The sequence below is a fragment of the Natronorubrum amylolyticum genome (assembly GCF_052040145.1).
Taxonomy (GTDB): domain Archaea; phylum Halobacteriota; class Halobacteria; order Halobacteriales; family Natrialbaceae; genus Natronorubrum.
This window is the reverse complement of the sequence record NZ_JBPPFW010000004.1, coordinates 279086-333875: the sequence shown is the minus strand read 5'-3', so window position 1 is coordinate 333875 and position 54790 is coordinate 279086. Positions and strand designations below refer to the sequence as shown.

Genomic DNA, 54790 nt, shown 5'->3' with positions numbered 1-54790 from the left:
TATCGGACGGTCCCACAGCCGCGATGTCGGCGTCGCCTCGTGATAGTGGACGACGCCGCCGGGAACGAGCGCCTCGAGGGCCGTCGGGAGGAACTCGTGTGCCTCGTCGGTTCGCGTCCTGTGCTCGTCGCCATCGGCGCCCGCGACAGCCGCGTCGGCGCTCCCGTAGTACCCCATCACGACCCGATCGGCGTCGATCTCGGTCGCGAGGTCCCGGCAGTCGGTCATGTAGGCGTCGACCCGGTCGCCGACGTCGTTCAGCACGGCGTTCTCGAGCAGGTAGCGAAACGCGGTCGGGTTGATTTCGGCCGCCGTCACCCGCGCCCCGGCGCGGGCCATCGGGAGGGTGAAGTAGCCGATGCCGGCGAACATGTCGAAGACGCGCTCGCCGTCTGCAACGACGTCTCCCATTCGGGCGCGCTCAGCTTGATTTCCGGGCGAGAACATCACCGTTGCGGGGTCGAGTCCGTATCTGGTCCCGTGCTCGGTGTGGATCGTCTCGGTGTCGCGTGCGCCCGCCAGCAGGCGCGTTCGCGGCTCGCGGTGGGTGCCCGCCTCGCCGTCGTTCGCGATCCCCTCGTCGGCCAGCACGCTGTCACCCTCGCCGTGGAGTTCGAGCAGCGCCTCGCCGAGGGCCTGCTCGTCTGGACAGCCCGCCGGAACGGTCACGAGGATCACCGAGCCGATCACGGCCCACGAGCCTGGCACCGACTCGAGTTCCGAATCGCTCCAGCCGCGGTCGGCGAGCAGGTCCTCGAGGTCCCGATTGCGGGGTTCGGGCTCGAGCTGGCGGACGACCTCGAGGACGCTAGTTTCCGCCGGCGGCTCGGTAATGGGGAGTGCGATCGTGTCGGATCCGTCCCCGCGCTCACGGGTCGTTTCACTCCCCGTTCGATCCGAGGGCGTCGCTCCGCTTCGCCCTCGCTCTTCGCGCACGCGCCTCGAGTCGTCGTAGACGCCTTCGGCTCGAAGCGACTCGATGGCGGTTTCGGCGCGCGGTTTTTCGACGATGGCGGCGAGGGGTGCGTCGGCTTGCGCCCGCTCGAGGACGTCGTCGACGGTCGCCGGACCCTCTTCGGGTGTCGGGTCGTCCTCAGGCATCGCTCCCGTAGGGGTCGTACGGCCCGGTGCGTTCGATCTCCGAGTCGCCGTCCGGACCGGGAAGGATGTGCAGTCCGGCGCGACTCTTCAACACGGGGACGGTCTCCGCGTCGGGTTCGAAGTAGTTCGGCCGGGCGACGGTTTTCGCCCGATACGTTTCGGGATCGAGCACCTGCACGGCGTTCTCGTCCTCGATGGTGACGACCGTGGTCTCGACGGCGTCCTCGAGGTCGCCGAGCCTGCGCGCGTCGGGGGAGTTCCCCTCCTCGTAGCTCGCTTCGTAGCGCTCGCCGGTCGTCGCGCGGATGCCCTTGAGGTTGCCGCGGGCGCTGCGGACGATCACTGGCCCCCCATCGTCGTCGTCGAGTTCGATGACCTCGCCGGGTCTGTACGGCGGCAATCGAACGGCGAACGTAACTCGGTAGACCTCGTTGCCGTCGGAGTCCTCCGTGACGAGCGTTTCGGCGTCGTTGACGGTGCCGCCGAACTCCTCGACCATCTTGTTCGAGATCTTCTTCCCGATCTTGTTGGTCGAGACCTTGATGTTCAGGCCGTCGTCGGTCTCGGTCGTCTCCGTGACGAAGGCGTTGCGGTCCCCCGTCTCCTCCATGTCGGCGACGATCTGGTTCGCGATCACCTTCGCTCGCTCGATCTCCTCGCTCGTCGGCGTTCGGTCCTCGGCCCGAATCTGGACGATGCTGGCGTAGTAGTCGCCGGCGATGCGCCCGCAGCGAGTACACGTCTGGCGCGCGATTCTGACCGGGACTGTCACCTGCTCTTCGACCGGGGTTCCGCGCACGACGCCCGTGAAGTAACAGTGCATCCGGATCGTGTTCGGATCGATCTGCTCGGGTTCGACCTGCCAGGCGACGTCGTCGACATCGACGTGAACGGAGAGGGCCTCGCTGACCTCCTCGATGGCGACGTCGGTGTAATCCTGTGCGCCCACGTCGACCCATCGATTTCCGCGGTAGACGGCCCCGCAGGTGGCACAGACGCGAACGTCGATCCGATCCGGCACGTCCACGAAGTCGAAATCGTCGAAGTAACAGGCGTCGCAGAGCTCTACCTCCGCACCCGGCCGCAGCGGATCCGCGGCGTCGGTCTCCTCGGCCGATCGCTCGGGAACGGGGTCCCCACACCGGGGACAGAACGCGCGAGAATCACTCATTATCGCCGATTGGTGGCTGAGAGAGTTAAACGACGCGCTCTGTGCGTTGCGCTCGCTCGAGCGATGCGGGACGAGGAATGGGAGTCGAGTGACGCGGCCGAAAAAGACGGCGGCGGCACCGATAGCCCGGGTTACTCCGCCGCGTCGTCTGCGCTCCCGCTCCGGCGACGGAGCCACTCGAGCGCCGCTGCACCGCCCGCGACGCCCGCACCCGCGGTGAATCCGGGCACGGCCTCTTCGCCGTCGGTTTCCTCCGCGCTACCGGTTCTGGATTCGTTGCCGTCGCCCTCGTCGCCGACGTCCGATTCGTCCGCGTCGCCGGTGGTCGACTCGCTCGTGTCGTCGTCGCCGTTCCCGCCGTGGTTCTCCCCATCGGCGGGTGCGTCCTCGTCGTCGGACTCCTCGGAGCGGTCGTCGCCCTCGGATCGGATGGCGACCAGCGTCTCGGAACTGGCGTAGACTGTCCCGTCAGTGATCGCGACCGTCGGGATCTCGTTCGTTCCGACGGACCACTCGATCTCGCCGGTTTCGGCGTCGAGGGCGTACACGCCGTCTATTTCCTCGGGAACGTCGTCGGGATCGTATCCTATGCCGTCGATCGTCAGACCCGCGTACACGATCCCGTCACCGACGGCCATCGAGGGCACGCGGTACGTGTTCACCTCTGTGTTCCAGAGTTCCTCGCCGGTTTCCCGGTCGTAGCCCGTCCCGTTGTGCGAATCGAGACCGTAGAACCTGTCGTCGGTGATCGGACCCGGATCGAACGGCGCGCGCTCGCAGCTCGCGCGTTTCTCGCCGGTTTCGACGTCGTACAGCGTCGTATACCCGAGCGGCCACATCGAATACTCGTCCGTGTCCGCGCTGCCGATCGCCACGACGTCGTCGGTCGCGACGGGGGAACTCGTCTGGCGCGGATTCGGCTCCATGAATCGACTGTGCTCGTCGTCGCCGACCGGCTCGTCGTCGGTCCAGCGAACGGTACCGTCCTCGAGTTCGAGCGCGAACGCTCGCGATTCGCTGACGGCGAAGACGACACCGCCGCCGACGGCGACGGGCTGCTCGTACAGCGGGTCGCCGTCCGGTTCGAACTGCCACCGTTCCTCGTTGTCGTGTGCGTCCACGGCGTACAGCACGCCGTCGGCGACGACGAACACCCGGTCGTTCGCGATGGCAGGCGACGGAATCGCCTCATCGTACCCGAGATCGGACTGACAGCAGATCTCGCCGTCGTCGCGCTCGAGCTGTGTCAGCCGTTCGCCGCCGACGTACACGAGATCGGCCGTTACCGCGGGCGTTCCGGTCGCACCGATGTTCTCCGTCTTCCACTCGAGCGTTCCGTCCGCGGCGTCGAGCGCGTGAACTTCACCGTCGACCGTCAGATAGACGGTGTCGTCGACCACCGCCACGGGACCACCGTGGTTGTACTCCCAAGCGACAGTCACCGGCGGCTCCGGTTCGGACGATGCGGGAACGACCGGATTGTTCCCCGAGTTTCCGCCCAGTGACGACCAGCCGGGGGATTCCTCGAGCGGTGCCGTTCGGGCCCCGTCGGCGGCTGCGACGCCGGTCGAGAGCAGGCCGCCCATCGCCGTGAGACCGGTGTACTTCAGGACGTCTCGTCTATCGTGTTCGACCATGACGGCGAGAGCTCGGACGCGAGGTCTCTTGCCTATCGTTTCGATAGCATCGTTACGACCGCACTCCCGCTGCGTACAATCGTTGTGAAACTGATAACCGACTATAGTTCGCGAGGCGAACGGTCCGACGCCGGAAACCGAAACCGCTGGTTCACCGATTCTCACAGGTTGAGAGCTCTACACGAAACGAGGGGGTTGCCGGCTGCGCGACCCGCCCTTCCCTCGTCGAGCGGCGAGTACCGCTACCTGGGTGTCGTTCCCGGTTCGACACCCTCGAGAACCCTGGTCACTACCCGGACGGACCGGACCAAGCCCCGTTTCGTCTCTGCCGACGAACGCGTCAGACGCTCGTCAGACGATCGACTCTCCGGTCCCGTCAGACGTGACCACGTCACGGGGTCTCCATGCGAAACGAGGGGGTTCGCCCAACGGTCACGAAAAACATCATTTCTCCGGGAGATCCGGTCTCTCGACGTCGGGACCCGCTCCCTCAATCGAGGGAACCGTCACGGCACTTATTGTATCGGACCCCTTCAGTGTCAGTATGAACTGGCAGGCGGACTGGGGGCTACGGTTTCGGATGTTCCTGACGATGTTTCTGCTCTTCGCGCTGTACATCGTCTTCGCGGGCGTGATGACCGCATACATTACGGGCGGTGCGAACCTGCTCGTCTTCGCGATGCTGTTCGGCGGGATGTCGCTGGTTCAGTACTACTACAGCGACACACTCACCCTCCGCAGCATGGGCGCGAAGACGGTTTCGGCCGAGGAGTACCCACAACTCCACGGCTCCGTCGAACGCCTCTCCCAGCAGGCCGACCTCCCGAAACCGAAGGTCGCGGTGATGGACTCGAACGTGCCCAACGCCTTCGCGACGGGACGCAACCAGAAGAACGCCGCCGTCGCGGTGACGACGGGACTCATGCGAACGCTCGATCAGGACGAACTCGACGGCGTCATCGCCCACGAACTCGCTCACGTCAAGAACAGGGACATGATGGTGATGACGTTCGCCTCGCTGCTCGCGACGATCGCGTTCATGATCGTCCGCTGGGGAGCGTTCTTCGGCGGCGGTGGGAGTCGCGGTGGCAAGGGCGGCGGCGGCATCATGGTCGCCATCCTCGTCTCCCTGATCGTCTGGATCATCAGCTACCTGCTCATCCGCGCGCTCTCGCGGTACCGCGAGTACTCGGCCGACCGCGGCGCGGCCGCGATCACGGGCAACCCCTCCGCGCTGGCCTCCGCGCTCATGAAGATCTCCGGCGAGATGGACAACGTCCCCAAAAACGACATGCGCGAGGAGGCCGAGATGAACGCGTTCTTCATCATCCCTATCAAGTCCGGCATCGTCGGTCGACTGTTCAGTACGCACCCCCCGACGGAGCGACGGATCGAACAACTGCGGGATCTCGAGCGCGAGATGCAATCCTTCTAAGGGTCGCCTCTCGCTACTCGAGTCAACGTTAGACAGCGAGCTCGACGTCGAGAGCGAAAAGGAGAACTGGTATCTTCTGCAAGGGCCCTCAAAATCACATAAAAACAACCAGTCACACCAGTTTACCGATAGCTGAACGCTCTCTATTTTTGCTCGTCCTCAGGGGTGTCCCTTCAAGCTGCTCTACGGTGAGATACTCGCTCTACTTCTTTACCCACCCTCTGTGAGGGTGCCATATTGACTTTCGACAGATGAGGTGAATTATTGATAATAGTGAAACAGATATGGGGAGTTTGTAGAAACTTTCCCGAATTCCATTAGCTATATCACTTACTGATGGAATTTATTAGAAAACTTGTAACATCAATACATTTGATACTAATAGTGTAAAATAGCTAACTTTATGGGGGATAAAAGTAGACGGAGGATACTGAAAGGTAGCGGTGTTGCGATAGGACTATCAACTATTCCCAGTGTGACGACGGCAAACACTGGTACCCAGAATGACGAAGAGAATGAGATAACTATCCACGATAGAACGGTGGTTTCTGACAACGACAGCCAAACAATCACTGGAATCGACATCAGTAAGAAACGAAGCGATGACAAGGAAGGCCAACCTGAACGGAAACGCTTTGTCACCGTCACTGACAAAGAGACTGGATCAGTTTCAATGGAGGAAGTTGATGCCCAGCAGTATGAGGTGATGACCAGCACTGACAGGACAAGTACAGTGGATGCTGCAGTTTCCCCTACGGCTGCTAGTGATGATATTGTCGAGCGGTCAGATGTCTATTCGATGACGAAAGAAGAATGTGATGTCCACGATAATTACAATCATCTGTGGGCTGCTGTTACTGCCGAGTTCACCGACGAAGTCGGCAATCTTAGCTGGGCTTCGGTTTCAGCAGCGCTCATTTCTCTCGTCGGGTCATCAAGTATTACTGGTGGCGCCGCTGCTGTCTTAGTTGCAGCAATCACGGCTGTTGGTGGTCTCGCTGCGATCGTGACTGACACGTATGAGTTAACCTTCGGTGCATCGGAATGGGACCAATCGCTTGTGATCCATGATCAAGCTATGTATTCAGCAAGAGTTGCTCCCGGATATCACAAGGAATACGGCGAATTGACGACGATTTCGGGTTACGTTGGCCATCCAGCCCACGATTAGAGACGCGATAGACCAAAGATTTTTATGACAATAAGAGGGTAGTAAGATTATATTGGCCAGCAGTCAATACGTCTCTCCGAACGCTATAAAATTGCTCGCGGGAATCATACTCGGCGGAGTCGGTCTCGCGGCCGCACTCGAGACGGGCACTGATCCCGAGTCGATATCCGCGCTGGTACTCGTTCTCAGTGCTGGTTTGGGCCTCATCGCAGGCGTTGCGGATGATATCGACTCCCTCAATCGTGCACTCGAACGGGGGTACTGGGTGATCGCCGGCCTCGCGGTCTTTGCCCTGCTGCTGCTTATTTTCGTCGCGGACGGCACCGTGGCACCGCTCGTAATTGGGTTCGCACTCGCGTTCAGTAGTGGTGTCGTCGTGAGCACGATCGCAACGGTCGTCGTCACATCGAGATAGCATCCAGTCGGTCGATTGACTCCGCACTCGAGCGCGAGATGCAATCCTTCTAAGGGAACGCCACCCTCACACGAGATATGGGACTGCTGGACGGACTCCGCGCCGTGCTCGGCCTGCGCGCCGAGACGGACGCCAGACGCGACGCCGACCCCGACGACCTCTTCGGGATGAGCACCGCCTACCTCACGATGGAAGCCGACCTCGGCTACGACTCGCTCGACGTCGGCGCGCTCTGTTTCTCCGGCGTCGACTCGAGTAGCTTTCGCGACGCCGTCGACGAGGTCGAAGCGATCTTAGAGGCCGGCCGCGAGGACACCGGCACCGAGTTCGCGGTCACGAGCGACGACCACGGCTACCACTGGGTCGTCCTCGAGGACTCGAACCCGGAGGACCTGATCACGAGCATGCACTTCGCCGCGGACACGTTCATCGAACACGGCTACGGATCGCGGCTGCTTGCGGCCGTTTTCGCCTACGAAAACCTCGGCGGAACGGCCTACTGGATCTACTCCTTCCGCCGCGGTGCGTTCTACCCCTTCGCGCCCCGTTCCGGCCGGGAACGCGACTCGAGTGCGGAGTTCAAACTCGAGGCGAGCCTGGACGGCGAACTCGAGATCGAACGCGAGAAGGAGTACTGGTACCCGCTGTGGCCCAGTGAGGGCGGGACTCATCCCTGGGAGTGAGTCCGATGCGATGCTCGCATTCTGAGCAAGCCGGCAGCACCCCGGTACCAAATACTGTTGGCACCACCGATATTATGGTCCCGTTCGTACGTCGAAGTACGGCAGGAACCTACCGCCACATCATCACCAACTGCGCCATACACCAGTTGTTGCCACCTTTTCCTGCCGCCCTTTCACGACCGCTCAGCCGCGGCTCGCTCACCGCGACGTCCGACAGTTGACCGGACGCTCGTCGATCGGTGTCGCATCCATTATGTCGGACCGCTGGGTAGGCCCAGCCAGTGAGCCACTGGAACCAGTTCAAGGGAGACCCGCGACGCGCGGGGGTTCGACGCGACCTCGAGGGACCGACTCGCGTGACGGAGGGCTGGACGGCCGACCTCGCCGGACCCGTCGGATCGCCGGTACTCGACCGCGACACCGTCTTCGTGGGGACGAGCGAGGGGAACTGCTACGCCCTCGAGCGCGAGCACGGCCGCGAACGTTGGCGGTTCGAGACGACCGGTGCGACCGACGCGGCACCGGTCGTCACCCACGAGTTGCTGTATCTCGGCGCCGGCGACGTCGTCCACGCGCTCGACCCCGCGACTGGCGAGCAGGTCTGGGTGACGGAGCTGTCGGGTGCGATCGAGTCCTCGCTCGCCCTCGCCGACGGCGTCCTGTACGCCGGACACGGCGCGGGCGTCTCGGCGCTCGAGGCCGACACTGGCGAAATTATCTGGAGCCACGAGACCGACGCGGCGGTCGTCGGTGCGCCGGCGGTCGACAGCGCACGGGACCGGACCAGCAAGCAGGGCTGGGGACAGGGGCCGGACGAGGGAGAGCTCGATCTGTTGTCGCTCGAGGACGCGCAAATGGCGGACGACGACGCACAACCTCACGACCAGGATCGCGTCTACGTCGGGACTGACGACGAGACGGTGCTCGCGCTCGAGGCCGAAACGGGCGAGGAGCTCTGGGATGCCCCGACCGACGGCGTGATCGTCGACGGACCGACGGTCGTCGACGAGCGGGTGTACGTCGCCGACGGGAGCGGCACGCTCGTCGCGTTGCACGCCGACAGCGGCCAGTCGTGGTTCACCTACCAGATTCAGGATTCGTTTACCTCCACGCCGACGGTCCTCCCCGAACTCGATACGACGTTCGTCGGCGCGTCGGACGGCTACCTCCACGTCACCGATACGACGTTCGGCCGGCGCAAACTCCGCGGCTGGCTGTTCGCGAAGAAGGGGGTTGCACTCGACGGCGAGGTCGCCTCGAGTCCCGTCGTCGCCGGCGACATCTGCTGCGTCGGCGACTCCACCGGCTCGCTGTACGGCGTCGATCTCTCCGACGACTGCGACCTCTGCTGGCACTTCAGTCTCGAGGGGCCGATCACGGCGACGCCCGCACTCGCCGAGAACCGGCTGTTCGTCGGCGGCGGCGATCGGCTCTACTGCCTCGAGTGGGATCCCGACGAACGGCGACCGTGACCGTCACTGGACGCTCGATCGCTCGAGTCACTCGGCCGTCTCCTGGCGCGTCTCGGTCTCGTTCGGTTCGCCTTTTCGGATAAATCTGGTGTCGTGATACCTTTTCATCCCGGCGCCGGCCGGCACTTTCACTTTCACTCTCCTGTTAACGAGGGTTTATGAGGTGTCCGGCACAAGCACGGAGTATGCCAACAGCAGATCTTGAGACACTCCCCGGCGTTGGACCGGCAACTGCAGAGAAGCTCAACGAATCTGGATTCGAGTCCTTCCAGAGTCTCGCCGTCGCTTCCCCCTCTGAACTCTCGAACACGGCCGACGTCGGCGAGTCTACGGCCGCGGACATCGTTCGCGCCGCGCGTGACGCAGCCGACATCGGCGGCTTCGAGACCGGGACCACCGTCCTGGAACGACGGAACGAAATCGGCAAACTGAGCTGGCACATCGACGAGATCGACGACCTGCTCGGTGGCGGCATCGAAACCCAGTCGATCACCGAAGTCTACGGTGAGTTCGGCTCCGGGAAATCGCAGGTCACCCACCAGATGGCCGTCAACGTCCAGCTCCCGAAGGAAGTCGGCGGACTTCACGGCTCTTGTATCTTCGTGGACAGCGAGGACACGTTCCGACCCGAGCGGATCGACGACATGGTTCGCGGGCTCCCGGACGAGGCCATCAACGCGGCACTCGAGGATCGAGAGATCGAAGGCTCGGCCGACGATAAGGACGCCGTCGACGAACTCATCGACGACGTCCTCGACAAGATCCACGTCGCGAAGGCGTTCAACTCCAACCACCAGATGCTGCTAGCCGAGAAGGCCAAGGAGTTGGCTAGCGAGCACGAGGACTCGGAGTATCCCGTCCGCCTGCTGGCGGTCGACTCCCTGACCGCGCACTTCCGCGCGGAGTACGTCGGCCGTGGCCAGCTCGCGGACCGACAGCAGAAACTCAACAAGCACCTCCACGACCTCGACAAGGTCGGAAACCTCTACAACGCCGCCGTGATCGTCACGAACCAGGTCGCCTCGAACCCCGACTCGTTCTTCGGCGACCCGACCCAGCCGATCGGTGGCAACATCCTCGGACACAAGTCCACGTTCCGGATCTACCTCCGCAAGTCCAAAGGCGACAAGCGGATCGTCAAACTGGTCGACGCGCCGAACCTCGCCGACGGCGAAGGTGTCATGCGCGTCCGGGGCGACGGACTGAAGCCGGAGTAAGCGACGTCGCTTCGGCGTCGACGGATCGCAGTTTCTACGCAACTGGTTCTACCGAGACCGCCACTGCCGCTTCGCCAGTACTGTCGACAGTGATCTCGTATCCCGCGTAAACGAAGCTTACGCGACCCGTACGCGGCCGTCCTCCGCGTGTCGGTTCGAACAACGCGTCTAACGCTTCCGGGTCGATCACGTTCCACAGCGGCGGCAGCGTCAGTGGATCGCAGTCTTCGGCCTCGCTCACGGCGTCGACGATCGTTTCGGTAACGGAGGGGGGTGCAGGTCGGCCTTCGGACAGTGAGTGGACAATCATCGAAATCCGTACGCCGTGATATAGTAAATAGCTATCTGTAATCGGTATTTGCTGGAGAATTCGAAATGCTGACAGGCTACGGATGCGTCTGGAGGCTATCAGTTATCGGTCGTTGGCTCCCGTCGTTGCGACGCGAATCAGCCCGAACGGGCGAGACGAAGATGCGACGCTATCACGTGAGAACTGGACGAATGCCGCAATCGGATTATTCAGCCGAATTCCGGCTCTTGGGACCGCGGACTCAGTCCTCGGTCGTCGTTTTCTCGACGTCGAGTTCGCCCTGATAGATCTCCGCGCCGTCCTGTGCAACCTTTTCCGCCAGTACGGCACACTTGATGCGCATCGGCGAGATGTCGACGCCGAGCATGTCGATCACGTCGTCGCGGTCCATCTCGAGTAACTCCTCGATCGTGGTGCCCGGAAGTTTCGTCGAGAGCATGCTCGCGGAGGCCTGGCTGATCGCACAGCCGTCGCCGGAGAACGCGACTCGTTCGATCGTCTCCTCGTCGTCCTCGAGGACGACGTCCATGCGAATCTCGTCGCCGCACATCGGGTTCTCGCCGATGTGCGTGAACGTCGGATCCTCGATCTCCCCGTAGTTACGGGGGTTCTTGTAGTGATCGAGGATCTGCTGTCTGTACATATCGGAGCCCAGTCCCATTGGTGTGTACGGATAGACGCGAGAGTTGTAAAAGGGTTCCGGGGCTACGGACGACATCGGTATTTCGGTCGCGAGACGGCCTGCGCGTACACGACCGACGTGAAAACGGTTGGTGGTCGATACGCCGATAGTAGCAACTGAACCGATTTACACACCGATCGCATGCGATCGGGTGTGCGTTGATCTTCAGTGGCTACGACGTGTCCTGATCGACCGGCGGGTTCCAGTAGCAGGCGTCGACGACAACGGCCGCGCCGACGACTGCAGCGACGGCCATCGCCTGGACGAGCGAAACGCTCGAGACGCTCGCCGCGACCAGTGCAACCGCGAACGCAACCGGAACGACCAGCAGCAGGATATCGTACCGGTCGGCCGCGGCGAGAACGCCGAACAGGGTCTCGAACGGGTCCCGTTTGGGACGGCCGATCGTGTTCTCGTACATCGTTCTCACCTCGGCACCGGCCAGTACGACTGACGGCCAAAAAAATTCTTCGCGGGTTTGTTATTTACACCGGGGACTGATGGCGGTCTCGAGCCAGATCGTTCTCGATCGCCCGGGGCACACCGCGTATCGCTCCCTGCTCACCGCTCGCCGGCGACTTCCGCGTCGAACTGCGCGACGTACTCGCGGACGAACGCCGCGCGTTCGTCGGCGATCCGGCTGCCGACGGTGGTGTACATGCGGTCGGGGAGGTCGAGAATCTTCTTGTGGAGGTGGTTGTACTGGGCCCTGCCGTCGGGCGTCTCGTCGTCGTCGACCGGCACACCGGGGTCGTAAATCGGCGACCCGACCTCGCCGCCGTAGGCGAACACGCGAGCGATGCCGAGCGCGCCGAGGGCGTCGAGGTTGTCCGCGTCGCTGACGATCCGCGCCTCGAGCGTCTCGGGTTCGATCGCGTTCGAATATCGATGCGCGCGAACGCAGTGCTGGACGCGCTCGATCGTCGCCGCGTCCGCACCGACGTCCTCGAGGATTCGACCCGCCTCCACGGCCCCCCACGTCGCGTGGTCGTCGATCTCGCCCTGATCTTCTCGCTCCCGTCCGATATCGTGGCAGAGGACGGCGAGACCCACGATGCGGTCGTCGATCGACGCCGGCTCCGAGTGGCGGTCGATCAGCGTCTCCGCGAGCGTCTCGACCCGCTGGACGTGGTGCCAATCGTGGGCCGGCGGGGCGTCCTCGAAGTACGGGCGGGCGCGGCTCCGGACTGTCTCGAGCATGCCGGTCGTGTTTCGACGAGGCGGGGATAAACGTACAGATCTCGAGCGGTTCCGGTCGTGCGGCACTGCGTAGTCACGACGACGAGGCAGTAGCGTCGACGCCGTACCGCAGTTCGACCAGTCCGTTGGCCGAGGACGGACGCTCGAGCAACGTCAACCCCCGTTCGATTCCACCGTCGTCGAAGAGCGAGATCCCCCGCCCGAGAAGCACCGGGACGATAGTCAGTCGAATTTCGTCGAGCAGACCCTGTCGGAGAAACGCCCGGGACAGCGCTGCGCCGCCGACGAGCCAACTGTGTTCGTATCGAGCCGTGAGCTCATCGGCCAGGTCACGAAGCTCACCAGCGAACAGTTCGACGCAATCGGTCGCGAGCGGAAGATCCCGGTGTGTGACGACGTACGTTGGTTTCTCATCGTAAGGCCACTCGCCGAACGTCAACACCTGTTCGTACGTTCGCGATCCCATCACCAGACAGTCGACCCTGCCAAAGAAGTCCTCGTAGCCCCCACCGGTGTCGTCGCTCTCATCCTGATAGCTCTCGAGCCACTCAACGCCGCCGTCTTCGGTTGCGACGAACCCGTCCAGACTGGCGGCGATGTACAGCGTGATGGTACCCTCGTCCATACCGAATACGAGGTCGACGACGCGGTTATCTCGAGCGGTCGTGTGGCCGCTTCCAGCCGCTAGATTCGGAGCGAACACGCGCCACTTCGGCGACGACTCGAGCGGTTCGACTCGTCGACCGGGACTGCCGTCTTCGACCGGTCCCGTCAGCGCTGGTCCGGAAGCTGTTTTCGCATACACGTCGCCGACGCTGGGCAGAGTTCGTCGAACTCGGTCGTCGCCCGTATCGGGGCTGGCGCGTCGGCTCGCTCGAGCTCCGCGTAGCCGAGATCCGAAAAGAAGTCGGCGGCGGTCGTCGTGAGCAGGTACAGCGTCTCGACGCCGTCGGCTCGAGCCCGCCGCTCCAGCGCGTCACAGAGCGCCGTTCCGAAGCCGTTCCCGCGGGCCGACTGCTCGACGACGACCGATCGGAGGAGCCCGTCGGTTCCGTCGGACTCGAGGCCCCCGATCCCGACCCGTTCGTCTCCGGCGTAGCCGACGTAGAACTGGGCGGGCGCGGTCCGAACGTCCGCCGACGGCAACCCGTTCGCGTCCAGCAAGGATTCGACGTAGGCGAGTTCGCGTTCGTCGGCGCGCCGGAGCGTGAGTGTCGCACCGCTCATATCGATGGCAACGATGCAACGGGACTAATAGCTTCTACGGAGCCACGTGGGGCCGTTCGTGATCGAGACTCCGGGTGTGAACGTGATCGTCCTCGAGGGTGATACTGACGAGGCCGCGACGATCGATGCCCGCTCGGACCGTCGCCCTCGATCGTCTTTTCACCCCCGTCAACCACCAGCCGCTCAGTCTCGAACGCTCGCGGATCCGAATACCGCCGGCCCGACGATGTGTCGAGTCGCGGACGTGAGTGAAAAGCTCCAGATGAAGACGATAGCGAACTGCATGAACGTCGAGACGTGTTCTCTCGGAAGCAGTATCCACACGAGTGCGGTGGCGACGCCGATACTCACGAGGGTCGCAATCGCCATGGTCACGTCGCTGCGGTCTGCGCCGATTTGGACCCCCTCCAGGCAAATGCTGAGTACGATTCCGGTGACGACTCCGCTTCCGACCGCGACCGCTATCGCTTCGTTTGAGACGATTTCTCGAGCGGGTGTCGGCAGTAGCAAGACGGGTGTCAGTACGATGGCGAACAACAGCCCCCGGATGGCGATCACCCGCTCGTTCGTTCCGTGATAGATGTCAGAGAGGGTTAATTCAACCATGATGAACTTTTGTCCTCGCTGCCATATAACGTTATATTTCGTTCGCTCGGCGAGACGCTCCTCGCGCGTCAGCGAAAGCATTGACGCGCCCGGCGAGAGCGACGCTCTCGCTGGCCTTCGCTCGTTCACTTCGTTCACTCACGAAGACGTCGTCTAACGCGGTTCTCCTCGCGGGCAGCGTTCGCCTACGCGAACAGCTGCCGCGCGTCGTCTAACGCCGCAACCATCTTGTCGACCTCCTCCCGCGTATTGTAGACGTAAAAGGACGCTCGAGTCGACGCCGCCACACCAAGCTTGTCGTGCAGCGGCTGCGTACAATGGTCGCCGGCCCGGACCGCGACCGTGTGGTCGTTCATGATCGAGGCGAGGTCGTGGGCGTGGACGCCCTCGATGTTGAAGCTGACCAGCCCGCCGCGGTCGGGGCCGCCCTCGGGGCCGTAGATCTCGACGTCGCCTTCTGCCTCGAGTTGGTCGTAGGCGTAGGCGGCGAGCTCCTCCTCGTGGGCCCGAATTCGTTCCATCCCGATCTCCTCGAGCCAGTCGATCGCCGCGTGGAGGCCGACGGCTTCGGCGATCGGCGGCGTGCCGGGTTCGAACTTCCAGGGGAGGTCGCCCCAGGTGGAGTCCTCGAAGGTGACCTTCCGGATCATGCCGCCGCCGTAGAGGTAGGGCTGGAGCTCCTCGAGCAACTCCTGCTTGCCGTAGAGGACGCCGATGCCGGTGGGGCCGGCCATCTTGTGGCCCGAGAAGGCGTAGAAGTCGGCGTCGATCTCCTCGACGTCGACGGGACGGTTCGGGACCGCTTGGGCGCCGTCGATAAAGGAGAGGGCCCCGTGGTCGTGGGCGAGATCGGTGAGTTCGGAGACGGGGTTGACCGTGCCCAGCGTGTTCGAGACGTGGACGGCTGAGACGATGGCCGCGTCGTCGTCGATCAGTTCGCGAGCGTGGTCCATATCGAGGCGACCGGTGTCGTCGACACGGATGTACTCGACGTCGGCTCCGGTTTGGTGGGCGATCTGTTGCCAGGTGACCAGCGAGGCGTGGTGTTCCATCTCCGTCAGCACGACCCGGTCGCCGGGCCCGAGTTCGTTCAGTCCCCACGAGTAGGCGAGCAGGTTCTCGCTCTCGGTCGTGTTCTTGGTGAAGATGATCTCTTCGCGGCCGTCGGCGTTGATAAACTCCGCGACGCGGTCGTGGGCCTCCTCGTAGCAAATCGAGGCCTCCTGGCTGAGGTGGTGGATCCCCCGGTGGACGTTGGCGTTGGACTCTCGGTAGTAGTCGCTCATCGCGTCGACGACCGCGTCGGGGGTCTGGGTCGTCGCCGCGTTGTCGAGGTAGACGACCTGCTGGCCGTCGAACTCCCGCTCGAGGATGGGGAACTCCTCGCGGATGGCCTCGACGTCGAGCGCCTCGAGATTCTGCTGACTCATTGGCTGCTAGCAGGAACCCCAGACAAAACACTCCTTCGGTCCGGCGGCACGCGTATCGGTCGAACCGGGTTCGTACGAATCCGTCTCGCCGGGTCTGGGCTGTTCGCACGCAGCCCTCTCACTTCGAATCTGGACCGTTGGCATTCGACGAGTTCATCGGAGATCACGGGAGAGACGAGTGCTTACGGAGTCGACAAACGGAGGGAGCGACGAGACCGAAAGAGGGGGAAACAGGGCGGATGGTTGGTGGGTGGGTGCCTCGGCAGGGAACGTGGGCTGGTTGGTCAGGGAGTCCAGTATCGGTGCCCCGCCAATTGCACTGTCCCCTGGCGACCGACATATCAGTGCTTCCAAACCATGTTGGTACGTGAGAGATAGCCGTAGTGACCTGTCCGGGAGCGTCGCACTCCTAACGGATCGCCGCGTGTTCTCCCCCTGAAATCGTGCCCCCGTAATTAAATACTCGTCCTGTGTGTTCTCCAACAAATGGCTGCGATCGAAACGATCGGACTAACGAAGGAGTACGGCGAGCTTACCGCCGTCGACGACCTCGATCTCACGATCGAGGAGGGCGAGGTGTTCGGGTTTTTAGGGCCGAACGGCGCGGGCAAGTCGACGACGATCAACATGCTGCTCGATTTCACCCGTCCGAGTTCGGGGTCGGCGACGGTGCTCGGCTACGACGCACAAGACGAATCCGACGCGATCAGTCCTCGCGTCGGCGTCCTCCCGGAGGGGTTCGACATCTATCCCCGCCTCACGGGACGTCGACACATCGAGTTCGCGATCGAGACGAAAGACGCCGCCGACGATCCCGACGAAGTTCTCGAGCGCGTGGGACTCTCGGCCGACGACGCCGTGCGTCCCGCCGGCGACTACTCGAAGGGAATGCGCCAGCGGCTCGCGACCGGGATGGCGCTGGTCGGCGATCCCGACCTGCTCATCATGGACGAACCCTCGAGCGGGCTCGACCCCCACGGCATCCGCGAGATGCAAGAACTCGTCCGTTCCGAGGCCGAGACGGGAACGACCGTCTTCTTCTCGAGTCATATTCTGGAACACGTCGAGGCCGTCTGTGACCGGATCGGCGTGTTGAACGAGGGCGAACTCGTCGCCGTCGACACCATCGAGGGGCTCCGCGAGTCGTTCGGCGGCGGCGGGACGATGGAACTGGTGCTCGCCGATTCCGCCGACGCGTTCCGCGACGCCGTCACCGCCGTGGACGGAATCGCGGACGTCACCGCCTCGGGCCGCACGCTCGAGTGTTCGATCACCGATCCGGCGGCGAAAGCCGGCGCCGTGATCGCACTCGACGACGCTGGGACGACGGTTCGTGATGTGCGGATCGAGGACGTCTCGCTCGAGTCGCTGTTCACGACGCTGACGAACGGCGGCGGCGAAACTGAGGGTCGGAGCGCCGACGAAACGGAGGGTCCTGCGGCCGCGGCGCCGGAGGTGGCCGAATGACCCAACACATCACCACCGTCGCGCGAAAGGAGTTCGAAGACGCCGGCCGCTCGAAACTGCTCTGGGCGCTGATCGGCCTGCTCGTCGGCCTCGTCACTATCGGCTACGTCGCGATCTGGTACACAGCGGACGACGTCACGGCGGCCGAAGTGCTCGGCTTCATCGCGCTCCCGCTGCAGACGATCATCCCGATCGCGGCGCTCATCGTCGGCTACATGGCCGTCGTCGGAGAGCGTCGGTCGGGCAGCATCAAACTCCTGCTCGGCTTGCCGCCCAACCGAACCGATATCGTCTTCGGGAAACTGCTCGGCCGGATGGCGGTCGTCGCGACGGCCGTCTTCCTCGCGTTCGTCGTCGCGCTGGTCTTAGGCGCGGTGCTGTTCGGTTCGATTCCGTTCCTCGACTGGCTCGCGTTCGGCGCCATCTCGATTCTGTTCGGCGTGTCGTTCGCCGGGCTGGCCGTCGGCGTCTCCGCCGGCGTCTCGACGCGGGGGAAGTCGATGGCGATCGTCGTCGGGCTCTACATGCTCGTCCTCGCGCTGTGGGAACTCGTCACGGCCGGCCCGTACTACCTCATCTACGGCGAAGGGCCGCCCGTCGAGGCCGAGGCGTGGTACCTGTTCGTCGACCAGTTCAATCCGATCACCACCTACACCACGCTGGTCGGCAACGTCGTCGAGGGCGAGGTCTTCCCCTTCATGTTCCAGTACGGACTCGAGGACTTCGAGGCGTCCGGCATGACGCCCGCCGAACGGTACGCGGGCGACGCGCCGTTTTACCTCCAGGACTGGTTCGGCCTCGTCGTCCTGCTGTGCTGGCTGATCGTGCCCGTCGCGATCGGCTACTATCGGTTCCAGAAAACGGATCTGTAGGTCCCCGCTGGGAGCCGACGTGCTTACATTCGCAGCAACTGCGCGTGCAGCGTCGACCCCACCTCGAGGACGTTCGCCTCGTCGACGAACCCCTCCGCGATGGCGAGTTCGACGGCCTCTCGACCGACGATGTTGGCGACGTCCGCTCGAGCGAGGCTGTCGACGACGGCCCCCTCGTCGACCCCGTCGCCGCCGTAGAACTCCTCCGTGACGGTCAACGAGATCTCGTCGGTTTCGAACGTCTCGCCGAGGACGTCCTCGTCGCAGACGGCGACCAACAGCCCCTCCGGCGTCTGTCGTTCGTTGACGATCATGCGTTACTCGAGCCGCCACTCCTCGTCGTCTCGCTCTGACGCGCGGCCGGGGTCGGTGATGTCGGTCCCGTCCCGACGACCCTGCTCTCCCGGCCGTCCGTCCGGGACGCCCGCCGAATCGGGGGTGTGGCCCTGGGTTTCTCTGCGTTCGTCGACCATCTCCTGTTCGGCGCGCTCGAGCATCTCGTTGGCCTCTTCGGCGATCTCCTCGGCCTCGTCGTACTCGCCCAGATCCTCGAGGATCTCGGCCTTCTCCTCGAGCACTTTCGCGTTGCGCAGGCCCAGTCGGATCGCGTTGTCGATGCAGTGAAGCGCCTCCTCGGCCAGCCCGCGCTCCGAGAGGAAGAAGGCGCGGTTGAACCAGCCCTCGGCGAAGCGCTCGTCGACTTCGACGGCGCGCTCGGCGTGCTCTAAGGCCTGTGCCGTCTCGCCGAACTCCCAGAGCGCGTAGGCGAGGTTCGTCTCGGCGGTCGCGGCGTGCTCGCTCTCCCCGTCGATCCGGAGCGCCTCTTGGTGGGCACCGATGGCTTCGTCGTACTCCTCGAGTTCGGCGTGGGCGACGCCCTTGTTGACCCAGGCTTCCTGGGTCGTGCGGTCGTCGTCGGCGAACTGAGCGGCCCGCTCGAAGGCGTCGGTCGCCTGCTCGTAGCGGTTGATCTGCATGTAGTTCAGCCCGACGTCGAGCAACTCGTCCGCGTCGACGTCGTCGCTGCCGATGTTGTGTTTATCGAGCGTGTCGGTGACGACCCGCGAGTCCACGGGGTCGACCTTCGAGGGGTCGACGCCCAGCTCCGGCGGGTCCAGATCGAACTCGTCGTAGGCGTCGCTGAACCCCTCTCCCTCGGAGAAGCGGTGATCTCGATCGTCGTCGCCCTCTCGGTCAGTCATTGCCGTAGCTGTGGCGGCGACGACTGTTAAGGGCTGCGACACGGCTACCGATCGACTCGCACCGTCGGTCGAGACGCCGGCTCAGAGCCGCTTGCTGAGACGCCTGGTCGCCGTCCGGATCGACTGCGTCGCCGCCGCGGGATGGGGGAGACCGAGTCGATATCGAATCCGGTCCTGGCGTTTGAACGGCTCGAACACCGCCGGTTCCTCGAGCTCCCAGCGCTGCGGTCGCGACCCTCGATACCGGGCCCGATCGAGGATCGCACTCGCCGCGCGACGCCCGGCTTCGTCGGCCGACTCCATCGAGGCGAGATCGGCGTTCGTTCGCACGTAGTCGCCGGCCAGCGTGAGGTTCCGGACGGCCGTGTCCGCCGGCGGCCGGTTCCGGAGCGAGCCGACGGTGTTGATCAACAGCGGGGATCGGTTCTCGACGCCGTCGTCCGTCTCGACGATCGCCGGATCGAGGAACCAGTCGACCAGTATCTCGTCCGTGAGTCGCGTCCCGGGGCCGGCCAGGTGATCGTCCGACGCGTTCAGGTGCGCTTTCAGCTGCGCCCAGATCTCCTCGGCGATCTCCTCACGCGTGCACGCTCTGGCCGGCTTCTCGTGGACGATTCCGGGCGTCTCCCAGTCGGAGGCGATCACCGAGAGAACGCCCTCGACCGCGTCGGGCCCCCGACGTTCGAGATCGTAGTCGGTCCAGAACTGTCGCTGGGAGATCGACGTCAGCGCCCAGGGAGCGTCGGCGTACACCTGGTGGCCTCGCGTCAGTTCGACGTCCTCGCGCAGATAGAACTGGATGCCGTTCATCCAGGCCGTCTCGAGTCGCCCGATACGGCCCAGTTCCGGCGCGGCCCGGCGCAGTTCCGGCGTGACGAAGTTCGGTGCGACGTCGACCGGGACGGCCAGGACGTACTCGTCGGCCGTGACCGTCCGGCCGTCGGCCATCGCGACGCCGGTGATTCGCCGCCCGTCGAACTCGAGGCCGCGTGCCGGCGCGTTTCGCTGCAGGTCGACGCCGAGCGTCTCGAGGTACCGAACCCACGGGTCGATCCAGGCCACGTTCGTCGGCGCGTTCAGGATGCGCTCGGTCGGCCGGCTCGCGTCGAGCTGTCCGAACAGGAGCTGGAGGTAGATCGTCCCGATCGTCCTGGCGCTGCCGACCTCCGGGCGGAGCGCCACCAGCGACTGCGTCGCGTACGCGAGTCGGTCGCGAAACTCCTGGGAGCGGTTTTCGGCGTCGATGAACGTCCACCAGGAGACGTCGTCGAGTTCGCCCTCGCGCCGATCGTCACAGGCGGTCAGCAGGTAGAGCAGTCGCTCGAGCAGGAAGCGAACGTCGTCGGCGGGGAGGTCCTCGACGAACGCTGGGCGCAGCGCCTCGAGCCACTCGCGAAGTGAGTCGGGGGCGGTGGTGGACGCGATTCGGTCCGCGTCGTCGACCCCCGCGATAAGCGTTGCTTCGGTCCCGACGAGGTTGTCAGCGACGGTTCCGTTGCCGTCGGGGATCCGCTCCATTGTATCGACGACGTGGCGATAGAACGCCGGGAAGAATCGAAAGCCGTGCTCGCCGTGGAGCGGCGCCGGACCGTCCGCGATCGGCATCGATCGGGCCTTCCCGCCGAATCGGTCGTTCGCCTCGAGGACGGTCACGTCGAACCCGCGCTCGGCGAGTTCGTGGGCCGCCGTGAGTCCCCCGATTCCGCCACCGACGACGGCGATTGCTGTCATTGCTCCTCGTACGGTTCCCACGGAAATAGTCCGCGTCCCTAACAACGTCAGTCGGCGACGATACGGTCTCGAGCGTCGTCGTGACTCGGCCAAGCTTCAATACTTGGACGGTCGAACGCTCCCGTGAGCATGCGACTCTTCGTCAGCGTCGACCTGCCCGACGACCTCGCGGAACCGGTCGCCGATCTGCAGGCCGAGTTCGCCGACGCGAGCGGCCTGAATTTCACGGACCCCGAACAGGCCCACCTCACGATGAAGTTCCTCGGCGAGGTCGACGAGGATCGACTGCCGCCGCTCCGAGGAGAACTCGAGGCCGCCGTCGACGACGCCGACGTCGAACCCTTTATCGCCCGATTCGGCGGGCTGGGGGTCTTCCCGAGTCTCGACTACATCAGCGTCGTCTGGCTCGGCGTCGAACGCGGTGGTGCGGAACTGACCCGGCTGCACGAGGCGATCGAGGCGCGAACGACCGCGATAGGGTTCGAGCCGGAGTCCCACGAGTTCACGCCCCACGTCACGCTCGCGCGGATGGAACACGCAGGCGGGAAGGACCTCGTTCAGGAACTGGTTCGGGAGCGCGATCCGACGGTCGGCGAAATGACGGTCGAGGAGGTCCGGCTGACCGAGAGCACCCTCACCGACGAGGGGCCGGTGTACTCGACGCTCGAGTCGTTCCCGCTCGAGTAGCCCCGCTCGTCCGACTCGAGTAGCACCGGTCGCCTGATTGGAGACCATCGCCACCCTCTCGAACGTGTCGCGTATCGACGACCTACGCCCGGCTAGGCCGTTCGTACCCCGATCCGGCTGAACAATGCAAGACCGTCGCTCATAACACCGACCGGTGTAGCGATCCGTAGACGATGGTGGCTCCCTCCGCTGGTGATCGGCCCTGACTCCGTCACCCCCCTCGTCCGCGCGACTCTCCGCGAGCGCGGACGGCCGACTCGTCTCGAGACGGGAGCTACTGGTCTCGCTCGGCGGGGCGGCTGCCGTCTCGAGGGTCCGTGGCGACTCGCCGAGCGGACTCGCCAGCGATGACGCTGCGCCGCTGCACGTCCGCGTCTATCCCCGACCGGTGCCGCTGTGGGCCTGGACCCGCTACGGCTTCGACGGCGTTCGAGCGGACTGGCCGCCGCCGTTCCGGGACGCGCTCTCGGCCATCGAGGCCGCGTTCGGAGCGATACTCGCGTACGCCCACGAGCGCTCGCGGCTCGAGGGACTCGAGGTGACCGTCGAGCGCGGCGACCTCGTTCGGCTGCCGCTTCCGTCGGTCGCCGATCCGTCCGAGGCGGTGGTTCCCTCGCTCGAGACGGTGCTTGACGGTTTTCGGGCGCGACTCGACGAGCGCGACGCGCTGACGGGATCGACCTGTCACGCCCTGCTGTGTTGGGCACCGCTGAATCACCGCGTGGGTTACGGCGGAACGCTCTCCCCGAACGCGTGGACCGGCAACGTGACGGGCCAGCCGACCGACACCGGCGACTCCCTGACCGTCGCGAACCTCGGTGCGACCGAGCTCTGGGACTCGCGGGCGGTCACGCGAAACATGGCGATCCACGAGGTCCTGCATACGTTCCTCGACACCGACGTCGTCGAGGCGGTCGGCGACTCGAGTTGCGATCACGACCTCGGAACCGCGGTGCGCGTCGACGACGAGACGATGCGAGTCTCCCCGATGGCGACCGCCTACGCCGGGCCGGACGAGATCGGCGGCGGCACCAGATTCCACGGCACCGGCTGTCACGACCACGACGAATTCCACCGCCACGACGGTCTCGAGGGCGTCGAGAACTGGACGTATACGACCGAACTCAGCGAGGCGACGCTCGAGGCCGTGACGCGCTATCTCGAGACCAATATCGACCGATAACCGGGCCGAACGCCCCGCTTCGCACTCGTCTCCAAGATGGACAAGATTTTATGCCAGCGTAGGCTACCTGTGGCTACTATGGGTAAGAAAACGAAGGGCAAGAAAAAGCGTCTTGCCAAACTCGAGAACCAGAACAGCCGTGTTCCGGCCTGGGTCATGATGAAGACCGACATGGAAGTCCAGCGCAACCCGAAGCGACGCAACTGGCGGCGTAACGACACTGACGAGTAACGATGAGTGCAAGTGATTTCGAGGAACGCGTCGTTACCGTTCCGCTGCGCGACGTCAAGAAGGGCGCCAACCACGAGGCCGCCGACTACGCGATGCGACTCGTTCGCGAACACCTCGCGAAACACTTCGCGGTCGACGAAGAGGCCATCCGACTGGACCCCTCGATCAACGAGGAGATCTGGTCGAACGGCCGTTCCAACCCGCCGCGAAAGCTCCGCGTCCGCGCGGCCCGCTTCGACGAAGAGGGTGAGGCCGTCGTCGAGGCCGAGGTCGCCGAGTAAATTTGCAACGACTCGCCTTCGTCGGGTCGGCGTACGTCGGGGTCTTCGCCCGGGCGACCGACTCGTGCGTGCTCGTTCGCCCGGACGTCGATGACGACGTCGTCGCCGATCTGACCGACGAACTCGAGGTGCCTGCAATTCCCACCACCGTGGGGGGCTCCTCGACGGTCGGCGCGCTAGCGATGGGTAACGAGAACGGTCTCCTCGTCAGTTCGCGCATCCTCGAGTACGAACGCGAACGGCTCGAGGAGGAGGTCGATCTCCCCGTCGCGGAACTGCCGGGGAACATCAACGCTGCAGGGAACGTCGTGCTGGCAAACGACTACGGCGCGTACGTCCACCCCGACCTCCCGCGGGAAACGGTCCAGATCGTCAAAGACACCCTCGAGGTGCCCGTTGAACGCGGCGACCTTGCAGGCGTTCGCACCGTCGGGACCGCCGCGGTCACGACGAACAAGGGGGTGCTCTGTCACCCGAAATCGACCGACGAGGAACTGGACACGCTCGAGGAGGTCCTCGACGTCCGGGCCGACGTCGGCACCGTCAACTACGGCGCGCCGCTGCTCGGATCGGGGCTGCTCGCCAACGAGTCCGGCTACGTCGTCGGACAGGATACGACCGGGCCCGAACTCGGCCGGATCGAGGACGCGCTGGGCTATCTGGAGTAGCGTTCTCGTACGAACTGCGTTTTCACTCTTCGCGGTCGTTCACTCGAGACGACCGCCGCTACATTCCGAATCGCTAACACTATATTCTGCGAAGCGAAGAACCGATCCACGATGACTCGTCGTCGGTCAGCCCAGCGATTTCTCGTCGGCTCTGACGTCTCGGAGCCGGTTTTAGTGCTGTTACTCACGCCGGCCCTGTTTCTGCTCGGCTTCGGGTGGCCGATCGTGGTGGACGTGGTGATCCCGAACGGGGGACAGACCGTTTGGGTGGTCCTGTCAGCTGCTCCACCCCTGTTCGGCACGCTCGCCGCAACCGGTATCACTGCCTATCGCGGTCAGGGAGTGTCTGTCGGGTGGCTCCTGGGAGTTGCGTTCTGCTGTGGCTTGCTGTTCTTGTTCATGACGGGGGACTATACACTAGATACGACCGAACGACTGGTAGCGGCGGTCGCGCTCTCGCTCGCGGTGACGGTCCCGCTCGGTGCAATCGGTGCCGTCGTGGGATACGCAACGAGACGCCTCTCGACGAAAATTGGTCCCTGACGGGTCGATACGTTCGCGACTCGAGTTCGACCGATCAGTCGTCGTTCGACTGCGGTTCGAACCGATGCCGAACGATTTCGCTGTCGTCGTCCCACTCGAAGTTCTCGTGCGCGCGCTCGAGCAGGTTGCGATAGGCCTCGAGATCGTCCATCCCTTCGGCTTGTGCGTCTTCATCGGTCAGATCCCCGAGCGTTCGTTCGGTGATATCGGTCACCTCGAACGCGATGTCCTCGATCGTGAACGTATCGCCCGCCTCGGCGTACTGGTGGCCGCGGTGGATCTGGGTCACGTCGCCCTCGAGGGCCTGCGTTTGCATCCGTTCGCTGGGCAGTAGCTCGCCGGGATCGAGTTCGCTCATGTGGCTTCGTTCGGCGGCCGCGGTAAAACCGTTTGGCACCGCTCGTGCGGCCGTATCATCGTGTTGCTTTATCGGGAATATTTATATTGGGTGCCGGACACGATCCGCGTATGGTCCTCCAATCAGTGTTCGCCCGGTTTCGCACCGGGTTTCAGATTGCGAAGGCGTCGTTCGGCGTGCTCAGACGCGAGAAGTGGTTGCTCGTGTTTCCCCTACTGTACGGTCTCACTTGGACGGCGGGACTGGCCCTCCTCCTCGCCGGACTGTTCGTCGCCTTGATCGGCGTCGGGTTCGGGTTGGATGCCGTAGACCAGATCGCGTCGGTCTCGGACGGCACGGTCGACGGCGTCGCACAAGTTGCGATGATCGCACTCTCCTTCCTCGTGATGTTCGTCGCGACGGCCGTCGCGACCTTTTTCAGCGCCGCGTTGGTCCACTCGGTCGGGAGCCTGTTTCACGACGAGTCGACGAGCCTCCGGGCCGGGTTCGCCGGTGCCTGGGAATCCAGGCGGACGATCCTTGCGTGGGGCGTCGTCGGTGCGGTCGTCGGCCTGATCTTCCAGGCCCTCGAGAGTCAGGATGGCTGGGGCGCTCAGATCGTCAGGGCGATCGCCGGCGCGGCGTGGTTCATGATGACGTTCTTCATCGTCCCCGTCATCGTCTTTCAGGGCGGCGGCGTCCGGGACTCGTTGCGCGACAGCGTTAGCCTGTTCCGCGAGACTTGGGGCGAAGCCGGCGGGGTCAGTCTCGGCGTCGGACTCGTGACGGTGACGCTCGGCGCGCTCGTCGTCGCTGTCGGAATCGGCGCGCCGCTGTTGCTGGTCGCGAACCCGGGCTCGGTGCTCGTCTACACGGTCGTCCCGACCGTACTGTTGCTCGGTGCGCTCGCCGTCGTCCACATCGCCGCGACGGCCATCGCGAAGACTGCGCTCTACCAGTACGCAACCGACGGCGAACTGCCGCCGGAGTTCGAGGGGATCGATCCCGACGCGATCGTGAAGCGAAAACGCGACTCGAGCGAACTGACCGGCGCGAGTTCGGGACAACGGCCCGGACAGATCTGAACGACGCCGCGTATTCCGGTTCCGTCGGCCGGTCGCTGACTCCGACGGAAGGGAAGATTCTTCCGACTGCCTGCCGGAGTGGTAGCCATGAGTCAATTTACGGTCACCGGTCGGTTCAAGAACCGCGACGGATTCGCGGAGTTCGAAACAACGATCGACGCGCAGAACGAGAACGTCGCACGGGAGCACGCACTCTCCCAGCTCGGGAGCCAGCACCGACTCAAGCGGACCGAGATCGATCTCGAGGAGGTCGTCGAACAATGAGTCAGCAGCAACTTCAGCAGCTCTCCCAAGAGCTCCAGGAGATCGAACAGGAGATCGAAGCGCTCGAGGAGAGCGTCGAAGCGATCCAGCAGCAGAAGACCGAAGCCGACGAAGCGATCGAAGCCCTCGAGAGCCTCGAGACGGATTCGACGGTGCAGGTGCCGATCGGCGGCGGCGCGTACCTCCGTGCGAACATCCAGGACATCGACGAAGTGATCGTCGAACTGGGCGCGGACTACGCGGCCGAGTTCGAACAGGACGGTGCCATCGACGCCCTCGAGAACAAGCAGGAGAACCTCGACGACCGCATCGACGAGGTCAACTCGGAGATCGCCGAACTCGAGTCCGAGAGCAGCGAACTCGAGCAGCAGGCCCAGCAGATCCAACAGCAGGCGATGCAACAGCAGATGCAGCAGATGCAGGGCCAGCAGGGCCAGGGCCCCGACGAATAACGTCGGCACACCATCCGTACTATGTTCGACAACCTGAAGAAGAAACTCGGGAGCTTCCGCAAAGACGCCGAAGAGGCCGCCGAAGAGAACGTCGAGGAGGTCGACGAAGACGAACTCGAGGCGGCCGATACTGCTGAAGCCGAGAGCGCTGCGGCCGAACCCGCCGAAGCCGAGAGCGCTGCGGCCGAACCCGCCGAAGCCGAGAGCGCCGCGTCCGAATCTGCCGAAGCCGAGAGCACCGAGTCGGCACTCGAGGACGACGAACTCGGGGATATTGCCCCTTCGGAAGCCGAAACCGAGCCGTCCGAAGCCGAGGCTGATACTGACGACGCGACGCTCGAGACGGAGACGGCGGAAGCCCCAGATACTACCGACGAGACGGTCGACGACGTCGCCGAACCTGACGACTCTGATCGCGAACTCGAGGCAGAGACCGAACCGCCGACCGAGTCGGCGGTCGACGGCGCCGAGTCGGACTCTGCTTCGACCGCCGAAACGAGCGATATTCGGGAATCGTCCGAATCGTCTGAATCGGTCGAGTCGTGGGTGACGCAACCGGTTCCGGACGCCGACGAGTCGTCCGACGGCGATTTCGCGGGCGACACCGAGCGGGATTCGGTAGCGATCGACGCGAGCGTCGCCACAGACGCGGACGACGCAGCTGCAGCCGACGACACCGACCCCGAGGACGACTCCACCGGGTTCGGTAACAAGGCTCGTTCGCTCGTCAAGGGGAAGTTCGTCATCGAGGAGGAAGACCTCGAGGGCCCGTTACACGAACTCGAGATGGCGTTGCTCTCGAGCGACGTGGAGATGGGCGTCGCCGAGGAAATCCTCGACAACATCCGCGACGAACTGGTCGGCGAGACGCGGACGTTTACGACCTCGACCGGCGACGTCGTCGAGGAGGCGCTGAGCGACGCGATCTACGACGTGATCAGCGTCGGACAGTTCGACTTCGACGAGCGGATCGCCGTCGAGGACAAACCCGTGACGCTCGTCTTCACCGGCGTCAACGGCGTCGGAAAGACGACTTCGATCGCCAAACTCAGCCGGTACTTCGAGGAGCGTGGCTACTCGACCGTGATGGCCAACGGCGACACCTACCGCGCCGGGGCCAACGAACAGATCCAGGAGCACGCCGACGCGCTCGACACGAAACTCATCAGTCACCAGCAGGGCGGCGACCCCGCCGCGGTGCTGTACGACGCCGTCGAGTACGCCGAGGCGAACGATATCGACATCGTGCTGGGCGATACGGCGGGTCGACTCCACACCGACGAAGGGCTGATGGATCAACTCGAGAAGATCGGTCGCGTCGTCGATCCGGACATGACGCTGTTCGTCGACGAAGCCGTGGCCGGTCAGGACGCGGTCAACCGCGCCCGTGAGTTCAACGAGGCCGCCGAAATCGACGGCGCGATCCTGACGAAGGCGGACGCCGACTCCAACGGCGGGGCGGCGATTTCGATCGCGCAGGTCACCGGGAAACCGATTTTGTTCCTCGGCGTCGGACAGGGGTACGACCACCTCGAGCGGTTCGATCCCGACGAGATGATCGATCGACTGCTCGGCGACGAGGCGTAGCCGCCGTCGATCCGATCCGTTTTTCGGCGAAGTTCGCTACGAGCGATCTCGGCGACGCCCGTTGGCGCTCCGAACCCACGTTCGAAACCCGGAGCACGCAATACGAAACATACATATAATGTATTGCTGACATCTATGTATGCGCACACCCCGGTCCCGGCGTGCCCTCCTCTCGGCGGTGCTGCCGTTCTCGATGGCGTTCGCCGGCTGCTTCGAGGAGCAACTCACGAGCGCAGACGACCCCGAGTCGGCGTTCATCTCCGAGAACGAGTACGACTGCGCCGATATCGACCGTCCTGAGCCCGACGATCCAGTTCACAGCCACGGCCTCGAGTCGATGGCGTATCCGTCGCCCTCGGATCCGTTGACTGACGCCGAAGCGTTCGCTCGCGAGTTCGAGGAAGCGTATCGGCACAACAGCTTTCTCGAAGAGTACGGATCGGCGACGCGAGTTGTCAGCTTCTCGGTTAGGGACAGCGAACTGGAACGGATCGAGTCAAATCTGGAGTCGGAGTCCGGGATGGAGGCCGTACTGGTCTCGATCGTCTACGATCTCTCGACGGAGACCCAGCGGGGGACGCCGACGAACGAGCGCGGCTCTCGCGTCTCCTACTATGTCGACGAACACGTCGCACTCCGCTCGCGGTATCAGCACGGAATCGCGAGCGAACCCGATCCGTTCGACCCCGACCCTCGAGACGCAGGTACTGCCGTCGTCTGTTTCGACTGATCGGACTCGTTTCGCGATCTCGTATCGAGGTATCGGTAGATGTGATAATAATCGGTCGCCAGGTCAACATGTCTTGATCACTGCGCTCACTTATCGGAGATTATTGCCGGAATAGGTGACGACTCTTGCTGTGGGCGTTCGTGGCCGACCGGTTCCCGTCCTCACGGCACTGAATCCCGTTCTGACCGGCTTCACGTGTCGCTCGAACGAGGCAATAGTTGCTGGTGAAAACGACCGTCGTCATGATTCGCCCCATTACGGGCTGGTATAGGGTTTGCGTGAGACTACCCGGCAAACGATGGTCTTTCACTACAGTGTGACCTCGCTGCTGGCCGCTCTCTCCCGCCAGCGGTGGTACACATGAATCACAAAAACGCGAGCGTTTTCGAACTCACACGAACCACCGAAACGGCTTCGCCGTCTCGCACTTCGCTTCACTTCGTTCAGCGAAACACGAGGTGGTTCGCGTGAATACGACGGAGCAGTACAAGCAGAACAAGCACCCACTCGACGTGATCGACGACGTCTACGACTACGCCGACGACGAACTCTCGTTCGAGGAAATCGAGGAGCGCGCCGGCGGCGGCGAGTGGGAGCGCCTGAAGTGGGCCGGCATGTACGCCCAGAAACAGGAGGGCTACTTCATGATCCGAACCAAGGTGCCGGGCGGGAAGCTCACGCCCGAACAGGCCGAGGTTATCGGCGAAGTGACCGACGACCTCGCCGTCGCACCCGAAGAGTACGGCGGTGCGGAGCAGAACGAACTCTGGGGCGACGCCTACCTCGACATTACGACCCGACAGGACATCCAGAAACACTGGATCCGCGTCGAGGACGTCCCGGAGATGTGGAACCGCTACGACGAGGTCGGCCTGACGACGGTCCAGGGCTGTGGTGACTCCGCCCGGAACGTGCTCGGCTGTCCGGCGGCCGGGATCAGCGACCACGAGTGTTTCAACGCCCAGCCGGTCATCGAGGCCGTCTCGGACTTCTTTACGAACAACCGCGAGTACGCGAATCTCCCGCGGAAGTTCAAGATGACCATCACGGGCTGTGCCCACGACTGCGCGCAGTCCCAGATCAACGATATCGGCCTCGTTCCCGCGAAGAAGGAGCTCGAGGGCGAGCACTACTACGGCTTCCACGCTCGCGTCGGCGGCGGCCTCTCCGACGGCCCGCGGATGGGCTCGGAGCTCGACGTCTTCATCCCCCCGGAAGACGCCGTGGAGTTCTGCCGCGCCGTCGCCCAGACGTTCAAGGAGATCGGCGACCGCAACAATCGCGGCGTCTGCCGCATGCGCTATCTCGTCGAACAATTGGGTCCCGCGAAGTTCGAGGAGGCCATCCGCGACCGAACGGCCATCGACTTCCCGACCGGCGGGGAGAATCTGACCGTCGGCTATCAGGGCGACCACGTCGGCGTCCACGACCAGAAGCAGGACGGCCTGCAGTACGTCGGTTTCAACGTCGTCGCCGGTCGGATGGGCGGCGACGAGTTCGCCGAGGCCGCCCGTGCGGCGAAGAAGTATGGCACCGAGGACGCCTCAGTTCGCCTCGCGACCGACCAGAACTTCCTTATCACGCACATTCCCGAAGAGAACGTCGAGGACCTCCTCGCGGAGCCGTTCGCCGCGGACTACCAGCCGAATCCCGGCGCCTTCTCCCGCGGTGCCGTCGGCTGTACCGGCAGCGAGTTCTGTAACTACGCGATCATCGAGACGAAAAAGCGGACCAAGCGCTGGGCCCGCGAACTCGACGAACGCATCAATGTTCCCGACGACATCGAGGCTATCCGGATGCACATGTCCGGCTGTTCGGCCTCCTGTGCCCAGCCACAGATCGCGGACATCGGCTTCCGCGGCGAGACAGTCAAGCTGGACGAAGATGGTGAGTCCGACATCGTCGAGGGGATGGACTTCGGTCTCGGCGGCTCGCTCGGCGCGGACAACGAGTTCTTAGATTGGATCGAGAACGCCGTCCCAGCCGATTCGGTGATTCCGGCCTTAGAGCAGTTGTTCGACGCCTACAACGACGACCGACACGACGGCGAGCAGTTCTACGAGTGGTGTCGCCGCGTCGACAACGGGGAGCTTCGGACGATCATGCAAGGGGCCGAGGCCCCAGTTGCTGGAGGTGTCGCTCATGGGGACTGACAATGAGAACGAGCGAAGCGAGTTCTCAGAGACGCGAGCGGGAGCAGCGGGGACCGAGCGGAGCGAGGACCCCGACGATGCGAGCGGTGAAACCGCGAGCGAGACGCGACACGCGAGCCGCGAGGATGAGCAAACGTTCCCGTCCGTTCCAGAATCGCAGACGGACGACGACGAAGCGGTCATGTTCCCGGAAACGGGAAGCGCTGCGCCGCGGTCCCGCGAGGGAACGGACCACGCTCGAGAGGGTGCGGTCCAGACCGGGACGGACGACGCCGACGACAGTTGCTCGCCGAACACCTGCTCCTGCGGCGAGAAGACCGGCGACACGTCGGCACAGCGCGTCGCCACCGACGGTGCCGGCGTCGCCAACGTCGACGAGATGGGCGAACTCGGCGACCTCGAGTTCACCGAGCCCGCCGAGGGCATCAGTCAGGACGTATACGACGACGCGCCCGACACCCGTGTCGGCGTTCCCGAGGGCGTCGATCTCGACACGCCGGAGTACTCGATCCGCGCGGAGATGAACGACATCGAGACGCCGGACGAGAAGACCTGGTTCATGGAACTGGACGAGGCCGTTATCGACGAGGGTCGCTGTATCCAGTGTGGAACCTGCGTCGCGGCCTGTCCCTCCGATTCGATCGGCGTCGGCGAGGACGACCTCCCCAAACTGGTCAAGATGTGCACCGGCTGTTCGCTCTGTTGGGACTTCTGCCCCCGCGGCGGGATGCGTTACGAGCGCCAGTGGAAGATCACCGGCGGCGACGACAACGTCAAAGGCGCCGGCGACCCGATTACGGAGTTCTCCGCGAAGGTCGAGGACGACTGGACCGACGGCGCCCAGGACGGCGGCGTCGTCACCGGCGTCCTCGCGACGCTGCTCGAGGCGGGCGAGATCGACGGCGCGCTCATCGCCACCGAGAGCGAGGAGGAAGCCTGGAAGGCCGAGAGCTTCCTCGCGACCACGGAAGAAGAGCTCATCGAGAACGCGGGCACGGTCTACAATCAGACGCTCGCGCTCGGCAACCTCGACCTGAAACAGTGGGAGCACAAGCTCCCAGACAAGGACTGGGACGACCTCTCGCTCGCCCTCGTGGGGACGCCGTGTGAGATCGAAGGCATCCGCGCCCTGCAGGACTTCGAGTGGGACTATCAGGCCCAGAACGAGGGCATTCGGGCCGTCGACTACACCATCTCGCTGATGTGTACGAAGAACTTCAACTACTACAGCCTCATGGGCGAGCAGTTGGAGGAAAAACGCGACATCTCGCCCGACCAGATCGGCAAGATGGACGTTCTCAACGGCAAGATGATGGTCTACGACCACGACGGAACCATGATCGTCGAGGAGGACGTCGAGAACTTCCACGACGCCGCACTCAAGGGCTGTGACGAGTGTGCGGACTTCACCGGCTTCTGTTCGGACATCACCGTCGGCTCCGTCGGCTCGTCCGACGAGTACTCGAGCGTCATCATCCGGACCGATCAGGGGATGAAGGCGTGGGAGCTCACTGAGCCGAAACTCGACTACCACGATCTCGAGGACAAGTCCGCGGTCGGCAAGCTCCAGGGCTGGGACAAGAAGAAGGCCTTCGAGAGCCTCGAGCGGCCGTTCGACCCCGACGCGCCGCGGTTCATCGACTACACGGATCACGCCGAGAACTACGGCACGGCGCTGAACCCACACGATCAGGGGCACTGAGCCGACGCTATCGCGTTTTGCTACGTGCCACTGAGCCAGGACGAGACAGGCCAGAACAGCAGGAATGCGGTCCGAAAGGGGCAATTGACCGAAATTCCGGCTACAAATTCAGTTCTGGCCGGTATACGTGTGGCCGACACCACTCGACTCGAAGAGCAGTACCGTTACGCAGACACCGAGCAAAAACGGATAGAGCAGTGGTCGACTGTTTACGAAGAGGGCTAGATATCCGAAGGCAACGAGGAAGAACAGCCCGTCGATGGCCCAGGCACGAGCTTTCGTATCTGCGTGTGGACGGCCGACTTGATGAAGCGTATTCACTAGTACTCCTATAGCGAACACGCTCCACGAAAAGACCCCGTCTGGAAATACGAACATAATAACTCCTATAGAGATATTGATAGATATCAGAGATATGATGAATACCACTCTGACAATCATTGGTCTTGAACTATTGGATATTCATCAACTCATTCTTGATATACTTTCGGTTGGTTCGCGGTGATCCAGTCTCCGTTCACGTCCGCTTTCGCCACTGCCCACCCAGTTCCGCTCTCTGTTTTCCGTCACAATGCTATCGTGTAGCGCGTGATCTCGTCTCCTTCGTCAACGGTGACCTCGACCGATTCTCCCGGCTCGAGCAGGTCGTTCACCGCGGCCTCTGGTTTGGGTGCGATTTCGGCCGGGAAGACGAGGTCCACCGTCCCGTCCTCGGTATCGTGGCGTTCGGCGGTCGCCTGTACGACCCCGCCGTCGTCGACGTGGATCGTAATCGCAACGTCCGGCCTGGGGGTGCCGTCGGCTGCGTCCGCTTCGGCTGCAAAGGAAACAGCCCGGACGCCGTCCGCCCGCTCGAACGCCTGGACGCTCTCGGTCGGCACCGATTCATCGTGTTCGTCGGCGAGATACGCCTCGAGTCGACCGACGTACTCGGTCTCGAGGGCTTTCGCTGCGAGCGTCTCGGCCTCCTCGCCGGTCAGTTCCGTCAGTTGCGACTGGTCGTCCATATCACACGCGACCACAACCGCTGGGAAAAGAATGGGTGCCGTTACGGCCACCTTCGGGGTAGGTCCGTCCCGTCGACGCTCGAATTCGGACCGTACTGTCCCCGGAGGCGGGACGAGCCGACACCGATTAGTGTTCGATCACCGTACGGTTCAACATGTCCAGAGGAATCGGCGAGTTCGAACCGATCCAGGAGGTCATCCCCGAGTGGGCGGCGATCCTGGTCGCCCTCCTCACCCAGTTGGGTGACGTCTGGTTTCTCGCCTTGCTCGTCGGTGGACTCTACTGGTTCTATGCGACCAAACGCGAGGATGCAGCCGTCATCATCGGACTGACGATGGCCGGCCTCTCGCTAATCACCGGATTGAAACACGTCTTTAGCTTGCCGCGCCCGGGCCAGCCCCTCGTCGCGATCGAGTCCCTGCCCGGCCTGCTCCAGCCGCTGTACGAGGCGACGGGCATGGCCAGCGGCTACGGCTTTCCGAGCGGCCACGCGCTCATGACGACCATCGTCTACTTTAGTCTCGCAAAGCGGCTCTCGATCGGCACGCCCCGGCGACGGTTCGCCGGTGCCGCGACCGTCGTCACGCTCGTCGGCCTCTCGAGAGTCGCGCTGGGCCTCCACTATCTCGTCGACATCGTCGCCGGCGTCGCCGTTGGATTGACGTTCCTGTTCGTCGCGGAACGCCTGCTGGCTCGCTCCCCGACCGAACAGGGAACGGTCGCGTTCTCGCTCGCGGTCGTCTCGAGTGCGTTCGCGCTCGCCGCGAGCAGCCTCGAGCCGGATGCCGTTCTCCTGCTCGGTGCTTCGCTCGGCACGTTCGGCGGCTGGCAGCTCATCAAGCTCGGCCAGGACGTCTTCGCGGTCGATCGTCCCTCGGAAGCGGTCCGCCCCGTCGCGCTCAGAGTCGCACTCGCCGGCGCGGCCTTTGCGCCGCTGGTCGCCGCCCTCGAGTACTTCCAACTGCTGTCGCTGCCCGCAGCGGGGGGCGCACTCGGCCTCGCGCTGGCCGTGTTCGTCACGATTCCCGTGTTGACCCACTCCGAACGCGCCAGCAGGGTCTGGACGGCGCTGGTCTTCTGGCTCACGATGGCGGCGCTGGGGATTCGCTACCTGCTTCGACCGTCGACCTGGCGACGAGGCTACGCCGGCGGTCGACGGGTCGCGGGTCGGGTGCGTCGGTGGATTCGGACGCAAACGTCGAAGTGAGGGAGAAGCAGTATACTTGATACTGGCAACGATGCGATCCGGGTTCGGTGTTCGATAAACGAAACCGTTCTGCGAAGACGAGCGTTCTGCTACTGCTGGCAACAATGAGTGCCACGTCCTCCCCAACCGACTCACTCGCGTCGCTCGTTCGTCCCTCGCGCGGTTTCGAACCGTAGCTCACTGTTCGTTCGCTACGGTTCAGCGCGCGCCACCGCAGTGGTTCGGTCGGACTGAAGCGGTAGCGTCACGTCTGACTGCTCTCGCGACCAATCAATACGATTCGCTCTCTCGACGGTCCTCGAGTCCTTCGGCGCGTTTATCAGTAATCGCCGAAATCCTCTCCCATGGAATCCGACTCTCGTATCCGGACCGCGCGGCCGGCGGACGCGGCCGCCGTTCGGGACATCTACGCGCCGTTCTGCGAATCGTCGGCGGTCACGTTCGAGGAAAGCCCGCCGACGGAATCCGAGATGGCCGACCGGATCGAGTCTACCCTCGAGACCTACCCCTGGCTCGTCTGCGAACTCGAGGGGAGGGTCGCCGGCTACGCCTACGCGGGGACGCTCCGCAAGCGCCGGGCCTACCAGTGGACGGTCGAACTGTCGGTGTACGTCGCCGAAAGCGCCCGCGGGGCTGGTGTCGGTCGCGCGCTCTACGAGTCCCTGTTCGCGATCCTCGAGCGCCAGGGCGTTTGCGACGCTTACGCCGTCACGACGGTGCCGAACCCGGAGACCGAACGGTTCCACGAACGGCTCGGCTTCGAGCGGGTGGTCGACTTCCCCGCGATGGGGTACACGGAAGGCGACTGGTACGACGTCGCCTGGTGGCGGTATTCGGTCGCCGAGAAGCCGGCCGATCCGGAACCGATCGCCCCGCTGCCGGACGTCCGCGACGATCCGAACTGGGAGTCGCTGGTCCGGCGCGGCGAGACGCGACTCGAGTAGGTGGCTCGAGCGTGCCCGCCTCGGTCCGTTCGACCGAAGTCGATTAGTGGGCGAGAACCGCCTGTTCAATCATGGATCCGTCGAACTACGGCACCTACCTCGTCACCCAGCAATCGATCTCGGAGGGGCGTTCGACGCCCGAAATAGTGCGGGCGGCGATCGACGGCGGCGTCGACGTCGTCCAGCTCCGCGAGAAGGAGACCGAGGCCCGGTTTCGGTACGATCTCGGGCTCGAACTCCGCGAACTGACTGCGGAGGCGGGGGTCGACCTGATCGTCAACGATAGGATCGATATCGCACAGGCGATCGACGCCGACGGCGTCCACGTGGGCCAGTCGGACCTGCCGGTGACCGTCGCGCGCGACCTGCTCGGACCCGACGCGGTCGTCGGCTGTTCGACCTCGACGGTCGAGGAAGCGCTCGAGGCGGAAGCCGCGGGCGCGGACTACCTCGGTATCGGCGCCGTCTACGGCACGTCCTCGAAGGACGTCGCCGCCGAGGAGGACGGCGTCGGCCCCGAACGGATCGCCGAGATCACCGACGCGGTCTCGATTCCGGTCGTCGGAATCGGGGGCATCACAGCTGAAAACGCCGGCCCGGTCGTCGAGGCCGGCGCGGCCGGCGTCGCCGTCATCTCCGAGATCACCGCGGCCGACGATCCGCAGGCTGCGACCGCCGCGCTCGCGGAAACCGTCGAAACTGCGAAGGGGGTGGCGAACGGATCGACATCCGATGAGTGAGTCACTACCCACTGATACCACCGGCGACGATCTCGCGAACTCCCTGCGGACGATCGCCGACGGATCGCCGCTCGTCCAGCACCTGACCAACGAAGTGACGATGAACGACGTGGCCAACCTCACGCTCCACTGGGATGCGCTCCCGGTAATGGCCGACTCGCCGGGCGACGCCGGCGAGATGGCCAACGGCGCGGCCGCGATCCTGCTCAACACGGGCCAGGTTCCGGCGGGGAAAGTCGAGGCCATGCACGAGGCCGCCGAAACCGCTGCCGAACGGGACATTCCCGTCGTCCTCGATCCCGTTGGCGTCGGCGCGACGCCGACTCGAGAGGCCGTCGCCGAGGAGTTACTCGAGGCCGTCGACTTTTCGGTTATCAAGGGCAACTACGGCGAGATCAGCGCGCTCGCGGGCGTCGAAGCGGAGGTGAAAGGCGTCGAATCCGTCGGCGAGTACGAGGCGATCGAGGATGCGGCCCAGTCGCTCGCCGAGTCGACCGGCGCGACGGTCGTGGCGAGCGGCGTCGAGGACGTCGTCGCGACCGCCGACGGAGCCGTTCGGCTCTCGGTCGGTCACGAGATGCTCGGCGAGGTCGTCGGCACCGGCTGTATGCTCGGCGCGACCGTCGCGTCGTTCCACGGTGCGCTCGAGGATGCCGAGACGGCCGCCGTCCACGGCACGCTCGCGTTCGGCATCGCGGGCGAACTCGCGGCCGAGATGCCCCACGAGGGGCCGGCGAGCTACCGGACGAACTTCCACGACGCCGTGGCCGGTTTCTCCGCTGACGAAGCGGCGGGGATGGACCTCGCGGATCGGATCGAACGCGTTGCCTAATGCGATCGTACGCGGGTGCTGGTGTTTCCACCGACTCGGAAGGAGTGAAACGGTTTTATCGGCCGCCGGTGAATCACGACGTGTGACCCGACCTGAACTCGAGAACGCCGCTGCAACGCTCCAGGACGCCGCCGAGTCCGCGTCGGACGACGAGACCCGGGACCGGCTGGAAAATCAGGCACGGCAGTTCGAGACGCTGGCCGAGGCCGACCGCGGGCCGGACCACGGCAAACTCGCGCGCCACGAACACGTCCTCACCGAAATCGCGGACGACGAGGGCGGCGCGGTCGCCAACCTCGTCACGGAGGCGCTCGAGTCGATCAGCGCCTACCGGGAGACGGTCGACGGCGTGTAGCGCCGTCGGTTTCGCTTCTTCAGCCGGTCAGCAGACTGGCTTCGGATTCGCACCCATCGCCTCGAGGTTCTCGACGTACTCGCCGTAGGCGGCCTCGATCGCTCCGGTCGCGGCCTCCGTTGCGCGCTCGCGGTCCTCGTCGCTCTCGCAGACGTCCTCGAGCAACTCCTCGGCGCGCTCGAGTTGTGCGTCCAGCTCGTCGCCGAACTCGCGGAAGACGCCGGCGGTCTGAGGGTCGGCGTCGCCGACGAAGTAGCCGACGACCTGTTCTTTCGAGCGCTTGCTCGCGAGAATTCGGCCGAGGAAGCCGCCGACGCGCTCGACCGTCGACTCGAGGCCGCGCAGATACTCGTGGAGCGCAGGGATCTCTCCCGGCTCGTACTCGTCGGTTCCGAGGTGGTCGAGAACGGTCTCGTAGTGGTCCTGTTCTTCCGCAGCGGTGGCTTCGAACGCCTCGCGCGCGTCGTCGTGAGCCTCGCTGTCGGCCCACTCGAGGAACGTCTCCCAGGCGGCGTGTTCGGCGTCGGCGGTCGCGCGGAGGACGGGTTCGGTGTCGATGTCGCCGCCGGTGTCGGCGTACAACGACTTCGAGGAACCGAGTCGGGAGAGCGCGGTCTGGTTGTCTTCGCGGACGGCGTCGAGGATGGCTTCGGAATCAGTCATAGTGAGTCGTTCGACCGGCCTCGAGTTAGTAGTGTCGTGATCTGTAGTCGTCTGTCGAACCGACGCCAGGTCGGGGTCGGCCGGGAGTAGCGGGCCCCTTCGGGCCGATAGGCACCGACTACTCACGAGACTTGAACACTAACGTAGCCATAACAATCACCCAAAAGCGACTGTCTTCGATCGTAATGAAACGACGAACGTATCTCGCAACCGCGACTGCTGCGGCGGCTACCGTCGCCGGCTGTTCCGCCCTGACCGGGTCGGAAACCAGCGACGACGAAAACGGCGATGACGACGACGGCAACGGGTCGTCGGACCCGGTCAACGAGGAACCCGGCTCGTTCGACGAGTTCGAGGATCTCTCGAAGTGGACGGTCGAAGAAGGATCGCTCACCGCGGACGAAGACCGCGTCTACGCGGGGACCCAGTCCGCTCGGATGGAGGCCGACGGCTCGACCGAACGGATCATGATCAAACGGGAGTTCGACACTCCGCGCGACCTCTCCGACGAGTTCCCCGCGCTGGCGTTCGCGAGCGATCACGACGTCAGCCCGACCGTCCAGCTTACGGACACCGACGGCGATCGACTGCTGCTCCAGTGTGCCGTGCGCGGAGACGGCCCGTTCGTTCACCACGACCTGGGCGTCCTCGACACCGACGGCGATCCCGACCTGGGCTCGATCGCACACACCAAGATTTCCGTCTGGGCCGGCGACCGCGAGCTGTCTCTCTGGTGTGACGACTACCACTTCGTCGGGCGACCCGAGACCGGGAAAGTCATGCTGCAGTTCCCCGAGAGCACTCCCGACGTCGCCAACGGGGCCGGGCCGCTCCTCGCGGAGTACGACGTCCCCGGAACGGCCTTCGTGAGCACCGACTACGTCGGCTCCTCGGGCTACCTCTCCCAGTCCGACCTCGAGTCCCTCCAGGACGACGGTTGGACCGTCGCCAGCGGCGGTGCGACGGGAACCGACCTCACCCAGCACGGCGAGAGCCGACAGGAAGAGGAGTTCAGCCGCGCTGCCGAGTGGCTCGACGACAACGGCTTCGACAGCGCCTACTTCTCCTACGGGCTCAACCGCTACGACGAGTCGTCGCTCGACCTCGCGAAAGAGTACTCCGAGATCGCGTTCGTCGGTGGCTACGCGGGCCACGGCAACCTGAGCAACCCGCATCTCGCCCCCCGTGCAACCAACCCCGACCCCGCTGACGCTGCGCAACTCCTCGAGTGGACCGCCGACTACCGGCTGGTCACGACGCTCTCCTATCGGAACGTCGGCGATTCGCTCGACGAACTCGAGGCCGTCCTCTCGGCACTCGACGATCACGACGTCGACGTCGTCACGCCGGACGACCTCCACTGATCACGCCGTTCGCTCACCGCTTGCCGTGGACCGTTTTTTGGCCGTCCTCGAAGTCGATAGCCGGCCGCTCGTCTGCGTTCTATCGACAGGATGCCGGTTCAGGAGTCGTTCTGAACTGAGACGGTGCACTCGAGCGATACTCCCTCGAATGCGCGTCGAAAAACGAGAGTGAAGACGGGTCGGTCGTCGGCGGCGAAACGTCGTCTGCTGCGTTTACTCGGCGTCGAAACTTCGCCTCGAGGCCTCGTTTCACTCGCCCTCGCCTTGCTTCGTGGGTCACTGCGTTCCCCGCTCCACTACGAAGCTTCGTTCGCTCCGCTCACTCAGCTTCGCCTACCGGCTCACCGCTTCACTTCGAGGCCTCGTTTTACTCGGCCTCGCCTTTCTCAATAGGCGCGTTAACCAAATTCCCCCACTCGGTCCAGGAGCCGTCGTAGTTGACGGTGTCCTCGTAGCCGAGCAGTTCGTGGAGCGCGAACCACGCGACCGACGACCGTTCGCCGATGCGGCAGTAGGCGACGGTCGTCTCGTCGCCGTCGATGTCCTCGTCGGCGTACAGTTCCTCGAGTTCGTCGTACTCTTTGAACGTCCCGTCGTCGTTCGTGACGGCCGCCCACGAGATATTCTTCGCGCCGGGGATGTGGCCGCCGCGCTGGGCGGTCTCCTGCAGGCCTGGGGGTGCGAGAATTTCACCGGTGAACTCCTCGGGCGAGCGAACGTCGACGAGCGGAACGCCGCGGTCGATCGCGTTCTCGACGTCCTCGCGGTAGGCACGGATGCTCTCGCGCGGACCGGCGGCGTCGTACTCGACGGCCGAGAAGTCGGGCTCTTCGTCCGTGGTCGGATAGTCGTTCTCGAGCCAGTACTCGCGGCCGCCGTCTAGCAGATAGACCTCGTCGTGGCCGTAGTACTTAAACTGCCAGTAGGTGTAGGCGGCGAACCAGTTGGAGTTGTCGCCGTAGAGGACGACGGTGGAGTCCTCGCTGATACCGTGGGAGCCGAGGAGGTCCTCGAAGTCCTCTTTCGTGAGGACGTCTCGAGTGGTCTGATCCTGCAGTTCGGTTTCCCAGTTGAACCCGATCGCGCCGGGCGCGTGGGCCTCTTCGTAGGCCTCCGTGTCGACGTCGACCTCGACCAGCCGGAGGTCGTCGTCGTCGCTCTGGAAGTCGTCGAGTCGCTCTTCGACCCAATCAGCCGTGACGAGCACGTCGTTGGCGTAGTCTGTTGCCATACCCGAACCAACGGCTGGGACGGTCTTAGTGGCTCTCGAAGCGGATAATTCGGACGACGGTCGACTGTGACGGTGACTGTTGCCGCTATCTCGAACGGCCGAAAACGCGTCGATTCGGCGCTCGACCCCACTGCCAATGGCTTATAATACGGGCCGACATACGACGGGTTTCAGCGACTCGACAACTCAGCAGTCGGCGGAGATACTTGCCGAGACCTCGGTACCCAGGGGAGTGGTGCCGGGACCGGTGTATTCTCGGAGCCTACCCGACAATCCTCGCCAATGGACGAATCCGTCGTCGTCACCCCGGACTGGCTCGCAGCGCATCTCGAGGACCCGAAGGTACGCGTCGTCGACGTCCGCGACCCGTGGGAGTACGACGGCATCGGTCACGTTCCTAGCGCCGTTAGCATCCCCTTCGACAGCTACCGCGACGAGAGCGACGTCGACCGCGGGACGTTACCCGGCGCCGACGCCTTCGCAGACCTGCTCTCCGAGGCCGGCATTGCCCCCGACGACACGATCGTCGCCTACGACGACACCCACGGCGTCTTCGCCGCGCGGTTCGTACTGACCGCTCTCGAGTACGGCCACGACGACGTCCGACTGCTCGACGGCGACTACAGCGCCTGGAACCGCGAGTACGAGACGACGAGCGACGCGCCGGATATCGAGCCGACGAACTACGAGGCCGACCCGCTCGCACGCGAGGAGAGTCCACTCGTCGGCTTCGAGGCCGTCGAGGACGCCCTCGAGCGCGACGCGGTCTTCGTCGACACGCGCGAAGAACACGAGTTCGAGGACGCCCGACTGCCGGGTGCGGTTCGCTTCGATTGGCGCGAGGTCGTCGACGACGAGAGCCGGCGGCTGAAGCCTGAGGCCGAACTCGAGACACTGTTAGCCGAGTACGGAATAACGCCGGACCGTCAAATCGTGCTCTACTGTAACACGGCTCGACGGATCAGCCACACCTACGTCGTCCTGCGGGCGCTGGGATACGAGGACGTCGCCTTCTACGAGGGCAGTCTCACGGAGTGGCTGGCCAACGACGGGGAAATCGCGACGGGGACGGCGTCACCGAGTCGGTAACAGTCGAGACCCCGTCGGCGACTCCGCTCACGACATTGCCACCCCTTTCTCACTACTCGGCCGCCTCGAGTACCGGCAGCGTGAACTGAACGGTCGCCCCTTCGTCGGATTCGGAGTCGACCCAGATCTCGCCGTCGTGGCGCTCGACGATCCGCTTACAGAGCGCGAGGCCGATTCCCGTTCCGGGATGTTCCTCATGGCTGTGCAGTCGCTCGAACACCTCGAAGATACGCTCTGCATCGTCGGGATCGATTCCGATCCCCTCGTCGCTGATCGAGACGGTCCAGTTGCTCCCCGTCCGCTCGGCGCTGACGCGGATTCGCGGCGGTTCGTCACCGCTGTACTCGAGTGCGTTCGAGATGAGATTCTGGAACACCTGTCGTAACTGATCGGGGTCGCCCTCGACGCGCGGTAACGACTTGCTCGAGAGTTCGGCATCGGTCTCTTCGATTCTGAACTGCAGATCGTCGCGAACGTCTGCGAGGACGGCGTCCAGCTCGACGGGTTCGAACGGATCGCCCCGCGTTTCTACGCGCGAGTACGTGAGCAGCCCGTCGATCATCTCCGTCATGCGTCCGGCGCCGTCGACAGCGAACTCGAGGAACTCCGTCGCATCGGCGTCGAGTTCGTCGCCGTATCGCTGGTCGATCAGCCCGAGATAACTCGTAATCATCCGTAAGGGCTCTTGGAGGTCGTGTGAGGCAGTGTAAGCGAACCGCTCGAGTCGTTCGTTGGATTCCTCCAGTTTCCGCTGGTAGCGCTCGCGCTCGAGTTCGTAGCTCACCCAGTTGCCGAGCAGTTCGACGAACGTCACCTCCCAGTCGGTGAACGCCTCGCTTCGGGCCTCCATGTCGTAGAAACAGAAGGTGCCGTACACCTCGTCGTCGACGGTGATCGGTGTCCCAAGGTAACAGGAGATGCCCCACTCGGCGGTGGCCGCTCGATCGGCCAACTCCGGTGCGTCCACCTCGACGTCCCGCAACACGAGCGTCTCCTCGGTACTAACGGTGTGCTCGCAGCTCGTCTCGGCCAGCGGAGCGGTATCTCCCGCCTCGATCTCGTCGTTGGTTGGCGCGTCGACCGCCTCGAAGATGTACTCGTTGGTGTCCTCGTGAACGCGCGACAGCGTTGCGTAGGTCGTCCCGATCGTCCGGCGGACGACGGCCAGCAGTTCGTCGATCTGGTCGCGAAACGCTCGCTGGGGGTCCGCGATGACCTCGTAGGCGTCGTGCAGCGCCTGCTCGCGTTTCTGCAATCGCTTTTGGCGCCGAATCTGCTCCGTGATATCTCGCAAGTAGACTGTCAGTCCCGTCTCGGAGGGGTAGGCACGAACCTCGAGCCAGGCGTCGAGTGGCTCGGAAAATTCCTGGAACGCGACTGGTTCCTGGGCGTCCATCGCTCGCTCGTACTCTCGCTGGAACGCCGAGTCGACTGCGTCGGGAAACCCCTCCCAGATGGTCGTTCCAAGCAGGTCCGCCTCGGACCGCTCGAGGACCTGCTCGGCCTGCGCGTTGAGAAAGGTAAATTGCCACTCTTCGTCGAGCGCGAAGACGGCATCGGTGATGCGTTCGTACACTGTCGACGCTGCGTCACCGTCGTGTGAGTTGGATCGCTCCGATCCGTCGGCCATTGGAGACAGTTGAGGTACGTCGTCCGTATAAACTATCTGCCAACGTCCGACCAGTTTGGGGCCGTCGAGTACGCACTCGAGGACAACTCGTCGAACGCGGCGTACACCGCTTCCGAGAGGGCCGGATGCACGTGCACCGGATCAGCCACGTCGTCGACGGTTCCCGATCCGCTCTCCAGTGCGACGACGACCTCCTGAATCAGCGTCGAGGCCTGCGGACCGACGATATGACAGCCCAGGATCTCGCCGTCGGGGCTTGCGAGCACCTTCACGAACCCGTCGCCGGCCTCGAGGATCATCCCCAGCGGCGCGGCGTCGAAGGGAACCGTCGCGGACTCGTACTCCGTGCCCGCCTCCTCGAGTTCCCCTTCCGTCTGCCCGACGCTCGCGACCTGCGGGTTGGTGAAGATGGCGTGGGCCATTGCGTGGTAATCGACCTCACGCCCGGCGTCGTCGAGTACGTTTGCCGTAACGATTCGCGTCTCGTAGTCCGCCGCGTGTTTGAACGGTTGCTCGCCGACGATATCGCCGAGGGCCCAGACGTCGTCGCAAGTCGTCTCGAGTCTGTCGTCGACCACGACGTGCTCCTGATCGTCCGTCTCGACGCCCGCCGCCTCGAGGTTCAGCGTATCCGTGTTCGGCCGTCGACCGGTCGCGAGCAGGAGGGAATCGGCCTCGAGGTCGACCGCGTCGCCGTCGCTACCGTCGTCGCTCGGCGCGGCAGTGACGACGACCCGTTCGCCGTCCTGACTCACCTCGGCGGCCTCGTAGCCGGCGTAGACGTCGCAGTAGCGCTCGAGCGAGTTCGTCACGACCTCGCTCACGTCGTCGTCCTCGCGCGGGACGAGCGTCTCGCTGCGCCCGATCATCGTCACCTCGGTTCCCAGGGCGCCGAAGAAGTAGCCCAGTTCGGCGCCGATGTAGCCGCCGCCGACGATCACGAGTGAGTCGGGTTGGTCATCCAGAAAGAGCGCGTCGTCGCTGGTGAGGAAGTCGGCGTCCTCGAGGCCGTCGATCGGCGGGATCATCGGTCGACCCCCGACCGCGAGAACGACGGTCTCGCCGCGGATCTCGACGTTGTCAGCGTCGCGGTCGTTCGGCTCGACCTCGAGCGTGCGCTCGTCGACGAACCGACCCTCGCCGCGGTAGAGCGTGAGATCCTCGCTCTCCTCGAAGCTCGACTCCTGGTTCTCCGCCTTCTCGTAGACCGTGTCGTGAATCGACGACGTGATCTCGCCGTAGTCGACGTCGCCCAGTTCGGCCGCGATCCCGAACTCCGACGCGCGTCGGATCTCCTCGACGATGTCGGCGCGGTGGATCAGCGCCTTCGAGGGGATACAGCCCCGTGTGATGCAGGCCCCGCCTAACGGGCCGCGCTCGATCACGGCGGCCTCGAGACCCTGATCGGCCGCTGCGGTCGCGACTTGGCTGCCGGAGCCGCCGCCGACCACGACGATGTCGTACTCGTCCATGGAGTCTCTCCACCACGAACGGGGCCGTAAAACCGAAGCGTGCTGTGGCCGGTTGCACCGGTAACCGAAGTGCTGACGACCGACGACGAACATTTGTGAATTCAAACCAGGCGTAATATCAAAACAATCATTCTAACACGCAGGGGGGATACCGTATGAGGATGAATCGCCGAACACTTTTGACGGCGTATAGCGGTAGTTTGGCTGCCCTTTCTGGTTGCGCCCGCCTGACTGACAGCTCGGAATTTCGCGTCGAAGTCGAATTCAACAATACTAGCGACCGTGAGCGAACCTTCCATTTTGCATTCGAATCGTCTGATGGGGTAGAGGACTGGATTACACGAACAATGGATGGCGGTGAGATTGAAACCCTCAGTCGGGAGTTAGCAAGCGATCACGAGTGGAGATATCACGGTGTTAGCGATGACGAAGTACTCTCCGGCGAACTCAGAGGGGTTGAGTCCGGAGTTTGTATCCAATTACGCTTTGTTCCAGAACTGAACGGCAGTGATACTGCACAAATACACCAGGATTTAGATGATTCCTGTTAGCTGCTAGTCGGATTATCCATTGCTCCCAATAATAACATCGGCCAACTGACCCCTGAACCCCCTTCGTCGCCGGCATTGTTACTAATTTCGAGTTGAAAAATTGGAATAGAATACGTCATACACGATGCAGTAACGATGAATATGACCTTTGTGCCCTCGAGTTCGTCTTATAGGATCTTTTCGACGTGTTTCGGCCACGCACCCACGGCTCTCAACGTCTGTCCCGCTCGCCGCTGCATCTGGTGTACCGATCCGCTGACTCGAGCGAGCCTACCGAGAGGCGATTAGAGCCAGTCGTCGCCCGGATCGTCGTCGGTCGCTTCCCTGTACGACTCGACCGCCGCCGCGAGGTTCTCGAGTGCCGCTTCGGGCGTCTGCCCTTGGCTCGAAACCCCCGTCACTTCGTCGTCGGCGATATGGAGGCCGTGTTCGTTCTCGCGCATAGTGACGTCCGCGTCCTCGAGGCCCTCGTATTCCGAGGGATCTACGTCTGCATCCGAACTCATACGCGTTCGTTGTTCGGGTCGGCGGAAATACGCATCGACGACGAGTGCGTGGGAACGTTGCGTTGGGGGACCATCCGGACCCGAGCATATATTTGCGAGTCCACACATATATTATTGACCGGTGCGTACCGACGACTATGACCGAGTTCGATCCAGTCCCGGATCGGGAGGCCGTCGACGACGTGCGACAGCGGTGGCGCGAGACCACTGATACGTTCGACCGGGTCTACGACAGCGCACTCGGCGTGACGGAGCCGACAGCGTACACCGAAATCGCAGCGACTGCGGACTGTTCACCGAACGCGGCGAAAAAACATCTCGATCGCCTTGCCGAAATGGGGATCGTCCGTGCCGATCAGGACGCCCAACCGGCCCGCTATGAGCGCAACGACGGCTATCTCGAGTGGCAGGAAGCGAGTCAACTCGCCGAGGAGCATACGGTCGAGGAGATTATCGACCGCGTCGGCACGTTGGAGGATCGCTGCGAGGAGTACGCCGACGAATTCGAGACGACTGATCCGTCCTCGATCTCGGCCTTTGATCACGACGACCACGACGAGATCCACACGGTGATGGTGCGGCTGAGCGACTGGCACGCCCTCGAGCGCGACATTCGTCTCTACGAACTCGCCCGCCAGATCGCACAGAACGACGGTCATCTCGTCCCGACCTCGCCATAGATGGGTGGCCCGTCCGACGACGGCTCACGATCGACGGGGCCGCCCGATCGACAGACGCTTCGGTTGCTCGAGCGGCGACTCGCGGACGATCCGGTCGTTTCACGAACGGCGTTCCGTCCCGGGAGCGACGAACCGCGCGTCCTTGAGGGATACATCGATACCGAACCATACCCACCCTCGATCGATACCGCTCGGCTCGATGTTCGGTGGTTCACGACCGGCGACTTCACCGTTCACTACGTCGAGACGACGACCACTGACGACCGCTGGGAGTGTCGGTGGGATCGACATCCGAACGCGCACAACTCGCGGCTTCACTTTCATTCGCCACCAGACGGAACCGACGGTGTCGATATCGAGCTCCCGTCGACGCATCCGATCGACGTCATCTCGACGGTGGTCGTTGCCGTCGAAGATCGGATCGAACGGCTGTGGGACTGAGCCACGACCTGATTCTTCTCGCCCGTAGAAAAAGCCTTTAACACCGTCGCCCCGTAGTCGAAGCAAATGGTACTCGACGATCTCGGCAGTTCTCTGCGGGGAACTTTAGACAAACTCCGCGGGAAGTCACGACTCAGCGAGGAGGACATCGAGGAGATCGTCAAGGAGATCCAGCGCTCCTTGCTTTCGGCCGACGTCGACGTCTCGCTCGTGATGGAGCTGTCGGACAACATCAAAGAGCGGTCGCTCGAGGAAGAACCCCCTGCCGGCACCCCGGCGCGGGACTTCGTCCTCCGCATCGTCTACGAGGAACTGGTCGACCTCATCGGCGAGTCGACGGAGCTTCCGCTCGAGGAACAGACCATCCTCCTCGCCGGGCTGCAGGGATCCGGTAAAACGACCTCCGCGGCGAAGATGGCCTGGTGGTTCTCGACGAAGGGACTGCGACCGGCCGTGATCCAGACCGACACCTTCCGGCCCGGCGCCTACGAGCAGGCCCAACAGATGGCCGGCCGCGCGGAGGTCGACTACTACGGCAACCCGGACAGCGAGGACCCCGTCGAAATCGCTCGGAAGGGACTCGAGGAGACCAGCGAAGCCGACGTCCACATCGTGGACACGGCGGGTCGTCACGCGCTCGAGGAGGACCTGATCGACGAGATCGAGCAGATCGAGGGCGTCGTCGAGCCCGACACCTCTCTGCTCGTGCTCGACGCGGCGATCGGACAGGGGGCGAAGGATCAGGCCCAGCAGTTCGACGAGTCGATCGGGATCGACGGCGTCGTCATTACGAAACTCGATGGTACGGCGAAAGGTGGGGGAGCCCTCACAGCCGTGGATCAGACCGACTCATCGATCGCTTTCCTCGGGACCGGCGAGGAGGTCCAGGACATCGAGCGCTTCGAGCCCGACGGCTTCATCTCCCGACTGCTCGGCATGGGCGATCTCGGCCAGCTCGCAGAGCGCGTCGAGCGCGCGATGGAGCAGACCGAGATGGAAGAAGACGACTGGGACCCCGAGGACATGTTGTCGGGTCAGTTCACCTTAAACGACATGCAAAAGCAGATGGAGGCGATGAACAACATGGGGCCGCTCGATCAGGTGATGGATATGATCCCCGGCTTCGGCGGCGGGATCAAGGATCAGCTCCCCGACGACGCGATGGACGTCACCCAAGAGCGGATGCACACCTTCAGCGTCATCATGGATTCGATGACCGAGGCCGAAAAGGAGTACCCCAAGGCCATCGGCGCGAGCCAGATCGAACGCATCGCCCGCGGCTCGGGCACCGAGGAGGAGAACGTCCGAGAACTGCTCCAGCAGTACAAGATGATGGAGAAGACGATCAAGCAGTTCCAGGGCATGGGGTCGGAAAAGGAGATGCAGCGGATGATGAAGCAGATGCAACAGGGCGGCGGCGGTGGCGGTGGCGGCGGGATGGGCGGCATGGGTCCGTTCGGATAGCCGTTCCGACGCAACTCGACCCGTAGCCGCGGCTTCTCGCTATCGTTCCCGGCTCGTTTTGATTGACGCCTTTGCCACTACGTTCATATCTCTCTAGACGAATCCTCGAGTACCAATGAACCGTCGACAGTATCTCACGCGGGCCGGTGCCGGCACGCTGGCGCTGGCTGCACTCGCCGGCTGTCTCGACGATCTCTCTCGCAGCGAGTCGACCACCAGCGCCGCCGACCGAACCGGCGAACGCGAACTCAGCCGAGCGGCTGGAACCCTGAACGAAGCCGCGCTCGCGCTGGATATCGAGGACGGCGGGGTGGGTGACTCCGAAGACGTCGAGTTCGACCCGGACGAGCCTACCGGGCTGATCGACGACGCTCGAGGCCACCTCGAGACCGCCGCGGCCGAACTGGACGACGAGCGAACGCCCGACGCCGAGACGCTGGAAACGTATGCGGACATCCTTGAGGCGCTGGTCGCCGTCACCGAGACGATCACCGACGAGGAACTCGAGTCGGACGCCGACACGGTCTTCGACGCGAACGGCGAGGAGCGGAATCTCGAGGACGCGTCCGAAACCGTCGACCGATGGATGGGCGAACTCGAGGCCGTCGAGGTTCGCCACGGCGGGGCCGTCAGCGACTACGAGGCGCTCGACGGGGATCGATTCGAGGAACTGGCACGGATCGACCCCACGGACCTCGAAGACGGTATCGACGCTCTTGGCGGCGTTCTCGACTCGCTCGTGACGCTCGTCGACGGCTTCGATTCAATGCTCGACGGGTACGCGGCGCTCGAGGATGGACAGGAGTCCGTCGAGAACGAGGCGTACGAGCGGGCGGAGGCCGCGTTCGGCGACGCGAAGTCGGCCTTCGAAACGGCCCGGGAGACGTTCGACGGGGACGAGCACTCGCCGGCCAGACTGTGCGATCAGTTCGAGATGGCGCGCTGTCAGAGCGGTCACCTGACGGCGGCAGCCGAGGCGTTCGAGGAGGCCGCGGTCACGGCGGAATCCGGCGATCTCCTCACCGCGAACCAGCGCGAACGGGATGCGGAACGGTCGCTCGAGGCCGCCGACGGCTGTACGGAGTAGCCGATCGAGGCGCTCTCACCACAGCCCCTCCTTCGTCAGTCGGCAGTCGCCGCGTCTCCCTCGAGTGCGACGTCCGGCGGCAGCTCGTCGATGAGGACGACGGCATCGCCCTCGAGCACCGTCGTGTCGTCCCCGTCCGAGACGGTCGTCTCGATCCGAAACTTGCCGCCGCCGAGGTCGTCGACGATTTCACAGGTGGCCGCCACCTGCTCGCCGATCGACAGCGGCGCGAGGAAGCTACTCTCCTGGGAGAGATAGATCGTCAGTCCGGGCAGGCGGGCGAGTGCCGCACTGATCAGGCCGTTCGCGAGGATTCCGTGGACGATCCGCTCGCCGAATCGGGTCTCGGCAGCGTAGGCCTCGTCGAGGTGGACGCGATTCGTGTCGCCGGTGATCTCGGCGAACGCCTCGACGTCGTCGTCGGAAATAGCCTTCGAGAAGCGGGCGACGTCGCCGACGGAGACGGTCGACTCGTCCTCGCCGCGGTACTCGAACGTCCAGTCGTCGCGCTCGTACAGAGTGTCGGTCCGGACCTGTCGCTGCGGGGGGTGGTGCTCGCGATCACTCGTTCGACGGGCCAGATGCGGGACGTAGTAGGATAGCTCCGTCGTCGTGAGGATGCCGACGAGCGTGCCGGACTCGTCGCTGTCGTCGCTTTCGTCACCCGAATCGCCACGTTCAACGACCGGCAGGTGCTCGAGTCCGTTTCCGCGCAGGACGGCCACGGCGTCGACAATGGAGGTGTCGGGTGCAATCGTCTCGAGCGGGGAGGCCATCACGGTCTCGAGGTCGACGCCGCTGAGGTCGGCCCGCTCACAGAGGTGGCTCGCGAAGTCGCCCTCGGTGACGATCCCCACGGGCACGCCGTCGCGAACGACGACAACCGAACTGACGCGCTCGTCGCACATCAGAGTCGCAGCGTGGCTCGCGCTCGCGTCGGGTGGGGCGGTGACGACGTCAGTGACCATGATCTCGGAGACGGCGATCGTATCGTGCATCCCGTCGACGTACGTGTCGCTTCCCTTTCACTGCTGGCCCTGCCGATTACTCGAGCCGTGACGTCGCTCGAGGCGCGAAAAATCGATTCGGCTCCCGGAACGTGGTGCGCTCAGTCCTCGATCGGCCGGCCGTCTTCCGTCGGTGGCGCGACGTGGTCGACGTACTCCTCGAGCGTCGGCGCTTCGACCCGGACCCGGACGGCAATCTCGCCGAGTTCGTCGGGTTCGCCCACCGAGAAGTTGACGCGATCCTCGAAGGCCGCCTGTTTCTTGAGCGCGAAGCTGAAGGTGTCGCCCTCCCGGTTCGCGAAGAACTCGCCGCGCGCGGTGTCCAGAATCTCCTGGCGGTGGAGCAGTTCCGAGAAGTGGTCCATCGCGTGCGCTTCGGCCCTGATTTCGCCGAACTCCTCCTCGAGGTCGGCGTTCGGGAAGATGTTCGCGACGGCGTCGGCGACGCGGCTGGTAACCTCGGTGTCGTAGACCGGCGCCGTGATCTCGACGTCGACGCGGTAGATATCGGTCATGGCTGGTGAACCTCCGTGTTGCTCCCCGTAGTCGCTTCGGAATCGGTCGTCCCTCGCTCGATGATCGACTGGATTCGCTCGTGGAACGCCTCGAGCGTGGCCGTGTTCTCGACGACGACGTCGGCTCGCTCCATCGCGTCGTCCATCCCGAAGCCGCGCTCGCGCTCGTCGCGGGCGGCGAGTCCCTCCCCGCCCTCGTCCTCGCCGACGTCGCGGCCGCGGTCGTCGATTCGCTCGGCTCTGACCTCGAACGGCGCTTCGATACTGACCAGCGTGAAGGCGCTCTCGAAGCGCTCCGCGAAGACGTCGACCTCGGTGCCGGAGCGAATGCCGTCGACGAGGACGGTGTCGTGACCCTCGAGACGGTCCTCGATCATCGGCAGCGAGCGTTCGGCGATCGCCGCCGGTCCGTTCTCGTCGCGCAGCGCCTGGGCGACCTTGCCGTGATCTTTCGTCGGGTCGAGCCCGCGGTCGGCGGTCTCCTGGCGGACGACGTCGCCCATCGTCACGACCGGGATTCCGTTCTCGCGTGCGACGGTGGCGGCCTCACCCTTCCCGCTGCCGGGGAGTCCCACCGTTCCGATGACGTGCATCGAGGGGAGATACAGGCGAGGCTCGCATAAGGGCTGTGTTCGTCGGCCGGCGGGACTCGCCGCGTCACCCTATCCGATGATCCCAGTTGCAGTTACCGAAACGCCGAGCCCCGCTGGTGTGTCGTCTCGAGGACTCGAGGCGACGCCACCGAGTCGTTGTGGCCGGTTCCGCCGCGAATCACCGCACGGTTACTCTCGGCGTACCGTTCGTTCCTCGGTCTGTTGTACGACTCGAAACAGCGGCGATAGCTGCAACCGTCTCCTGTCGAGACGGTAAAAATCGCCAATCCATTTGAATCCGAGACCATCCTACTCAACGGACTCTCCCCATTATTTGCCAGTCGGGCATCGGTCCAGCTGCGCGCTATGAAAGCACCAACCCTCGACAGACGACGATTTACACAGGCACTCGGCGTCGGTATAGTCGCCGCCGTGGCTGGCTGTGCGGACGACGACGAAGAAGCGGACCCCGAGAACGGTGACGACATGGACGACGGGTTCGACGACGAAGACGAGAACGGCCTCGAGGACGACGAAAACGGCCTCGACGACGACGAGGATGACGAAAACGGACTCGATGACGACGAGAACGGTCTCGATGACGACGAGAACGGTCTCGATGACGATGAGGACGACGAAAACGGTCTCGATGACGACGAGAACGGTCTCGAGGACGATGAGGACGACGAAAACGGTCTCGACGACGACGAGGACGATGAAAACGGCCTCGACGACGACGAGGACGACGACCTAGGTGACGAAGACGACGACGAAGACGCGTAAGCACGCTGTTCGACGGTCTGGCCTGACGCCCACTCTTTTTCGAGCGTACTATCGCACTCGAGCGTCGCTTCTACCTGCGCTCCCGTCGGTTTACACGCTCACAATTGGACGTACATCACCAAATTGACGGCTGCCATGTGCACCCAGTTCGTCGCTGCGCCGGGAGCGACGATCGGTGCGGTTATCCCTTCGTCCGCTCCACTCACGACCGTGACGCAGCGATCCCTCCTCGTACGGGCGATCTGGTTTCTGGTCATCGGCTGGTGGGCGACGCCGATCGTGGTCAACGTCGCGTGGTTCCTGAACGTGACCGTCGTGCTGGCACCGATCGGAATCAAGGTGATCAACCTCGTACCGACCGTCCTAACGCTGGCCGAACCGCGGTCGTTTACGAATCCCCAGCTGGCTCGCGGCCAGCACTCGCTGGTGGTGCGAGCGCTCTACTTCGTCTTCGTCGGCTGGTGGCTCAGCTTTCTCTGGGCCAACCTCGCCGCGTTTCTGGCGGTAACGATCATCGGGCTTCCGATCGCGATCTGGCTGGCTAACCGACTGCCGTTCGTCACCTCGTTGTATCGATTTCACGGTTGAGGGGAGTCGAAATCCACACTGCTTATGCCATTTGGTCGTGGATTCGTACTCGAGGGCGCGTAGCTCAGTCCGGAAAGAGCGTCGGACTTCTAATCCGACGGTCGTGGGTTCAAATCCCATCGCGCCCGTGCAACGAGTCGCGCAGCGACGAGTGAACCGGCACGTGGGATTTGAATCAGGGAGCAGCTTGCTGCGACCGTGGTTCAAATCCTATCGCGCCCGTGATTTCCTCCTCACGTACGTTCATCGAAAATCACGAATAGCGATGGCTTTGAACCAGATGGTGGCGAGCGGTGCGCGGTTCGGAACGAAGTGAGAACCGCGATGCGAGCGGTGAAACCGTGAGCGAAGCGAGCCGATGGCGTGGTTCAAACCAATCGCGAGCGCCACTGTTGCCGCTGTGGCGGCGACATCCGCGGTGACAAGACGGTGTGTCCCCACTGTGGGTCGATCCGCGGAATACGGGTTACTGGATAGCGATCGGGATCGGCTGGTTCCCTTCCGGTAACTGTGTTACTACGAATAATACGAACAGTCCGGCGGAAGAGTCTTCAATTACGGCCAGTATGAATCAACTCGAATTTTCGTTCCGGGGAAACAATAAAGCAACTCCGTCGGGTCCGTCCCGTGTGGTATGTTGGACACACAGACGCAGGTCTGATGGCGTTGAACGGCTGGCCGTTCGTACACCACTGACCATGATCAGACGACGATTCACTGAACGGGTCGACGGAGGTGGTAGATATGGTAGATGACAGCAAGCCAGGGGGCGATCGGTTAACTGATGGCTGGTTCAAGGCGGATACTGAGGTGGAACCGGGCGATACGAACATAGAGGTGGCCGGGCTGGATGTCCAGCCTCACGTCTTTTTCATCTCGATCGGCGTCATCATCGCGTTTGTTCTGGTGACGTTGTTCTACCCGGGTGAGCTGATAGCAAACGCCTTCGGCGAAACGTTTGCCTCTGCAGAGGGGGCCTTTGGCTGGATACAGGGCGGTATCGTTGGACACTTTAGCTGGCTTTACATTCTCGCAGTAAACCTGTTTATTATCGTGGTACTGTTCTTTGCGCTCAGCAGGTTTGGAAAGATTAGGCTCGGCGGCGTCG

Annotated in this window: 61 protein-coding genes and 1 tRNA gene (2 of these 62 cut by a window edge); 37 read left to right on the top strand and 25 right to left on the bottom strand. The window is 63.9% G+C overall.

The window, feature by feature from the left end; genetic code table 11:
• The 3 genes from ACSFDB_RS17255 to ACSFDB_RS17245 all read right to left on the bottom strand — a co-directional run.
• Nucleotides 1-1101: the 5' portion of a class I SAM-dependent methyltransferase gene (locus ACSFDB_RS17255; RefSeq protein WP_440772150.1), read on the bottom strand. It extends 120 nt beyond the left edge of the window; the window shows 1101 of its 1221 coding nt (coding positions 1-1101); it begins with the start codon at nt 1099-1101; its stop codon lies beyond the left edge, outside the window.
• On the bottom strand, nt 1094-2272 hold the full coding sequence (locus ACSFDB_RS17250) for a 60S ribosomal export protein NMD3 (protein ID WP_440772149.1): 1179 nt from the start codon (nt 2270-2272) through the stop codon (nt 1094-1096). The genes ACSFDB_RS17255 and ACSFDB_RS17250 overlap by 8 nt, the downstream gene beginning before the upstream one ends.
• Nucleotides 2273-2403: 131 nt before the next feature.
• Nucleotides 2404-3909 (bottom strand): outer membrane protein assembly factor BamB family protein, encoded by a 1506-nt coding sequence (locus ACSFDB_RS17245; RefSeq protein ID WP_440772148.1) that lies wholly within the window; start codon nt 3907-3909, stop codon nt 2404-2406.
• 544 nt (nt 3910-4453) lie between these two features.
• On the opposite strand from ACSFDB_RS17245, the gene htpX reads away from it, so the two are divergent.
• From htpX to radA, 6 genes are all read left to right on the top strand, one after another.
• Nucleotides 4454-5344 (top strand): zinc metalloprotease HtpX, encoded by an 891-nt coding sequence (gene htpX / locus ACSFDB_RS17240; RefSeq protein ID WP_440772147.1) that lies wholly within the window; start codon nt 4454-4456, stop codon nt 5342-5344.
• 475 nt (nt 5345-5819) lie between these two features.
• Nucleotides 5820-6515 (top strand): hypothetical protein, encoded by a 696-nt coding sequence (locus ACSFDB_RS17235; RefSeq protein WP_440772146.1) that lies wholly within the window; start codon nt 5820-5822, stop codon nt 6513-6515.
• A 52-nt stretch (nt 6516-6567) separates the two neighbouring features.
• Nucleotides 6568-6930 carry a hypothetical protein gene (locus ACSFDB_RS17230; protein ID WP_440772145.1) on the top strand — a complete coding sequence of 121 codons (363 nt, stop codon included), beginning with the start codon at nt 6568-6570 and terminating at the stop codon, nt 6928-6930.
• A gap of 77 nt (nt 6931-7007) precedes the next feature.
• Nucleotides 7008-7613 (top strand): PspA-associated protein PspAB, encoded by a 606-nt coding sequence (pspAB, locus tag ACSFDB_RS17225; protein ID WP_440772144.1) that lies wholly within the window; start codon nt 7008-7010, stop codon nt 7611-7613.
• Nucleotides 7614-7894: 281 nt separating this feature from the next.
• Nucleotides 7895-9085, top strand: a complete 1191-nt coding sequence (locus ACSFDB_RS17220; RefSeq protein ID WP_440772143.1) for an outer membrane protein assembly factor BamB family protein — start codon at nt 7895-7897, stop codon at nt 9083-9085.
• 185 nt (nt 9086-9270) lie between these two features.
• The gene (radA, locus tag ACSFDB_RS17215; protein WP_440772142.1) at nt 9271-10302 is read left to right on the top strand and encodes a DNA repair and recombination protein RadA; all 1032 of its coding nucleotides are present in this window, start codon (nt 9271-9273) and stop codon (nt 10300-10302) included.
• 34 nt (nt 10303-10336) lie between these two features.
• Here the strand turns inward: radA and ddfA are convergent, their stop codons facing one another.
• From ddfA to ACSFDB_RS17175, 8 genes are all read right to left on the bottom strand, one after another.
• A complete protein-coding gene (gene ddfA / locus ACSFDB_RS17210) occupies nt 10337-10612 on the bottom strand; it encodes a DdfA family disk-determining factor (RefSeq protein ID WP_440772141.1) in 276 nt (91 codons plus the stop codon).
• 241 nt (nt 10613-10853) lie between these two features.
• The gene (gene sufU / locus ACSFDB_RS17205) at nt 10854-11273 is read right to left on the bottom strand and encodes a Fe-S cluster assembly sulfur transfer protein SufU (RefSeq protein ID WP_440772140.1); all 420 of its coding nucleotides are present in this window, start codon (nt 11271-11273) and stop codon (nt 10854-10856) included.
• Between the two features lie 193 nt (nt 11274-11466).
• Nucleotides 11467-11715 (bottom strand): DUF8015 family protein, encoded by a 249-nt coding sequence (locus ACSFDB_RS17200; protein ID WP_440772139.1) that lies wholly within the window; start codon nt 11713-11715, stop codon nt 11467-11469.
• A 140-nt stretch (nt 11716-11855) separates the two neighbouring features.
• A complete protein-coding gene (locus ACSFDB_RS17195) occupies nt 11856-12494 on the bottom strand; it encodes an HD domain-containing protein (protein ID WP_440772138.1) in 639 nt (212 codons plus the stop codon).
• Between the two features lie 73 nt (nt 12495-12567).
• The gene (locus tag ACSFDB_RS17190; protein ID WP_440772137.1) at nt 12568-13119 is read right to left on the bottom strand and encodes a dihydrofolate reductase family protein; all 552 of its coding nucleotides are present in this window, start codon (nt 13117-13119) and stop codon (nt 12568-12570) included.
• Between the two features lie 146 nt (nt 13120-13265).
• Nucleotides 13266-13721 (bottom strand): arsenic resistance N-acetyltransferase ArsN2, encoded by a 456-nt coding sequence (gene arsN2 / locus ACSFDB_RS17185; RefSeq protein WP_440772136.1) that lies wholly within the window; start codon nt 13719-13721, stop codon nt 13266-13268.
• A 183-nt stretch (nt 13722-13904) separates the two neighbouring features.
• Nucleotides 13905-14465, bottom strand: coding sequence for a hypothetical protein (locus ACSFDB_RS17180; RefSeq protein ID WP_440772135.1), 561 nt, complete (start codon nt 14463-14465; stop codon nt 13905-13907).
• A gap of 47 nt (nt 14466-14512) precedes the next feature.
• On the bottom strand, nt 14513-15757 hold the full coding sequence (locus tag ACSFDB_RS17175; RefSeq protein WP_440772134.1) for an aminotransferase class V-fold PLP-dependent enzyme: 1245 nt from the start codon (nt 15755-15757) through the stop codon (nt 14513-14515).
• A 486-nt stretch (nt 15758-16243) separates the two neighbouring features.
• Between ACSFDB_RS17175 and ACSFDB_RS17170 the strand changes: the two genes are divergently transcribed.
• Together ACSFDB_RS17170 and ACSFDB_RS17165 are read left to right on the top strand one after the other, a co-directional pair.
• Nucleotides 16244-17224, top strand: a complete 981-nt coding sequence (locus tag ACSFDB_RS17170; protein WP_440772133.1) for an ABC transporter ATP-binding protein — start codon at nt 16244-16246, stop codon at nt 17222-17224.
• On the top strand, nt 17221-18096 hold the full coding sequence (locus tag ACSFDB_RS17165; protein WP_440772132.1) for an ABC transporter permease subunit: 876 nt from the start codon (nt 17221-17223) through the stop codon (nt 18094-18096). The genes ACSFDB_RS17170 and ACSFDB_RS17165 overlap by 4 nt, the downstream gene beginning before the upstream one ends.
• 23 nt (nt 18097-18119) lie before the next feature.
• On the opposite strand, the gene ACSFDB_RS17160 is transcribed toward ACSFDB_RS17165, so the two are convergent.
• The 3 genes from ACSFDB_RS17160 to ACSFDB_RS17150 all read right to left on the bottom strand — a co-directional run bounded on the left by ACSFDB_RS17160 (nt 18120) and on the right by ACSFDB_RS17150 (nt 21029).
• The gene (locus ACSFDB_RS17160; protein ID WP_440772131.1) at nt 18120-18410 is read right to left on the bottom strand and encodes a DUF424 domain-containing protein; all 291 of its coding nucleotides are present in this window, start codon (nt 18408-18410) and stop codon (nt 18120-18122) included.
• A 3-nt stretch (nt 18411-18413) separates the two neighbouring features.
• Nucleotides 18414-19298, bottom strand: coding sequence for a tetratricopeptide repeat protein (locus tag ACSFDB_RS17155; protein WP_440772130.1), 885 nt, complete (start codon nt 19296-19298; stop codon nt 18414-18416).
• A gap of 81 nt (nt 19299-19379) precedes the next feature.
• A complete protein-coding gene (locus tag ACSFDB_RS17150; protein ID WP_440772129.1) occupies nt 19380-21029 on the bottom strand; it encodes a hydroxysqualene dehydroxylase in 1650 nt (549 codons plus the stop codon).
• Nucleotides 21030-21158: 129 nt separating this feature from the next.
• On the opposite strand from ACSFDB_RS17150, the gene thpR reads away from it, so the two are divergent.
• From thpR to ACSFDB_RS17120, 6 genes are all read left to right on the top strand, one after another.
• Complete coding sequence (gene thpR / locus ACSFDB_RS17145; RefSeq protein ID WP_440772128.1) at nt 21159-21716, top strand: RNA 2',3'-cyclic phosphodiesterase; 558 nt, start codon at nt 21159-21161, stop codon at nt 21714-21716.
• Between the two features lie 277 nt (nt 21717-21993).
• Nucleotides 21994-22899, top strand: coding sequence for a hypothetical protein (locus ACSFDB_RS17140; RefSeq protein WP_440772255.1), 906 nt, complete (start codon nt 21994-21996; stop codon nt 22897-22899).
• A 78-nt stretch (nt 22900-22977) separates the two neighbouring features.
• Nucleotides 22978-23130 (top strand): 50S ribosomal protein L39e, encoded by a 153-nt coding sequence (locus tag ACSFDB_RS17135; RefSeq protein WP_006092547.1) that lies wholly within the window; start codon nt 22978-22980, stop codon nt 23128-23130.
• Between the two features lie 2 nt (nt 23131-23132).
• Entirely contained in the window at nt 23133-23411 is a 279-nt protein-coding gene (locus tag ACSFDB_RS17130) for a 50S ribosomal protein L31e (RefSeq protein WP_006092546.1), read from the top strand.
• A 2-nt stretch (nt 23412-23413) separates the two neighbouring features.
• Nucleotides 23414-24079, top strand: coding sequence for a translation initiation factor IF-6 (locus ACSFDB_RS17125; RefSeq protein WP_440772127.1), 666 nt, complete (start codon nt 23414-23416; stop codon nt 24077-24079).
• Between the two features lie 174 nt (nt 24080-24253).
• Nucleotides 24254-24622 (top strand): hypothetical protein, encoded by a 369-nt coding sequence (locus tag ACSFDB_RS17120; RefSeq protein ID WP_440772126.1) that lies wholly within the window; start codon nt 24254-24256, stop codon nt 24620-24622.
• A gap of 34 nt (nt 24623-24656) precedes the next feature.
• On the opposite strand, the gene ACSFDB_RS17115 is transcribed toward ACSFDB_RS17120, so the two are convergent.
• On the bottom strand, nt 24657-24980 hold the full coding sequence (locus ACSFDB_RS17115; RefSeq protein ID WP_440772125.1) for an ASCH domain-containing protein: 324 nt from the start codon (nt 24978-24980) through the stop codon (nt 24657-24659).
• Nucleotides 24981-25090: 110 nt separating this feature from the next.
• On the opposite strand from ACSFDB_RS17115, the gene ACSFDB_RS17110 reads away from it, so the two are divergent.
• The 7 genes from ACSFDB_RS17110 (at nt 25091) to ACSFDB_RS17080 (ending at nt 32932) form a co-directional block, all read left to right on the top strand.
• Nucleotides 25091-26044, top strand: coding sequence for a DUF6159 family protein (locus ACSFDB_RS17110; protein ID WP_440772124.1), 954 nt, complete (start codon nt 25091-25093; stop codon nt 26042-26044).
• An 87-nt stretch (nt 26045-26131) separates the two neighbouring features.
• Complete coding sequence (gene rpl18a, locus ACSFDB_RS17105) at nt 26132-26308, top strand: 50S ribosomal protein L18Ae (RefSeq protein ID WP_006092542.1); 177 nt, start codon at nt 26132-26134, stop codon at nt 26306-26308.
• Entirely contained in the window at nt 26305-26760 is a 456-nt protein-coding gene (gene pfdA, locus ACSFDB_RS17100; protein ID WP_440772123.1) for a prefoldin subunit alpha, read from the top strand. The genes rpl18a and pfdA overlap by 4 nt, the downstream gene beginning before the upstream one ends.
• Before the next feature lie 21 nt (nt 26761-26781).
• Nucleotides 26782-28347: a signal recognition particle-docking protein FtsY gene (ftsY, locus tag ACSFDB_RS17095; RefSeq protein WP_440772122.1), complete on the top strand. Its 1566-nt coding sequence runs from the start codon at nt 26782-26784 to the stop codon at nt 28345-28347.
• Nucleotides 28348-28486: 139 nt separating this feature from the next.
• The gene (locus tag ACSFDB_RS17090; RefSeq protein WP_440772121.1) at nt 28487-29077 is read left to right on the top strand and encodes a hypothetical protein; all 591 of its coding nucleotides are present in this window, start codon (nt 28487-28489) and stop codon (nt 29075-29077) included.
• 467 nt (nt 29078-29544) lie between these two features.
• Nucleotides 29545-31230, top strand: a complete 1686-nt coding sequence (locus ACSFDB_RS17085) for a nitrite/sulfite reductase (RefSeq protein WP_440772120.1) — start codon at nt 29545-29547, stop codon at nt 31228-31230.
• Complete coding sequence (locus tag ACSFDB_RS17080; RefSeq protein ID WP_440772119.1) at nt 31220-32932, top strand: Coenzyme F420 hydrogenase/dehydrogenase, beta subunit C-terminal domain; 1713 nt, start codon at nt 31220-31222, stop codon at nt 32930-32932. Before ACSFDB_RS17085 ends, ACSFDB_RS17080 begins: the two co-directional genes overlap by 11 nt.
• Nucleotides 32933-33040: 108 nt before the next feature.
• Here the strand turns inward: ACSFDB_RS17080 and ACSFDB_RS17075 are convergent, their stop codons facing one another.
• Together ACSFDB_RS17075 and ACSFDB_RS17070 are read right to left on the bottom strand one after the other, a co-directional pair.
• A complete protein-coding gene (locus ACSFDB_RS17075; protein ID WP_440772118.1) occupies nt 33041-33361 on the bottom strand; it encodes a hypothetical protein in 321 nt (106 codons plus the stop codon).
• Between the two features lie 137 nt (nt 33362-33498).
• Nucleotides 33499-33939 (bottom strand): hypothetical protein, encoded by a 441-nt coding sequence (locus ACSFDB_RS17070; RefSeq protein ID WP_440772117.1) that lies wholly within the window; start codon nt 33937-33939, stop codon nt 33499-33501.
• A gap of 155 nt (nt 33940-34094) precedes the next feature.
• Between ACSFDB_RS17070 and ACSFDB_RS17065 the strand changes: the two genes are divergently transcribed.
• From ACSFDB_RS17065 to ACSFDB_RS17045, 5 genes are all read left to right on the top strand, one after another.
• The gene (locus tag ACSFDB_RS17065; protein WP_440772116.1) at nt 34095-35147 is read left to right on the top strand and encodes a phosphatase PAP2 family protein; all 1053 of its coding nucleotides are present in this window, start codon (nt 34095-34097) and stop codon (nt 35145-35147) included.
• 344 nt (nt 35148-35491) lie between these two features.
• Nucleotides 35492-36091, top strand: coding sequence for a GNAT family N-acetyltransferase (locus ACSFDB_RS17060; protein WP_440772115.1), 600 nt, complete (start codon nt 35492-35494; stop codon nt 36089-36091).
• A gap of 71 nt (nt 36092-36162) precedes the next feature.
• On the top strand, nt 36163-36831 hold the full coding sequence (gene thiE / locus ACSFDB_RS17055; protein WP_440772114.1) for a thiamine phosphate synthase: 669 nt from the start codon (nt 36163-36165) through the stop codon (nt 36829-36831).
• Nucleotides 36824-37663 (top strand): hydroxyethylthiazole kinase, encoded by an 840-nt coding sequence (thiM, locus tag ACSFDB_RS17050; protein WP_440772113.1) that lies wholly within the window; start codon nt 36824-36826, stop codon nt 37661-37663. The genes thiE and thiM overlap by 8 nt, the downstream gene beginning before the upstream one ends.
• Before the next feature lie 82 nt (nt 37664-37745).
• Nucleotides 37746-38018 carry a DUF7553 family protein gene (locus ACSFDB_RS17045; protein ID WP_440772112.1) on the top strand — a complete coding sequence of 91 codons (273 nt, stop codon included), beginning with the start codon at nt 37746-37748 and terminating at the stop codon, nt 38016-38018.
• A 27-nt stretch (nt 38019-38045) separates the two neighbouring features.
• On the opposite strand, the gene ACSFDB_RS17040 is transcribed toward ACSFDB_RS17045, so the two are convergent.
• Complete coding sequence (locus ACSFDB_RS17040) at nt 38046-38681, bottom strand: rubrerythrin family protein (RefSeq protein WP_440772111.1); 636 nt, start codon at nt 38679-38681, stop codon at nt 38046-38048.
• Between the two features lie 185 nt (nt 38682-38866).
• Here ACSFDB_RS17040 and ACSFDB_RS17035 point away from each other — a divergent pair, with 185 nt between their 5' ends.
• Nucleotides 38867-40045, top strand: a complete 1179-nt coding sequence (locus tag ACSFDB_RS17035; protein WP_440772110.1) for a polysaccharide deacetylase family protein — start codon at nt 38867-38869, stop codon at nt 40043-40045.
• 367 nt (nt 40046-40412) lie between these two features.
• On the opposite strand, the gene ACSFDB_RS17030 is transcribed toward ACSFDB_RS17035, so the two are convergent.
• Complete coding sequence (locus tag ACSFDB_RS17030; protein WP_440772109.1) at nt 40413-41276, bottom strand: sulfurtransferase; 864 nt, start codon at nt 41274-41276, stop codon at nt 40413-40415.
• 282 nt (nt 41277-41558) lie between these two features.
• Here ACSFDB_RS17030 and ACSFDB_RS17025 point away from each other — a divergent pair, with 282 nt between their 5' ends.
• Nucleotides 41559-42365 (top strand): sulfurtransferase, encoded by an 807-nt coding sequence (locus tag ACSFDB_RS17025; RefSeq protein WP_440772108.1) that lies wholly within the window; start codon nt 41559-41561, stop codon nt 42363-42365.
• Nucleotides 42366-42417: 52 nt separating this feature from the next.
• Here the strand turns inward: ACSFDB_RS17025 and ACSFDB_RS17020 are convergent, their stop codons facing one another.
• Both ACSFDB_RS17020 and ACSFDB_RS17015 read right to left on the bottom strand, forming a co-directional pair.
• Nucleotides 42418-43995 carry a sensor histidine kinase gene (locus ACSFDB_RS17020; protein WP_440772107.1) on the bottom strand — a complete coding sequence of 526 codons (1578 nt, stop codon included), beginning with the start codon at nt 43993-43995 and terminating at the stop codon, nt 42418-42420.
• Nucleotides 43996-44027: 32 nt separating this feature from the next.
• Nucleotides 44028-45467, bottom strand: coding sequence for a dihydrolipoyl dehydrogenase (locus tag ACSFDB_RS17015; protein WP_440772106.1), 1440 nt, complete (start codon nt 45465-45467; stop codon nt 44028-44030).
• A 155-nt stretch (nt 45468-45622) separates the two neighbouring features.
• Here ACSFDB_RS17015 and ACSFDB_RS17010 point away from each other — a divergent pair, with 155 nt between their 5' ends.
• Nucleotides 45623-46018: a hypothetical protein gene (locus tag ACSFDB_RS17010; protein WP_440772105.1), complete on the top strand. Its 396-nt coding sequence runs from the start codon at nt 45623-45625 to the stop codon at nt 46016-46018.
• A gap of 284 nt (nt 46019-46302) precedes the next feature.
• Here the strand turns inward: ACSFDB_RS17010 and ACSFDB_RS17005 are convergent, their stop codons facing one another.
• Nucleotides 46303-46524, bottom strand: a complete 222-nt coding sequence (locus tag ACSFDB_RS17005; RefSeq protein WP_440772104.1) for a type II toxin-antitoxin system HicB family antitoxin — start codon at nt 46522-46524, stop codon at nt 46303-46305.
• A gap of 137 nt (nt 46525-46661) precedes the next feature.
• Between ACSFDB_RS17005 and ACSFDB_RS17000 the strand changes: the two genes are divergently transcribed.
• The 4 genes from ACSFDB_RS17000 to ACSFDB_RS16985 all read left to right on the top strand — a co-directional run bounded on the left by ACSFDB_RS17000 (nt 46662) and on the right by ACSFDB_RS16985 (nt 50196).
• On the top strand, nt 46662-47204 hold the full coding sequence (locus ACSFDB_RS17000) for a winged helix-turn-helix domain-containing protein (protein ID WP_440772103.1): 543 nt from the start codon (nt 46662-46664) through the stop codon (nt 47202-47204).
• Nucleotides 47205-47645 (top strand): toxin-antitoxin system TumE family protein, encoded by a 441-nt coding sequence (locus ACSFDB_RS16995; protein ID WP_440772102.1) that lies wholly within the window; start codon nt 47205-47207, stop codon nt 47643-47645.
• Nucleotides 47646-47711: 66 nt separating this feature from the next.
• Nucleotides 47712-49109: a signal recognition particle protein Srp54 gene (locus ACSFDB_RS16990; protein ID WP_440772101.1), complete on the top strand. Its 1398-nt coding sequence runs from the start codon at nt 47712-47714 to the stop codon at nt 49107-49109.
• 115 nt (nt 49110-49224) lie between these two features.
• A complete protein-coding gene (locus ACSFDB_RS16985) occupies nt 49225-50196 on the top strand; it encodes a hypothetical protein (RefSeq protein WP_440772100.1) in 972 nt (323 codons plus the stop codon).
• 35 nt (nt 50197-50231) lie between these two features.
• Here the strand turns inward: ACSFDB_RS16985 and ACSFDB_RS16980 are convergent, their stop codons facing one another.
• The 3 genes from ACSFDB_RS16980 to ACSFDB_RS16970 all read right to left on the bottom strand — a co-directional run bounded on the left by ACSFDB_RS16980 (nt 50232) and on the right by ACSFDB_RS16970 (nt 52311).
• Nucleotides 50232-51194, bottom strand: coding sequence for a CBS domain-containing protein (locus ACSFDB_RS16980; RefSeq protein WP_440772099.1), 963 nt, complete (start codon nt 51192-51194; stop codon nt 50232-50234).
• A gap of 110 nt (nt 51195-51304) precedes the next feature.
• On the bottom strand, nt 51305-51718 hold the full coding sequence (locus ACSFDB_RS16975; protein WP_440772098.1) for an RNA-binding domain-containing protein: 414 nt from the start codon (nt 51716-51718) through the stop codon (nt 51305-51307).
• Nucleotides 51715-52311 carry an AAA family ATPase gene (locus ACSFDB_RS16970; protein WP_440772097.1) on the bottom strand — a complete coding sequence of 199 codons (597 nt, stop codon included), beginning with the start codon at nt 52309-52311 and terminating at the stop codon, nt 51715-51717. Before ACSFDB_RS16970 ends, ACSFDB_RS16975 begins: the two co-directional genes overlap by 4 nt.
• Before the next feature lie 366 nt (nt 52312-52677).
• Between ACSFDB_RS16970 and ACSFDB_RS16965 the strand changes: the two genes are divergently transcribed.
• The 4 genes from ACSFDB_RS16965 to ACSFDB_RS16950 all read left to right on the top strand — a co-directional run.
• On the top strand, nt 52678-53094 hold the full coding sequence (locus ACSFDB_RS16965) for a hypothetical protein (RefSeq protein WP_440772096.1): 417 nt from the start codon (nt 52678-52680) through the stop codon (nt 53092-53094).
• A gap of 210 nt (nt 53095-53304) precedes the next feature.
• Nucleotides 53305-53682, top strand: a complete 378-nt coding sequence (locus ACSFDB_RS16960) for a YccF domain-containing protein (protein WP_440772095.1) — start codon at nt 53305-53307, stop codon at nt 53680-53682.
• 53 nt (nt 53683-53735) lie between these two features.
• Nucleotides 53736-53810 (top strand) — tRNA-Arg (locus ACSFDB_RS16955).
• 616 nt (nt 53811-54426) lie between these two features.
• A protein-coding gene (locus ACSFDB_RS16950) for a BCCT family transporter (protein WP_440772094.1) crosses the window boundary here: on the top strand, nt 54427-54790 show its beginning. Its footprint extends 1424 nt past the window's final position; the window shows 364 of its 1788 coding nt (coding positions 1-364); its start codon is at nt 54427-54429; its stop codon lies beyond the right edge, outside the window.

Bases quoted from the DNA above. Each gene is read 5' to 3' on its own strand.
- thiM (WP_440772113.1), top strand. From the start codon at position 36,824: ATGAGTGAGTCACTACCCACTGATACCACCGGCGACGATCTCGCGAAC.
- ACSFDB_RS17130 (WP_006092546.1), top strand. From the start codon at position 23,133: ATGAGTGCAAGTGATTTCGAGGAACGCGTCGTTACCGTTCCGCTGCGC.
- htpX (WP_440772147.1), top strand. From the start codon at position 4,454: ATGAACTGGCAGGCGGACTGGGGGCTACGGTTTCGGATGTTCCTGACG.
- ACSFDB_RS17115 (WP_440772125.1), bottom strand. From the start codon at position 24,980: ATGAGCGAACTCGATCCCGGCGAGCTACTGCCCAGCGAACGGATGCAA.
- ACSFDB_RS17035 (WP_440772110.1), top strand. From the start codon at position 38,867: ATGAAACGACGAACGTATCTCGCAACCGCGACTGCTGCGGCGGCTACC.
- ACSFDB_RS17155 (WP_440772130.1), bottom strand. From the start codon at position 19,298: ATGACTGACCGAGAGGGCGACGACGATCGAGATCACCGCTTCTCCGAG.
- ACSFDB_RS16995 (WP_440772102.1), top strand. From the start codon at position 47,205: ATGGGTGGCCCGTCCGACGACGGCTCACGATCGACGGGGCCGCCCGAT.
- sufU (WP_440772140.1), bottom strand. From the start codon at position 11,273: ATGGGACTGGGCTCCGATATGTACAGACAGCAGATCCTCGATCACTAC.
- ACSFDB_RS17040 (WP_440772111.1), bottom strand. From the start codon at position 38,681: ATGACTGATTCCGAAGCCATCCTCGACGCCGTCCGCGAAGACAACCAG.
- ACSFDB_RS17005 (WP_440772104.1), bottom strand. From the start codon at position 46,524: ATGAGTTCGGATGCAGACGTAGATCCCTCGGAATACGAGGGCCTCGAG.
- ACSFDB_RS17060 (WP_440772115.1), top strand. From the start codon at position 35,492: ATGGAATCCGACTCTCGTATCCGGACCGCGCGGCCGGCGGACGCGGCC.
- ACSFDB_RS17175 (WP_440772134.1), bottom strand. From the start codon at position 15,757: ATGAGTCAGCAGAATCTCGAGGCGCTCGACGTCGAGGCCATCCGCGAG.
- radA (WP_440772142.1), top strand. From the start codon at position 9,271: ATGCCAACAGCAGATCTTGAGACACTCCCCGGCGTTGGACCGGCAACT.
- ACSFDB_RS17135 (WP_006092547.1), top strand. From the start codon at position 22,978: ATGGGTAAGAAAACGAAGGGCAAGAAAAAGCGTCTTGCCAAACTCGAG.
- ACSFDB_RS17165 (WP_440772132.1), top strand. From the start codon at position 17,221: ATGACCCAACACATCACCACCGTCGCGCGAAAGGAGTTCGAAGACGCC.
- ACSFDB_RS17080 (WP_440772119.1), top strand. From the start codon at position 31,220: ATGGGGACTGACAATGAGAACGAGCGAAGCGAGTTCTCAGAGACGCGA.
- ACSFDB_RS17020 (WP_440772107.1), bottom strand. From the start codon at position 43,995: ATGGCCGACGGATCGGAGCGATCCAACTCACACGACGGTGACGCAGCG.
- ACSFDB_RS17070 (WP_440772117.1), bottom strand. From the start codon at position 33,939: ATGGACGACCAGTCGCAACTGACGGAACTGACCGGCGAGGAGGCCGAG.
- ACSFDB_RS16985 (WP_440772100.1), top strand. From the start codon at position 49,225: ATGAACCGTCGACAGTATCTCACGCGGGCCGGTGCCGGCACGCTGGCG.
- ACSFDB_RS16970 (WP_440772097.1), bottom strand. From the start codon at position 52,311: ATGCACGTCATCGGAACGGTGGGACTCCCCGGCAGCGGGAAGGGTGAG.
- ftsY (WP_440772122.1), top strand. From the start codon at position 26,782: ATGTTCGACAACCTGAAGAAGAAACTCGGGAGCTTCCGCAAAGACGCC.
- pspAB (WP_440772144.1), top strand. From the start codon at position 7,008: ATGGGACTGCTGGACGGACTCCGCGCCGTGCTCGGCCTGCGCGCCGAG.
- ACSFDB_RS16965 (WP_440772096.1), top strand. From the start codon at position 52,678: ATGAAAGCACCAACCCTCGACAGACGACGATTTACACAGGCACTCGGC.
- rpl18a (WP_006092542.1), top strand. From the start codon at position 26,132: ATGAGTCAATTTACGGTCACCGGTCGGTTCAAGAACCGCGACGGATTC.
- ACSFDB_RS17110 (WP_440772124.1), top strand. From the start codon at position 25,091: ATGGTCCTCCAATCAGTGTTCGCCCGGTTTCGCACCGGGTTTCAGATT.
- ddfA (WP_440772141.1), bottom strand. From the start codon at position 10,612: ATGATTGTCCACTCACTGTCCGAAGGCCGACCTGCACCCCCCTCCGTT.
- ACSFDB_RS17200 (WP_440772139.1), bottom strand. From the start codon at position 11,715: ATGTACGAGAACACGATCGGCCGTCCCAAACGGGACCCGTTCGAGACC.
- ACSFDB_RS17150 (WP_440772129.1), bottom strand. From the start codon at position 21,029: ATGACAGCAATCGCCGTCGTCGGTGGCGGAATCGGGGGACTCACGGCG.
- ACSFDB_RS17000 (WP_440772103.1), top strand. From the start codon at position 46,662: ATGACCGAGTTCGATCCAGTCCCGGATCGGGAGGCCGTCGACGACGTG.
- ACSFDB_RS17250 (WP_440772149.1), bottom strand. From the start codon at position 2,272: ATGAGTGATTCTCGCGCGTTCTGTCCCCGGTGTGGGGACCCCGTTCCC.
- ACSFDB_RS17195 (WP_440772138.1), bottom strand. From the start codon at position 12,494: ATGCTCGAGACAGTCCGGAGCCGCGCCCGCCCGTACTTCGAGGACGCC.
- ACSFDB_RS17245 (WP_440772148.1), bottom strand. From the start codon at position 3,909: ATGGTCGAACACGATAGACGAGACGTCCTGAAGTACACCGGTCTCACG.
- ACSFDB_RS17160 (WP_440772131.1), bottom strand. From the start codon at position 18,410: ATGATCGTCAACGAACGACAGACGCCGGAGGGGCTGTTGGTCGCCGTC.
- thiE (WP_440772114.1), top strand. From the start codon at position 36,163: ATGGATCCGTCGAACTACGGCACCTACCTCGTCACCCAGCAATCGATC.
- ACSFDB_RS17190 (WP_440772137.1), bottom strand. From the start codon at position 13,119: ATGGACGAGGGTACCATCACGCTGTACATCGCCGCCAGTCTGGACGGG.
- ACSFDB_RS16980 (WP_440772099.1), bottom strand. From the start codon at position 51,194: ATGCACGATACGATCGCCGTCTCCGAGATCATGGTCACTGACGTCGTC.
- ACSFDB_RS17090 (WP_440772121.1), top strand. From the start codon at position 28,487: ATGCGCACACCCCGGTCCCGGCGTGCCCTCCTCTCGGCGGTGCTGCCG.
- ACSFDB_RS17065 (WP_440772116.1), top strand. From the start codon at position 34,095: ATGTCCAGAGGAATCGGCGAGTTCGAACCGATCCAGGAGGTCATCCCC.
- arsN2 (WP_440772136.1), bottom strand. From the start codon at position 13,721: ATGAGCGGTGCGACACTCACGCTCCGGCGCGCCGACGAACGCGAACTC.
- ACSFDB_RS17010 (WP_440772105.1), top strand. From the start codon at position 45,623: ATGAGGATGAATCGCCGAACACTTTTGACGGCGTATAGCGGTAGTTTG.
- ACSFDB_RS17025 (WP_440772108.1), top strand. From the start codon at position 41,559: ATGGACGAATCCGTCGTCGTCACCCCGGACTGGCTCGCAGCGCATCTC.
- pfdA (WP_440772123.1), top strand. From the start codon at position 26,305: ATGAGTCAGCAGCAACTTCAGCAGCTCTCCCAAGAGCTCCAGGAGATC.
- ACSFDB_RS16990 (WP_440772101.1), top strand. From the start codon at position 47,712: ATGGTACTCGACGATCTCGGCAGTTCTCTGCGGGGAACTTTAGACAAA.
- ACSFDB_RS16975 (WP_440772098.1), bottom strand. From the start codon at position 51,718: ATGACCGATATCTACCGCGTCGACGTCGAGATCACGGCGCCGGTCTAC.
- ACSFDB_RS17170 (WP_440772133.1), top strand. From the start codon at position 16,244: ATGGCTGCGATCGAAACGATCGGACTAACGAAGGAGTACGGCGAGCTT.
- ACSFDB_RS17030 (WP_440772109.1), bottom strand. From the start codon at position 41,276: ATGGCAACAGACTACGCCAACGACGTGCTCGTCACGGCTGATTGGGTC.
- ACSFDB_RS17015 (WP_440772106.1), bottom strand. From the start codon at position 45,467: ATGGACGAGTACGACATCGTCGTGGTCGGCGGCGGCTCCGGCAGCCAA.
- thpR (WP_440772128.1), top strand. From the start codon at position 21,159: ATGCGACTCTTCGTCAGCGTCGACCTGCCCGACGACCTCGCGGAACCG.